General features: G+C 67.8%; 54 protein-coding genes, 1 tRNA gene and 2 pseudogenes (2 of these 57 running past the window's edge). 22 read left to right on the top strand and 35 right to left on the bottom strand.

The genetic code is table 11. The features are described 5' to 3' along the window. A protein-coding gene (locus tag ASC70_RS17330; RefSeq protein ID WP_056052337.1) for an arginyltransferase crosses the window boundary here: on the top strand, positions 1-266 show its end. It extends 574 nt beyond the left edge of the window; only the last 266 of its 840 coding nucleotides appear in the window; its start codon lies beyond the left edge, outside the window; the stop codon is at positions 264-266. A gap of 11 nt (positions 267-277) precedes the next feature. Here ASC70_RS17330 and ASC70_RS17335 read toward each other — a convergent pair whose 3' ends face one another. Genes ASC70_RS17335 through ASC70_RS17350 form a run of 4 tightly spaced genes read right to left on the bottom strand, consistent with a single transcriptional unit; the run spans position 278 to position 4,298 of the window. Beyond that, positions 278-1,045: an SDR family NAD(P)-dependent oxidoreductase gene (locus tag ASC70_RS17335; protein ID WP_056052340.1), complete on the bottom strand. Its 768-nt coding sequence runs from the start codon at positions 1,043-1,045 to the stop codon at positions 278-280. A gap of 14 nt (positions 1,046-1,059) precedes the next feature. Further along, positions 1,060-1,992, bottom strand: coding sequence for a nitronate monooxygenase family protein (locus ASC70_RS17340; RefSeq protein ID WP_056052342.1), 933 nt, complete (start codon positions 1,990-1,992; stop codon positions 1,060-1,062). Beyond that, on the bottom strand, positions 1,989-2,951 hold the full coding sequence (locus ASC70_RS17345; protein WP_056052345.1) for a zinc-binding alcohol dehydrogenase family protein: 963 nt from the start codon (positions 2,949-2,951) through the stop codon (positions 1,989-1,991). The genes ASC70_RS17340 and ASC70_RS17345 overlap by 4 nt, the downstream gene beginning before the upstream one ends. 36 nt (positions 2,952-2,987) lie before the next feature. Next, a complete protein-coding gene (locus tag ASC70_RS17350; protein WP_056052349.1) occupies positions 2,988-4,298 on the bottom strand; it encodes a serine hydrolase in 1,311 nt (436 codons plus the stop codon). Between the two features lie 199 nt (positions 4,299-4,497). Between ASC70_RS17350 and ASC70_RS25305 the strand changes: the two genes are divergently transcribed. Next, complete coding sequence (locus tag ASC70_RS25305; RefSeq protein WP_056052352.1) at positions 4,498-5,937, top strand: hypothetical protein; 1,440 nt, start codon at positions 4,498-4,500, stop codon at positions 5,935-5,937. Between the two features lie 69 nt (positions 5,938-6,006). Here ASC70_RS25305 and ASC70_RS17360 read toward each other — a convergent pair whose 3' ends face one another. From ASC70_RS17360 to era, 5 genes are all read right to left on the bottom strand, one after another. Then, positions 6,007-7,395: a serine hydrolase gene (locus tag ASC70_RS17360; RefSeq protein WP_056052355.1), complete on the bottom strand. Its 1,389-nt coding sequence runs from the start codon at positions 7,393-7,395 to the stop codon at positions 6,007-6,009. Further along, entirely contained in the window at positions 7,392-9,668 is a 2,277-nt protein-coding gene (parC, locus tag ASC70_RS17365) for a DNA topoisomerase IV subunit A (RefSeq protein ID WP_056052357.1), read from the bottom strand. The genes ASC70_RS17360 and parC overlap by 4 nt, the downstream gene beginning before the upstream one ends. Before the next feature lie 133 nt (positions 9,669-9,801). Beyond that, positions 9,802-10,533, bottom strand: a complete 732-nt coding sequence (gene recO, locus ASC70_RS17370; protein WP_056052362.1) for a DNA repair protein RecO — start codon at positions 10,531-10,533, stop codon at positions 9,802-9,804. Between the two features lie 2 nt (positions 10,534-10,535). Next, positions 10,536-11,390 carry an arylamine N-acetyltransferase gene (locus ASC70_RS17375; RefSeq protein WP_056052365.1) on the bottom strand — a complete coding sequence of 285 codons (855 nt, stop codon included), beginning with the start codon at positions 11,388-11,390 and terminating at the stop codon, positions 10,536-10,538. Beyond that, a complete protein-coding gene (gene era / locus ASC70_RS17380; protein ID WP_047413451.1) occupies positions 11,383-12,345 on the bottom strand; it encodes a GTPase Era in 963 nt (320 codons plus the stop codon). Before era ends, ASC70_RS17375 begins: the two co-directional genes overlap by 8 nt. Positions 12,346-12,502: 157 nt before the next feature. Between era and ASC70_RS24555 the strand changes: the two genes are divergently transcribed. Further along, entirely contained in the window at positions 12,503-13,360 is an 858-nt protein-coding gene (locus tag ASC70_RS24555; RefSeq protein WP_056052369.1) for a class I SAM-dependent methyltransferase, read from the top strand. Positions 13,361-13,363: 3 nt separating this feature from the next. Here ASC70_RS24555 and rnc read toward each other — a convergent pair whose 3' ends face one another. The 5 genes from rnc to pyrE all read right to left on the bottom strand — a co-directional run bounded on the left by rnc (position 13,364) and on the right by pyrE (position 16,797). Next, positions 13,364-14,059: a ribonuclease III gene (rnc, locus tag ASC70_RS17390; RefSeq protein ID WP_056052372.1), complete on the bottom strand. Its 696-nt coding sequence runs from the start codon at positions 14,057-14,059 to the stop codon at positions 13,364-13,366. A 9-nt stretch (positions 14,060-14,068) separates the two neighbouring features. After that, a complete protein-coding gene (gene lepB / locus ASC70_RS17395) occupies positions 14,069-14,914 on the bottom strand; it encodes a signal peptidase I (RefSeq protein ID WP_056052376.1) in 846 nt (281 codons plus the stop codon). A gap of 102 nt (positions 14,915-15,016) precedes the next feature. Then, the gene (gene acpS / locus ASC70_RS17400; protein ID WP_056052379.1) at positions 15,017-15,457 is read right to left on the bottom strand and encodes a holo-ACP synthase; all 441 of its coding nucleotides are present in this window, start codon (positions 15,455-15,457) and stop codon (positions 15,017-15,019) included. Further along, complete coding sequence (locus ASC70_RS17405) at positions 15,454-16,209, bottom strand: pyridoxine 5'-phosphate synthase (protein WP_056052382.1); 756 nt, start codon at positions 16,207-16,209, stop codon at positions 15,454-15,456. Before ASC70_RS17405 ends, acpS begins: the two co-directional genes overlap by 4 nt. A gap of 3 nt (positions 16,210-16,212) precedes the next feature. Beyond that, on the bottom strand, positions 16,213-16,797 hold the full coding sequence (pyrE, locus tag ASC70_RS17410) for an orotate phosphoribosyltransferase (RefSeq protein ID WP_056052385.1): 585 nt from the start codon (positions 16,795-16,797) through the stop codon (positions 16,213-16,215). 92 nt (positions 16,798-16,889) lie between these two features. Between pyrE and ASC70_RS17415 the strand changes: the two genes are divergently transcribed. After that, positions 16,890-17,300 (top strand): NUDIX domain-containing protein, encoded by a 411-nt coding sequence (locus tag ASC70_RS17415; RefSeq protein ID WP_082539806.1) that lies wholly within the window; start codon positions 16,890-16,892, stop codon positions 17,298-17,300. A gap of 58 nt (positions 17,301-17,358) precedes the next feature. Continuing rightward, entirely contained in the window at positions 17,359-17,706 is a 348-nt protein-coding gene (locus tag ASC70_RS17420; protein WP_047413441.1) for a hypothetical protein, read from the top strand. A 4-nt stretch (positions 17,707-17,710) separates the two neighbouring features. Here ASC70_RS17420 and ASC70_RS17425 read toward each other — a convergent pair whose 3' ends face one another. The 4 genes from ASC70_RS17425 to folK all read right to left on the bottom strand — a co-directional run bounded on the left by ASC70_RS17425 (position 17,711) and on the right by folK (position 23,159). After that, the gene (locus ASC70_RS17425) at positions 17,711-19,951 is read right to left on the bottom strand and encodes a bifunctional (p)ppGpp synthetase/guanosine-3',5'-bis(diphosphate) 3'-pyrophosphohydrolase (RefSeq protein WP_047413439.1); all 2,241 of its coding nucleotides are present in this window, start codon (positions 19,949-19,951) and stop codon (positions 17,711-17,713) included. A gap of 80 nt (positions 19,952-20,031) precedes the next feature. Continuing rightward, on the bottom strand, positions 20,032-20,391 hold the full coding sequence (gene rpoZ / locus ASC70_RS17430; RefSeq protein ID WP_047413437.1) for a DNA-directed RNA polymerase subunit omega: 360 nt from the start codon (positions 20,389-20,391) through the stop codon (positions 20,032-20,034). A gap of 143 nt (positions 20,392-20,534) precedes the next feature. After that, the gene (locus tag ASC70_RS17435) at positions 20,535-22,583 is read right to left on the bottom strand and encodes a M13 family metallopeptidase (RefSeq protein WP_056052391.1); all 2,049 of its coding nucleotides are present in this window, start codon (positions 22,581-22,583) and stop codon (positions 20,535-20,537) included. An 87-nt stretch (positions 22,584-22,670) separates the two neighbouring features. Then, positions 22,671-23,159: a 2-amino-4-hydroxy-6-hydroxymethyldihydropteridine diphosphokinase gene (folK, locus tag ASC70_RS17440; protein WP_162247239.1), complete on the bottom strand. Its 489-nt coding sequence runs from the start codon at positions 23,157-23,159 to the stop codon at positions 22,671-22,673. 48 nt (positions 23,160-23,207) lie between these two features. On the opposite strand from folK, the gene ASC70_RS17445 reads away from it, so the two are divergent. Then, positions 23,208-23,804, top strand: coding sequence for an NYN domain-containing protein (locus ASC70_RS17445; protein ID WP_056052397.1), 597 nt, complete (start codon positions 23,208-23,210; stop codon positions 23,802-23,804). Position 23,805: 1 nt separating this feature from the next. Beyond that, positions 23,806-24,483, top strand: a complete 678-nt coding sequence (locus ASC70_RS17450) for a uracil-DNA glycosylase (protein ID WP_056052400.1) — start codon at positions 23,806-23,808, stop codon at positions 24,481-24,483. Here the strand turns inward: ASC70_RS17450 and ASC70_RS17455 are convergent. From ASC70_RS17455 to glpK, 5 genes and pseudogenes are all read right to left on the bottom strand, one after another. After that, complete coding sequence (locus ASC70_RS17455; protein ID WP_156396245.1) at positions 24,480-25,091, bottom strand: hypothetical protein; 612 nt, start codon at positions 25,089-25,091, stop codon at positions 24,480-24,482. The genes ASC70_RS17450 and ASC70_RS17455 overlap by 4 nt on opposite strands. A gap of 76 nt (positions 25,092-25,167) precedes the next feature. Continuing rightward, on the bottom strand, positions 25,168-26,004 hold the full coding sequence (locus ASC70_RS17460; RefSeq protein WP_056052406.1) for an alpha/beta hydrolase: 837 nt from the start codon (positions 26,002-26,004) through the stop codon (positions 25,168-25,170). Further along, positions 26,001-27,204, bottom strand: a pseudogene (locus tag ASC70_RS17465) (Gfo/Idh/MocA family protein). Before ASC70_RS17465 ends, ASC70_RS17460 begins: the two are co-directional and overlap by 4 nt. Further along, a complete protein-coding gene (locus tag ASC70_RS17470) occupies positions 27,114-28,154 on the bottom strand; it encodes an SMP-30/gluconolactonase/LRE family protein (protein ID WP_056052413.1) in 1,041 nt (346 codons plus the stop codon). The pseudogene ASC70_RS17465 and the gene ASC70_RS17470 overlap by 91 nt, the downstream one beginning before the upstream one ends. Before the next feature lie 87 nt (positions 28,155-28,241). Next, positions 28,242-29,732: a glycerol kinase GlpK gene (glpK, locus tag ASC70_RS17475; RefSeq protein ID WP_056052416.1), complete on the bottom strand. Its 1,491-nt coding sequence runs from the start codon at positions 29,730-29,732 to the stop codon at positions 28,242-28,244. A gap of 160 nt (positions 29,733-29,892) precedes the next feature. On the opposite strand from glpK, the gene ASC70_RS17480 reads away from it, so the two are divergent. The 3 genes from ASC70_RS17480 to ASC70_RS17490 all read left to right on the top strand — a co-directional run bounded on the left by ASC70_RS17480 (position 29,893) and on the right by ASC70_RS17490 (position 32,395). Next, complete coding sequence (locus tag ASC70_RS17480; RefSeq protein ID WP_047413424.1) at positions 29,893-30,978, top strand: DUF2336 domain-containing protein; 1,086 nt, start codon at positions 29,893-29,895, stop codon at positions 30,976-30,978. Positions 30,979-31,021: 43 nt separating this feature from the next. Continuing rightward, positions 31,022-31,804: an NAD kinase gene (locus tag ASC70_RS17485; RefSeq protein ID WP_047413422.1), complete on the top strand. Its 783-nt coding sequence runs from the start codon at positions 31,022-31,024 to the stop codon at positions 31,802-31,804. A gap of 102 nt (positions 31,805-31,906) precedes the next feature. After that, entirely contained in the window at positions 31,907-32,395 is a 489-nt protein-coding gene (locus tag ASC70_RS17490) for an Hpt domain-containing protein (protein WP_047413420.1), read from the top strand. Here the strand turns inward: ASC70_RS17490 and ASC70_RS17495 are convergent, their stop codons facing one another. From ASC70_RS17495 to ASC70_RS17505, 3 genes are all read right to left on the bottom strand, one after another. After that, positions 32,396-33,802 carry a D-arabinono-1,4-lactone oxidase gene (locus ASC70_RS17495; RefSeq protein ID WP_056052418.1) on the bottom strand — a complete coding sequence of 469 codons (1,407 nt, stop codon included), beginning with the start codon at positions 33,800-33,802 and terminating at the stop codon, positions 32,396-32,398. It lies immediately after the preceding gene. Between the two features lie 71 nt (positions 33,803-33,873). Continuing rightward, entirely contained in the window at positions 33,874-34,230 is a 357-nt protein-coding gene (locus tag ASC70_RS17500; protein ID WP_056052423.1) for a cytochrome c5 family protein, read from the bottom strand. Further along, a complete protein-coding gene (locus ASC70_RS17505) occupies positions 34,230-35,123 on the bottom strand; it encodes a bifunctional methylenetetrahydrofolate dehydrogenase/methenyltetrahydrofolate cyclohydrolase (RefSeq protein ID WP_056052426.1) in 894 nt (297 codons plus the stop codon). Before ASC70_RS17505 ends, ASC70_RS17500 begins: the two co-directional genes overlap by 1 nt. 98 nt (positions 35,124-35,221) lie before the next feature. On the opposite strand from ASC70_RS17505, the gene ASC70_RS17510 reads away from it, so the two are divergent. Together ASC70_RS17510 and ASC70_RS26020 are read left to right on the top strand one after the other, a co-directional pair. Continuing rightward, entirely contained in the window at positions 35,222-36,745 is a 1,524-nt protein-coding gene (locus ASC70_RS17510; RefSeq protein ID WP_056052429.1) for an aldehyde dehydrogenase family protein, read from the top strand. 310 nt (positions 36,746-37,055) lie between these two features. After that, positions 37,056-37,361 (top strand): annotated as a pseudogene (locus tag ASC70_RS26020) (hypothetical protein); the annotation flags it as partial. Positions 37,362-37,812: 451 nt separating this feature from the next. Here ASC70_RS26020 and ASC70_RS17515 read toward each other — a convergent pair. Then, the gene (locus ASC70_RS17515) at positions 37,813-39,066 is read right to left on the bottom strand and encodes a S41 family peptidase (protein ID WP_056052432.1); all 1,254 of its coding nucleotides are present in this window, start codon (positions 39,064-39,066) and stop codon (positions 37,813-37,815) included. Positions 39,067-39,197: 131 nt separating this feature from the next. Between ASC70_RS17515 and ASC70_RS17520 the strand changes: the two genes are divergently transcribed. From ASC70_RS17520 to arfB, 3 genes are all read left to right on the top strand, one after another. Continuing rightward, a tRNA-Thr gene (locus tag ASC70_RS17520) sits at positions 39,198-39,272 on the top strand. A 28-nt stretch (positions 39,273-39,300) separates the two neighbouring features. After that, the gene (locus ASC70_RS17525; protein WP_047413409.1) at positions 39,301-39,762 is read left to right on the top strand and encodes a YaiI/YqxD family protein; all 462 of its coding nucleotides are present in this window, start codon (positions 39,301-39,303) and stop codon (positions 39,760-39,762) included. After that, on the top strand, positions 39,759-40,181 hold the full coding sequence (gene arfB / locus ASC70_RS17530) for an alternative ribosome rescue aminoacyl-tRNA hydrolase ArfB (protein WP_047413408.1): 423 nt from the start codon (positions 39,759-39,761) through the stop codon (positions 40,179-40,181). The genes ASC70_RS17525 and arfB overlap by 4 nt, the downstream gene beginning before the upstream one ends. Before the next feature lie 12 nt (positions 40,182-40,193). On the opposite strand, the gene ASC70_RS17535 is transcribed toward arfB, so the two are convergent. The 3 genes from ASC70_RS17535 to ASC70_RS17545 form a co-directional block, all read right to left on the bottom strand. Further along, positions 40,194-40,736, bottom strand: coding sequence for a MarR family winged helix-turn-helix transcriptional regulator (locus ASC70_RS17535; RefSeq protein ID WP_047413407.1), 543 nt, complete (start codon positions 40,734-40,736; stop codon positions 40,194-40,196). Positions 40,737-40,892: 156 nt separating this feature from the next. After that, positions 40,893-41,108, bottom strand: a complete 216-nt coding sequence (locus ASC70_RS17540) for a hypothetical protein (protein ID WP_047413405.1) — start codon at positions 41,106-41,108, stop codon at positions 40,893-40,895. A gap of 59 nt (positions 41,109-41,167) precedes the next feature. Beyond that, positions 41,168-41,671, bottom strand: coding sequence for a GcrA family cell cycle regulator (locus tag ASC70_RS17545; protein ID WP_047413403.1), 504 nt, complete (start codon positions 41,669-41,671; stop codon positions 41,168-41,170). Positions 41,672-41,950: 279 nt separating this feature from the next. Here ASC70_RS17545 and ASC70_RS17550 point away from each other — a divergent pair, with 279 nt between their 5' ends. From ASC70_RS17550 to ASC70_RS17565, 4 genes are read left to right on the top strand one after another with little or no spacing between them, the layout of a single operon-like run. Further along, positions 41,951-42,451 carry a cytochrome c family protein gene (locus tag ASC70_RS17550; RefSeq protein WP_056052435.1) on the top strand — a complete coding sequence of 167 codons (501 nt, stop codon included), beginning with the start codon at positions 41,951-41,953 and terminating at the stop codon, positions 42,449-42,451. 6 nt (positions 42,452-42,457) lie between these two features. After that, positions 42,458-42,841 carry a nuclear transport factor 2 family protein gene (locus tag ASC70_RS17555; RefSeq protein ID WP_056052439.1) on the top strand — a complete coding sequence of 128 codons (384 nt, stop codon included), beginning with the start codon at positions 42,458-42,460 and terminating at the stop codon, positions 42,839-42,841. Next, a complete protein-coding gene (locus tag ASC70_RS17560; RefSeq protein WP_052196995.1) occupies positions 42,838-43,242 on the top strand; it encodes a nuclear transport factor 2 family protein in 405 nt (134 codons plus the stop codon). The genes ASC70_RS17555 and ASC70_RS17560 overlap by 4 nt, the downstream gene beginning before the upstream one ends. After that, positions 43,239-43,595 (top strand): nuclear transport factor 2 family protein, encoded by a 357-nt coding sequence (locus ASC70_RS17565; protein ID WP_047413398.1) that lies wholly within the window; start codon positions 43,239-43,241, stop codon positions 43,593-43,595. The genes ASC70_RS17560 and ASC70_RS17565 overlap by 4 nt, the downstream gene beginning before the upstream one ends. Before the next feature lie 124 nt (positions 43,596-43,719). Here the strand turns inward: ASC70_RS17565 and ASC70_RS17570 are convergent, their stop codons facing one another. The 5 genes from ASC70_RS17570 to ASC70_RS17590 form a co-directional block, all read right to left on the bottom strand. Next, on the bottom strand, positions 43,720-46,098 hold the full coding sequence (locus ASC70_RS17570; protein WP_056052441.1) for a transketolase: 2,379 nt from the start codon (positions 46,096-46,098) through the stop codon (positions 43,720-43,722). Positions 46,099-46,112: 14 nt separating this feature from the next. After that, positions 46,113-49,256 (bottom strand): efflux RND transporter permease subunit, encoded by a 3,144-nt coding sequence (locus ASC70_RS17575; protein ID WP_056052444.1) that lies wholly within the window; start codon positions 49,254-49,256, stop codon positions 46,113-46,115. Further along, positions 49,256-50,401 (bottom strand): efflux RND transporter periplasmic adaptor subunit, encoded by a 1,146-nt coding sequence (locus ASC70_RS17580; protein WP_056052448.1) that lies wholly within the window; start codon positions 50,399-50,401, stop codon positions 49,256-49,258. The genes ASC70_RS17575 and ASC70_RS17580 overlap by 1 nt, the downstream gene beginning before the upstream one ends. Positions 50,402-50,519: 118 nt before the next feature. Then, positions 50,520-51,266 (bottom strand): hypothetical protein, encoded by a 747-nt coding sequence (locus ASC70_RS17585; RefSeq protein WP_056052875.1) that lies wholly within the window; start codon positions 51,264-51,266, stop codon positions 50,520-50,522. A gap of 41 nt (positions 51,267-51,307) precedes the next feature. Further along, positions 51,308-52,081 carry a class II aldolase/adducin family protein gene (locus tag ASC70_RS17590; RefSeq protein ID WP_056052451.1) on the bottom strand — a complete coding sequence of 258 codons (774 nt, stop codon included), beginning with the start codon at positions 52,079-52,081 and terminating at the stop codon, positions 51,308-51,310. A gap of 206 nt (positions 52,082-52,287) precedes the next feature. Between ASC70_RS17590 and ASC70_RS17595 the strand changes: the two genes are divergently transcribed. The 3 genes in view from ASC70_RS17595 to ASC70_RS17605 are tightly spaced (each overlapping or abutting the next) and all read left to right on the top strand, a layout consistent with a single transcriptional unit that may run on beyond the window. Beyond that, positions 52,288-52,962 carry a DUF969 domain-containing protein gene (locus ASC70_RS17595; RefSeq protein ID WP_056052454.1) on the top strand — a complete coding sequence of 225 codons (675 nt, stop codon included), beginning with the start codon at positions 52,288-52,290 and terminating at the stop codon, positions 52,960-52,962. Next, positions 52,959-53,915, top strand: coding sequence for a DUF979 domain-containing protein (locus ASC70_RS17600; protein WP_056052457.1), 957 nt, complete (start codon positions 52,959-52,961; stop codon positions 53,913-53,915). The genes ASC70_RS17595 and ASC70_RS17600 overlap by 4 nt, the downstream gene beginning before the upstream one ends. Beyond that, positions 53,912-54,869, top strand: the 5' portion of a protein-coding gene (locus tag ASC70_RS17605; protein ID WP_056052459.1) for a DUF2891 domain-containing protein. 38 nt of this gene lie beyond the right edge of the window; the window shows 958 of its 996 coding nt (coding positions 1-958); the start codon lies at positions 53,912-53,914; the stop codon falls past the right edge of the window. Before ASC70_RS17600 ends, ASC70_RS17605 begins: the two co-directional genes overlap by 4 nt.

The following is a 54,869-nucleotide window of genomic DNA, read 5'->3' on the forward strand; positions in this document are numbered from 1 at the left end:
GCTCGTTCATCATCCTGGACCACATCGTCCAGGCCCAGCAGGGCGGCCAACCCTATGTCTATCTCGGCTACTGGGTGCCGGGCAGCGAGAAGATGGCCTACAAGGCGCGCTTCTCGCCGCTGGAGATCCTCAAGCCCGGCGGCTGGTCATTGATGTCGGCCCGCGAGCGCGGCGCTCGCCCGCCCAGCATGCGCGGCGGCGCCAAGGACGGGTGCGACCTGCCGATGAGCGACGCCGAGCCGGCCGAAATCGAGGACCTCGAGTAGAGCCCGCGCCCCTATCGCGCGAAGCTGACGCCCCCGTCCACCGTCACCGCCGAACCCATCACGTAGTCCCCTGCCCGCGAAGCCAGGTAGATGGCCGCGCCAGCCATGTCCTCGTCCTCGCCGATACGACCCGCCGGGATCGCCTTGGCGACCGCGTCGGCGTGGTCGCGGGCGACCTTGTTCATGTCCGAGGCGAAGGCGCCGGGCGCGATGCAGCTGACAGCGATGTTGTCGGCGGCCAGGCGCAGGGCCATGCGCTTGGTCATGTGCAACAGGCCAGCTTTCGAAGCGCCGTAGGGATAGGTCTCGTCCTTGGTCACCGACTGGCCATCGATCGAGGCGATGTTGATCACCTTGGCGACACGGTCCTTTCCCGCGGCGCGCAGCTGGGCGATCAGGGCCTGGGTCAGGAAGAAAGGCGTCTTCATATTGAGGTCGACGGTCTTGTCCCAGCCGGCCTCGGGGAACTCGTCGAAGGTCGCGCCCCAGGCCGCGCCGGCGTTGTTGACCAGGATATCGAGCTTGACTTCGCGTTCCTTGATCCGGTCGGCCAGGCCCTGGATGCCCTCCATGGTCGAGATGTCGCCCGGCAGGGAAATGCATTCGCCGAACTCCGACAGGGCCTCGGCGGCGGCGTCGCACGCGGCGGTCTTGCGGGCGGTGATGTAGACGCGCTTGGCGCCGTAGACGAGGAAGCCCTTGGCGATCATCGCGCCGATACCGCGCGAGCCGCCGGTCACGAGCGCGACGCGGCCTTCGAGCGAGAAGAGATTCTGCATGGTCGTGGTGTCCTCTAGAAGCCGCGCGCGGCGGCCAGGGCGCCGAGGCGTCCGGTGATGTCGTGGAACTGGGCGACGGTCTCATCGATGATGTTCTGGGCTGTCTTGATCGCGTCGATCAGGCCCGCGGTCTGGCCGGCCAGCGCGGGCGCGGCCTCCATGTCGCCGCCGAAATAGACCTTCAGGATGTTCTTCAACACGTCGGGCGGCATGACGCCGGCGTCGAAGATCTCCTTCGTGCGCTCGGACTTGAGCGCCCGGATGCAGGGGCTGGCCTTCTTGTTCAGGACCCAGGTGCCGGTCTCTTTCGCCCCCGTGATCGCGGCCTTGTAGTTGTCGTGCACCGGGCTTTCGGCCGAGCTGACGAAGCGGGTGCCCATCTGGATCGCCTCGGCCCCCAGCGCGAACGCCGCCGCCATGCCGCGTCCGTCACAGATGCCGCCGGCCGCCACCAGGGGCACGTCGACCCTGGCCCTAATCGCCTGCAACAGGACGAGGGTCGAGACCTCCTCGGGGTTCTTGAAGCCTCCGCCCTCGGCGCCCTCGACCACCAGGCCATCCACGCCGGCCTCGACGCATTTGACGGCCGCGTCGAGCGTCGGAACGGCATGGTAGACGACGATGCCGGCGTCCTTCAGCGGCCCCACGAACTTGGCCGGACTGCCAGCCGAGGTCGTCACGAACTTGACCCCGCTCTCGCAGACGAAGCGCAGCATGGAGTCGTCGCGCAGGAACAGGATCGGCAGGTTCACCCCGAACGGCAGGCCGCTGTCGGCCATCTTGGCGATCTCGGCCTTGCAGTTTTCCGTCTCGCCCGAGGACGTCTCGATGATCCCCAGGCCGCCGGCGCGCGAGACGGCGCTGGCCAACGGATAGCGGGCGATCCAGCCCATCGGGGCCTGGATGATCGGGTACTTCGCGCCCGTATGGGCCAGGACGCGGTTCATGGGATCAGCAGCACCCGGCCGACAGCCTGGCGGCTCTCGATATAGGCGTGTGCGGCGGCGGCCTCGGAGAGCGGGAAGGTCCTGTCGATCACCACCTCCAGCTCGCCCTTGGCGGCCCGGTCGATCATGTCCTGGATCATGTCGTGGACTCGGTCGGTCATGATCTCGGCCCCAAGGAACACGCCGGTTAGGGAGCGATTGCCGCCCATCAACGACGAGACGTCCACCTTCATCGGCTCGCGTCCGGCGTTGCCGACTAGCGAAACCCGGCCACGATAGGCCAACGCGCCGAGACTGCCCGCCAGAGTGGCCCCGCCAACCGGATCGACGACGAGGTCGACGCCCTTGCCGCCGGTCAGCTTCATCACCTGTTCGACGAGATCGTCGCGGCTGTAGTTGATCCCGTGGTCCATGCCGAACACCTTCAGACGTTCCAGCCGCTCGTCGCTGGAGGCCGAAGCCAGGACGGTGGCGCCCGCTTGCTTGGCCAGCTGGATAGCGGCGATGCCCACGGCGCCCGCCCCGGCCTGAACCAGCACGGTCTCGCCGGCCCTCAGCCGTCCCGCACCGAACAGGCACTCGTGCGCCGTGCCGAACGGCACCGGGATGGCCGAGGCTTTGTGGATGTCGAAGCCATCGGGGATCGGCCAAGCGTTACGGGCCGGAACCGCGCGCAGCTCGGCGTGCGAGCCGAAAGCGTTCACGGTAACGACCCTGGTCCCGACCTTCAGGTGGCTGACTTCCGCCCCTACCTCGACGATCTCGCCGGCCGCCTGATAGCCGACGATGTGCGGGCTGCCGGCCATCTGCCCGCCGCCGCGATTGAGCGTGTCGCCGCCTTCGATACTGACGGCCTCGACACGGATCACCACGCCCTGCGGATGGACGATGGGATCAGGAACATCCTCGTAGCGGAAGACGTCCGGCGCCCCGGTCTCATAATAGACAGCGGCCTTCATGGCGTTTCTCCCTGTTATTCTTGTTGGCCGTAGAGGCTATTTCTTGGGGTCGACCAGCGCGTCGTAGACGAGCCTGGCGCTGTCCTTGTCGATATCCTTGATCGCCGGATCGCCCTCCCTGTTCAGGACGTGGATCATGCCCAGGAAGAAGAGGTCGTTCTTAGGATCGATCCAGAACCAAGTGCCGGCCGCGCCGCCCCAGCTATAGGTCCCCTCGCCCTGCGGTCCGGCCTTGGCGCTGTCCAGCACCACGGCGAAGTCGAGGCCGAAACCCCTGCCCCGCCCCGTGTTGAACGGCGGGACATCGGAACTCATGATCGCGTCGCCGAGCATGTTGGTCCGCATCAGCTTGACGGTCTCAGGCTTGAGGATGCGCTTGCCCTCCAGTTCGCCGCCGTTCAGCAACATCTGGGCGAAGCGGGCATAGTCGGCGTTGGTCGACACCAGGCCGCCGCCGCCCGAGGCCAAGGCGGGCGGCTTGGAAATGTCCAGCACCATGAAGCCTTCCGCCGGAACCAGCTTCTGGGCCTTCGGCGCCCAAACGTAGAGCGAGGCCAGGCGATCGGTCTTCTCGGCGGGCAGCCAGAAGCCGGTGTCGGTCATCTTCAGCGGCGCGAAGATGCGTGACGTCATGAATTCGCCCAGCGATTGGCCGGACAGCTTCTCGACGATCAAGCCCTGGATATCGACCGAGACGCTGTACTTCCAGCGCGTTCCCGGCTGGGCCGCCAGCGGCAGGGCGGCGATCTTCTGGACGAACTCCTGGCTTGATTTGGCGCCCAGCACGCCCGTGTCGACATAGGCCTTGTCGATCGGATTGTCGGGATTGAGGCCATAGGCGAAGCCGCCCGAATGGCTCATCAGCTCGCGCATGGTCGGCGGGCGGTCGGCGGGGACGGTGTCGAACGAGCCGTCGGCATTGACGCCCTTGAAGACCCGCAAGGACGCGAACTCGGGAATGTACTTGCTGACCGGGTCGTCCAGCTTCCACCTGCCCTCTTCGTAGAGGATCATCATCGCCACGCCCGTCACGGGCTTGGTCTGGGAATAGATGCGAAAGATCGTGTCCTTGGTCATCGGCGGGCTGTCGAAGCCCCTCCGACCATGGGCCTCGAAATTCACGACCTTGCCGTGGCGGACCAGCATGGTGGTGACGCCGGGCAGATGACCGGTATCGACCAGGCCCTGCATGTGGGCGTCCAGTTTCCTGAGACCCTCGGCCGAAAAGCCGGCGCTTTCCGGTGCGACCGCGGCGATCGCCGCCTTGGGCTTGGCCAGGGCTACGGAAGAGCCGCCCCCGAGCAGCGTCGCGGCCAAAGCCGCCGCGACCAATTTGCGAAGCACCAACACGCCCTCCCGAACAGATGTTTGAGGTGACCTTAAAGCGCGCGTCCTCCCGTTGAAACCCGTTTTTCAGCGGCCGGCGCAACATCCGCCTCGGCCCCGAAGGTTACAGCTTTTTCATGCGCGGACGGGTTGATCGAACGGCGTTCATGTATATTTTTTACTGCACAAGTGATTACGAAATACAGGGAGCGGCGCCGTCATGTCCACGATCGACAATCTGGTCGCGATCTACCGCAACGTTCATCGGCTGCCGACGAACTCGGATCTACCGGCCAACGCCTGGACTCAGCTGACTCTGATGGCGCAAGGCATCGACATCGCGCGCGGCGGCCAGGTGGCCGGCGACGGCTGGACCTACGCCAGTGCGGTGAGCTGGATCCAGGACAGCGCCAAGGCCACGACCGAGGTGGCGGTGATGTCCTACGGATTCCTGGTCGACACCGCCCTTGGGACGGCTGGATTGAACTACCTGGTCTCGGCGACAGGCGGCAATCCGAACAGTCTGAACAGCGCGTACTATGCGGGTTTCAACTTCGGAAATCGCTACATCAACTTCGCAATGAACCTGATCAAGTACGGTGAAGGTCGCGACGCCTTCATCGCCGCGTATGGCGAGAACGGATCGCCCATCAACACCTTCCAGAAAACCTATCTGAAGCTGTTCGGCGTCGAGAAGTCGCTGGACGAAATCCTCGCCATCTTCAGCGAGCCCGTGCCGGACGGCCATGGCGGAACCTATGCCCGCCTCGCCTATTTCGAAGCGATCGGCGGCGACGGATCCTTCGGGATCGGCACGCGCGCGGCCATGGTCGGCTGGCTGCTGGCCGAGGCGGTGAAAGCCGACAAAGGCCCCTACGTAGAGGCCATGCATGCCTACCTCGCTGACGTCGGCTTGGACGGCGAGGCGACGGCGCTGCCGGGTTTCCTCTCGACCTATGGCAAGGGCGGCGACCATGCGCCGGGCGGCGTCGCCGATCCGGGCCTGCCCGGCGAGACCGCACGCTTCGCTCACGACTGGAATGTCGACGCCTTCAATCAGGAGCCCGACGACAATACCCACGTGCTGGCCAGCGACGGCAACGACGTGATCAAGCCGGTGATCGGCGACCAGGGCGGTCTCGACGCCAATCGTCATATCCGCACCGCCGCTGGCAACGACATCGTCGTCGTCGACAACGGCGTCATGCGCGGCCTCATCGACACCGGAGCCGGCAACGACTCCGTCTTTCTCGAGAAGTTGGACGGGCGGGTCATCACTGGCGCGGGCCACGACAAGATCGATATCGGTTCTTTCGCCGACCTGCATCTGACCAGCGGCAAGGCGACGAGCATCGCCGTGATCGAGGACTTCCAGAAGGGTTTCGACCAACTGGGCTTCGCCGGCGCGGTCGGCCTCGGCGAGAAGAAGCAGCTCTTCTTCATCACCACCGCCACGTTCGACGACGCCCTGACGGCCTATGCCGGCCTGACCGCCGCCAACAGCAATACCGTCTTCGAATGGAACGGCGACACCTACGTCTTCCACCAGAACGCCACGCTCGGCGTCGATGCGGGCGACGGTCTGATCAAGCTTGCCGGCGTCACCGGCCTGACCGTCGGCAAGGGAGCCGACGCGGCCGACATCCTGTTCGCGGCCTAGAACTTCAGCCCTTCTAGGATCGTGAAGGAGCTCCCCTCGCCTGCGCGGGGGGAGCTTTTTCTCGGCGTGCTAGCGGGATGCGGTCTTGATGGGCGGCTTGGCCGGCTGCTGACCGGGGACCACCAGCGGCGGCCGTTCCAAAGCCTGGTAGACCAGGGTGCGCGATTGGGCGTCCAGGCCCGGACCGACTCCGCCCAGGCGCTGGATCATGCCGACGAAGAACAGGTCGTTGACCGGGTCGATCCAGAACCAGGTGCCGGCGCTGCCGCCCCAGCTGACCGTGCCCGGCCCCACGGGCGCGCCCGAGGCGGCCGGATCGACGGCCACGGCCATGTCGAGGCCATAGCCCATGCCGGCGGCGAACGGGAATGGCTTGGGTCCCGGCTTCAGCACGCCCGCCGTGCCGTTGGTGGTGACCACGAAGCCGGGTGGCAGATGGTTCTGGGTCATCAGGGCCACGGACTCGGGCCTGAGGATCCGGATACCGGAAAGCTCACCCTTGTTCAGGATCATCTGGGCGAAGCGGGCGAAGTCGCCGGCTGTCGAGACCAGCCCGCCACCGCCCGAGGGCGCGGCCGGAAGCTTGCTGACGTCGCGCCACGCCCCTTCGACGGCCGGGACCAGTTTGCCCGTCTGCGGATCGGCGTCATAAAGCGCCGCCAGCCGTCCCAGCTTCTGTTCGGGCACGTAGAAGGCGGTGTCCCTCATGCCGAGCGGCGCGAAGATATGCTCTTCCATGAACACCGGCAGGCTCTCGCCGGAGAGTTTCTCGACGATATAGCCCTGGATGTCCGCCGCCACGCTGTAGCGCCACAGCTGCCCTGGCTCGGAGAACAGCGGCAGGCCGGAGACTTTCTGGACCAGATCGTTCAGCGACGCCGACTGCAGCACGCCGGCTCGGTAATAGGCTTGGTCGGCCGGGCTGTTGGGATCGTCGGCCAAGCCATAGGCGAAGCCGGCCGTGTGGGTCATCAGCTCCCGCATCGTCGGCGAGCGCGAGATCGGGGCCAGGATCGGCTGGCCGGCCGCGTCGACGCCATTGGCGATGCGCAGATTGGCGAACTCGGGCACGTACTTGCTGATCGGGTCGTCCAGCTGCCAGAGGCCCTGCTCGTACAGGATCATCATCGCCACGCCGGTGACCGGCTTGGTCTCGGACCGGATGCGGAAGATGGCGTCGAACGGCATCGGCTCGGCGCCCAGGGCGCGGTGGCCGAAGGCCTTGGCATGGACGATCCGGCCGTGCCGGGCCAGCAGGGTCACGCCGCCGGCGATCTGGCCGTGGTCGACCATCGCCTGCATGTGCTCGTCCAGCCGCTTCAAGCGCTCGGCGCTGACGCCGGCCTCCTCGGGCTTGGCCCTGGGCAGGGCCAGAACGGGCGTGGCGGCGACGGCCGCGAAGCCGAAGACGCAGGCCAGCAGGCTCAGCGCGCGGCGACGCAGCCGTCCCGTCCTCATTTCGGCTTGAACCGCTTGCTGGTCGGGAAGCCCTTGGGCGCCAGCTTGCCGGCCCCGGCGCGACGGCCGGCCCATTCCTTCCACTCGGCCCATTCACGGCGGCGGCCGGCGGTGTCGATCCAGAAGGCTCCGGTCTCGGCGTTGAACGACAGGCCGTCGCGCAGGCCGCCTTCGCGATAGGTCTGCAGCTTGACGCCCTTGCCGCGCGGCATCTCAGGCAGCTCCTCCAGCGGGAAGATCAGGATCTTGCCGTTGTCGCCGACCACGGCGAACTGATCGCCGACGGCCTCCAGGCAGAAGGCCGCGCCGGCGGCGTCGACGTTCAGGACCTGCTTGCCGGCCTTGCGGTTGGCCAGGGCTTCTTCCTCGGGCATCAGGAAGCCGTAACCCAGTTTCGAGGCCAGAATGCGTTTGCGGCCGGCCTTGAACGGGAAGACGTCGATGATCTTCACCTTGTCGTCCAGCTCGATCATCATCCGCACCGGCTCGCCATGGCCGCGCGCGCTGGGAAGCTTGTCGCAACCCAGCGTGAAGAAGCGGCCGTCGCTGGAGAAGATCAGCAGCTTGTCGGTGGTCTCGGCCGGCACCAGGAAGCCCAGCTTGTCGCCTTCCTTGAACTTCAGCTCGGACGGGTCTTCCACCTTGCCCTTGGCGGCGCGGATCCAGCCTCGCTCGGACAGGATGATGGTGATCGGCTCGCGGACGATCAGCGCTTCGATCGCGGCGTCGGCGTCGACGACCGGGGCGTCCTCGAAGATCGAGCGGCCCTTCACGCCCGTCGGACGGGCCTTGTCCAGCGGATGCTTGATCTTCAGCAGCGAGGCGCGGACCTCCGACAGACCCACGCCGACCAGCTTCCACTGCTTGGCGTCGCTGGCCAGCATGGCCAGGATCCCGTCGCGCTCTTCCACCAGTTCGGCGTGTTCGCGGCGGATCTCCATCTCTTCCAGCTTGGCTAGTTGGCGCAGGCGGGTGTTGAGGATGGCGTCGGCCTGGATGTCGGAAAGAGCGAAGGCCTCGATCAGCTTTTCCTTCGGCTTGTCCTCGTAGCGGACGATCCGAATGACCTCGTCGAGGTTCAGATAGGCGATCAGCAGGCCGTCCAGGATGTGCAGACGGGCTTCGATCTTGGCCAGGCGGTGGCGAGCCCGGCGGGTCAGCACTTCGCGGCGGTGAGCCAGGAAGGCCATCAGGGCCTGCTTGATGCCCATGACGCCCGGCGTGCCGCGCGCGTCCAGCACGTTGATGTTGACCGGGAAACGGCTTTCCAGCGCGGAGAGCTTGAACAGGCTCTCCATCAGCACTTCGGGTTCGACGTTCTTGGACTTCGGCTCCAGGACCAGGCGGATGTCCTCGGCGCTCTCGTCGCGGACGTCGCCCAGCAGGGCGGCCCTCTTGCTGTCGATCAGGTCGGCCAGTTGCTCGACCAGATCCGACTTCTTCACCTGATACGGAATCTCGGTGACGACGATCTGGTAGGTGCCGCGACCGGTGTCTTCCTTCTCCCACTTGGCCCGGATCCGCACACCGCCGCGACCGGTCTCGTAGGTTTCGAGCAAGGACGCACGGCCCTCGACGATCACACCGCCGGTCGGAAAGTCTGGCCCTGGGACCTTTTCTAGAATCTCTTCGGTCGTGGCGTCGGGATTGGCCAGCAGCAGGTGGCAGGCGTCGATCAGCTCGGCGGCGTTGTGCGGCGGGATCGAGGTGGCCATGCCGACCGCGATGCCCGACGAGCCGTTGGCGAGGAGGTTCGGGAAGCCAGACGGCAGGACCAACGGCTCCTCGTCCTGGCCGTCATAGGTCGGCTTGAAATCGACCGCGTCCTCGTCGATGCCGTCCAGCAGAAGCGTCGCCGCCTCTGTCATCTTGCATTCGGTGTAGCGCATGGCCGCGGCGCTATCGCCGTCGATATTGCCGAAGTTGCCCTGCCCCTCGACCAGCGGGATGCGCTGCGAGAACTCTTGGGCCAGGCGGACCAGGGCGTCATAGATCGACTGGTCGCCGTGCGGGTGGAAGTTACCCATCACCTCGCCGACCACCTTGGCGCATTTGCGCGCCGCGGAGTCGGGGTTCAGGCGCATGTTGCTCATCGCGTACAGCACGCGACGGTGCACGGGCTTCAGGCCATCGCGCACGTCGGGCAGCGCCCGCGAGCCGATGGTCGAGAGCGCATAGGCCAGGTACCGCCGCGACAGGGCTTCCGTCAGCGGTTCGTCGAGGATGCGATCGCCGTCGTCGGGACCGCCGGGAGGAAGGACAGGCTTGTTCATCGAGGGGATTCGTTACTCCGGGTAACGACCCTAGCAGAAATTCGCCCGGCGATTCGACAGGCAGGCCTCAACCATCCCCGGTTTTCCGGCGTTCGGGCCCCTTCGCGCTGATCCTGCGCTTCGGCGAGACCTCCTAGAGCCGACCCGCTTCGGTCAGGCGGTCCATCAGCCAGACCCTGGCGGGCGGCAGCGGCCGGTTCAGCGGGCCGAACACGAACTGCTCGAGGAAATGGCCGGTGATGTCGAGGCCGGCCTTCACGTCCCCCTCGGTCAAGCCGCCTTGCGAGGACAGCATGAACGGCGGCAGCGGCAGCAGCTTGTCGTGATAGGGTCGCCCCGCGTCGCGGCTCACGGCCCGGCCGGTGCGCGGGCTGACATAGACGAGGTCGTCGAAGCTCCCGGTCGCGGCGCATTTCGAGAGGTCCAGGCCAAAGCCCAGCTCCTGCAGCAGGCCCGCCTCGTAGCGAACATAGACGGCCGGCCAGATGTCGGGGACTTCCAGCACCCGGATAAGGGCCTCCAGGGCATGGAAGGCGCCAGGGTGGGCTTCGCGCTCCGGCAGCGCGGCGGCGGCCACGGCGGCGGCCGCTGACAGGCCCGCCAGCGCCAAGCGGTCGTCGAACAGCGACGAAGGTCCCTCGCCCATCGGCTCCAGGCTGGCCGAGCCCAGTTGCTCCGAAACCCGGGCGCGATAGCGAGCGATGACCCGCGCGCCCGGTTGCAGGAAAGGCTTCATCCGCCGCGAGGCCGCGCCGGCCACATGGGCGACGAACTTGCCGCGATCTTGCGTCAACAGCTCGACGATCGCCCCCGTCTCGCCATGCGAGCGGGCCGAGAGGACGTAGGCTTCGTCCTCCCATTCCATGCTCAAGCGGACGTTCCCCAGGCCACGACCTTTTCCAGCACGGGCATCCAGTCGGCCTCGACCGGCAGGCCGATCACGTCGCGCAGAGTCGCTTCCAGCTCGCTCACCGAGAGGTCGCGCTGCTCGACCACCGCGCCGGTGATATCGCGATGGGTGAAGCGGTTGTTCTTCAGGGCATAGCGCGCGGTCGGCGTCGTGCGCCCCACCGTCATGCTCCAGGTGAAGTGCGAGCTGGGGTGGGTGTAGGTGAAGTAGTTGGCCTGCTCGTAGTCGATCTCGGCCCAGCCCCCCTTGGAGACCTGGTACAGCGGCGCCCAGCGGCCCGAGAGATCGGCCTGGACCTGGCGCTCGGCCACGCCGTTCGTCTCCGTGTCCACGATGCGGAACTTGCCGTTCGGCGTGTCCTGAACCGCATCGGAGAACAGACGCAGCGGGGCTGTCAGCACGCAGCCGCCAAAGCCGGCGTCGGCCAGCCAGGTCTCGCCGTCGATCGCGACGCCCAACACCTGGTGCGAGCGCGGACGCGGCGGGGCGTCCTCTGGCAGCATCCACTTCACGCGGGCCATCAGGCCTTCGACCTGGAAGCCGAGGGTTTCCAGCACGCGCTTGAGCAGGCCGTTCTGCTCATAGCAGTAGCCGCCTCGGCCGGCGCTGATCAGCTTGGCGTCGATGTCGGCCGGCGCGAGGCTGATCCCGCGGCCCAGCAGCACGTCGAGATTCTCGAACGGAATGGCGTCCGGATGCTTCTGGGTGATGGCGCGCAGGGTCGCCATCGTCGGCTCTCGGGGGCCCTCGTAACCGATACGCGCGAAATAGGCGTCCAGGTCGACGGCGGCCGCCGCGGGAGCATCAAACATCGAAGTCCAATCCGATATCGGAGAAGAGACCCCGCTCCTCGGCCCAGTTCTCCTTGACCTTCACGTGAAGGAACAGGTGGACCTTGCGATCAAGGATCTCGCACAGCTCCTCACGTGAGGCTTGGCCGATCCATTTCAAGGTCTGGCCGCCCTTGCCGATCACGATGATGCGCTGGCCTTCGCGCTCGACCAGGATGGTCTGCTCGATGCGAACGCTGCCGTCCCGGCGCTCTTCGAACGCCGTGGTCTCGACCATGGCGGCGTAGGGCAGCTCTTCGTGGACCCGCAGATAGACCTTCTCTCGGGTGATCTCGGCGGCCAGCAGGCGGGCCGGCAGGTCGGCGGTCTGGTCTTCGGGATAGAGCCAGGGCCCTTCCGGCATCATCGAGACCAGCTTGGCGGTCAGGTCTTCGACGCCCGCGCCCGTCGAGGCGCTGATCATGAAGACGTCCGTGTAGGCGCCGGTGTCGAAGAAGTCCTTGGCGACTGACAGCAGGGTGTCGCGCTTGACGCCGTCGATCTTGTTCAGGGCCAGGATCACCTGGCGGTTGGCGGCCTTCAGGCCCTCTATGATCGTCTGGACGTCCTGGGCCGAGCGGTATTCGCCCGGCGTGGCCTTGTCGGCGCGGCTGGCCAGCTCGGCCTGCACATCGACCAGGTGGACGGTGGCCTCCGCGTCTTCGGAACCGGCCCAGGCCGCGCGGACCATGGCGCGGTCCAGGCGGCGGCGCGGGCTGAAGATCCCGGGCGTGTCGACGAGCACGATCTGGGTGTCGCCCTCGATGGCGACGCCGCGCACGGGGAAGCGGGTGGTCTGGACCTTCTGGGTCACGATCGAGACCTTGGCCCCGACCATGCGGTTGACCAGGGTGGACTTGCCAGCGTTCGGCGCGCCGATGATCGCCGCGAAACCGGCCCGAGTCCGGATGGGTGTTTGGGAGGTGGTGTCAGTCATTGCGCGTGCGTGTAGCACCGATGGGGGTTCGGGGGTAGCGAAGCGCAGCGGGCGGCGTCGCGGGGACAGGACGCGATTGCTCGGGGGCTCGACCACACCTATAGATTTTCAACGAAAGGTGGAGCGCACAGGGCGCTCTCATGTAGCGTCGAGTACCATGGCGTCCATTATTTTCCGGCGAGCGGTCAGTCTGTTTCCCCCCGCCGTTCGACGCGCCGCCTCAGGAGCCTATCTCGACCTGGTCAGCCTTCCGGCCCGCGTCGCCAATCCCGACCGCCGGCAGGAGCCATGGCAGACGATCCACAACGTCGGCGGCGGCGATTTCGCGGCCGCGGGCCGGGAAAACCTCGAGCTCTTGAAGACGTATGCGGGACTGACGACTTCGAGCAGCGTTCTGGACATCGGCTGCGGCACCGGCCGCATGGCGGCGCCGCTGGTCGACTTTCTCGATCCGAACGCGGGCTACGTCGGTTTCGACATTTCCCGATCGGCGATCGAGACCTGCAAACGTCGCATCGGCTCCAAGCGCACCGACTTCAGGTTCGTTCACGTCGATGTCCGCAATCGCGAGTACCGATCGTCCGGCGCCATCGAAGAAACGGAGCTGACCTTCCCCGTCGCGGACAACCAGATCGACGTCGCCTTGGCCACTTCGGTGTTCAGCCACATGACGCTGGAGTCGATCGGGCACTATTTGGCGGAGACGCATCGGGTGTTGAAGCCGGGCGGTCGATTCATGTTCACCGCCTTCGCCCTCACTGACCAGCGCGAGGCCGGCATCCAGGCGGGCCGGGCAGCCTTGGATTTCAAGCCGTGGAAAGACGGATCGATGGTGGTCGATCCCAACTCGCCGGAACGCGCCATCGCCCATCGCCTCGAAGCCCTGGAGGCGGCGGTGAGCACCGTAGGCCTGCGACTGCCCGACGGCGTGCGCTACGGCGGCTGGCTGCCGCCGACAGCGTATCCAGGGGGACAGGACCTCTTCGTCGCCGTAAAGCCCGCCTCTCAGGCCTAGGACCTACTCCGCGCCTTCGCGCTCCAGCAGCGCCTTGGCGGCGGCCTTCTCGGCCTCTTGCCGGGACTTGCCCTTGGCGATAGCCGGATCGACGCCCTTCACGACCACCTCGACGGTGAAGACCGGCGCGTGGTCGGGGCCGGCGCGGTCGAGCACGCGATAGGTCGGCAGCGGCCGCCCCTGGCCCTGCGCCCACTCCTGCAACGCCGTCTTGGAGTCGCGCGGACGTCCCTCGCCCGCCCGGTCGAACTCGTCGGCCCACAGCGCGAGAAACACGCGTCGCGCCGTGTCGAGGCCGCCGTCGTGATAGAGCGCGGCCATCAGGGCCTCGGTGGCGCCGGCCAGGATCGAGTCGGTCTCGCGGCCGCCGATCTTGCTGGACGAGGCCGACAGGCGCAGGGCTGGCCCCAGCTCCGCCACCCGGGCGACACGGGCGCAGGTCTCGCGGCTGACCAGGGCGTTGAGACGCGGCGCGAGCTCGCCTTCCTTGGCCTTGGGGAACCGCTCGGCCAGGGCCTCGGCGGCCAGCAGACCCAGAACGCGGTCGCCGATGAACTCCAGCACCTCGTTGTCGCGGACCTTCTTGGCCCCGTCCCCGACGCTGGCATGCGTCAGGGCGCGTTCTAGCAGCTCGCGGTCGTTGAACCGATGGCCGATCCGGCGCTCTAGGTCGCCGACGGCGGCGACCCGTCTATCCATTGTTCTGGATCACTTCAGCACGTGGAAGAAGCGGCTGGGACGCGCGTTCAAGAACCAGGTCCAGGGCTTGAACAGGCTGGCCTCGGCGTTCCACGACAGCAGGATGATCTGGGCGCGGCCGACCAGGTTCTCGGCGGGCACGAAGCCAACGCCGACCTCGTCGCCGATGTACTGGTCCAGCTCGTAGTCCCACTTGCAGGCGCTCTCCCGGAACGGCGAGACGCCCGGATCGAAGCGGCTGTCGGCCGAGTTGTCGCGGTTGTCGCCCATGAAGAAGTAGCAGCCCGCCGGCACGGTGTAGACGCCGGTGTTGTCGCCGCGGCTGTCGGGGCCGAAGTCCTGGGTGTTGTACTGGCGGCCTTCCGGATTGGTCTCCTGGAAGCGCTGGACCTGTTGCGTGAAGCCATAGCCGGTGTCGACCAGGGCCGGCGCCTGCTCCTTGCGCGGCAGGGCCTTGCCGTTGATGTAGACCTGACCGCCGCGCACCTGGACCTTGTCGCCCGGCATGCCGATCAGGCGCTTGATGTAGTCGGTGCGATTGTCGCGCGGCAGCTTGAACACGATGATGTCGCCGCGACGGGGCGCGTGGCCCAGGATCCGGCCCTTGATGATCGGCGGGCTGAACGGGATCGAGTGCTTGCTCCAGCCGTAGCTGAACTTCGACACGATGATGTAGTCGCCCTGATACAGGTTCGGCTCCATCGAGGCCGACGGGATCGTGAAGGGCTGGAACAGCAGGACGCGCAGCACCAGGGCGATGCCCAGGGCGTAGGCGACGGTCTTGATGATCTCGATGAACTCGGCGACGACGCCCTTTTCTTCGGGCGGCGTGAGGTCGTCGGCGGCGTCGGTCATGCGGGCGCGGGGCTCTGTATTGGCGTGGTCGAGAGACCTTGTCTGGCCTTGCTAGACGGGCCGAGGGTCCGGAGCAAGTCGGAGCAAGGCCCTAGCTTGCGCTCATGGCCGGACAATGGCGCCGCTTTCGTCCGTGGCGGGTATCGCGACGGGCAGCGCCTCGATGATCACGAACGCCTGGGCGTAGGGATGATCGTCGGTCAGGGACAGGTGGATCACCGCCTCCATGCCGTCTGGCGTCATCGCCTTGAGACGCTCCAGCGCGCCTCCGGTCAGGGCCATCGTCGGCTTGCCAGACGGCAGATTGACCACGCCCATGCCGGCCAGGTGCACGCCGCGCTTCAGCCCGGTGCCCAGGGCTTTGGAACAGGCCTCCTTGGCCGCAAAGCGCTTGGCGTAGCTGGAGGCGCGATCGGGCTTGCGCTCGGATCGCCTGCGTTCGATCTCGGTGAAGACCTTGTAGGTGAACCGGTCGCCGAAACGCTCAAGGGATTTCTCGATCCGGCGGATGTCGCACAGGTCCGAGCCGATCCCGATGATCACGCCGCCAACTCCGCACGGGCGGCGTCCATAAGGACGCGCATCCGTTGAATGGCTTGAGGCAGTCCCACGAAAATCGCCTCGCCGATCAGGAAGTGGCCAATGTTCAGTTCGGCGATCTGCGGGATGGCGGCGATCGGCTTGACGGTGGCGTAGTCGATGCCGTGGCCCGCGTGGACCTCCAGGCCGAGATCGGCGGCCAGCGCCGCGCCGGCCTTCAGGCGACCCAGGATCGCTTCGGCCCGTTCCGCATCGCCGGCTCGGGCGGCGTCGCAATAGGCGCCGGTGTGCAGTTCGACGACCTGAGCCCCGGCTTCGACCGAGGCGCGGATCTGGGCCGGATCGGCCTCGATGAACAGCGAGATCCTGGCGCCGACCGTGCGCAGGCGCGCCGTGGCGTCGGTGATCCGGTTCTGCCCCTTCACCACGTCGAGACCGCCCTCGGTGGTGACCTCCTCGCGACGCTCGGGCACCAGGCAAGCCGCGTGCGGCTTGGCGCCAAGGGCGATGCCGACCATCTCGTCGGTCACGGCCATCTCGAAGTTCAGCGGCTTGCCGCGCTTGTGGCAGAGGTCGGTCAGGACCGCGATGTCGGCGTCGCTGATGTGGCGGCGGTCCTCGCGCAGGTGAGCGGTGATGCCGTCGGCTCCGGCCGCCAGCGCCAGCTCCGCCGCGCGCACAGGCTCGGGATACGAGGAGCCGCGCGCGTTCCGGATCGTCGCCACGTGGTCGATGTTGACGCCCAGACGCAGCATGGCTCAGCCCTTCAGCCGACGGCTGCCGGGATCCTCGATTGGGATCGCGGCCAGCTCCGGCGGCAAGGCGTCGGCCGGATAGGCCGGTACTTCCAGGCTGCACAGCGAGATCAGCGGCACGCCGACATCGACCTTGCCGCCCGAGCGGTCGACGATGCAGGCGGCGGCCACGACGTCGCCGCCGGCGGCCTTGATCGCCTCGATGCACTCGCGCGACGAGAGGCCGGTGGTGACGATGTCCTCGACCATCACGACCTTCTGGCCGGGCTCGAGGTGGAAACCGCGGCGGAACTTGAAGCCGCCGCCTTCGCGCTCGACATAGATCGAGGGCACGTTCAGGTGACGAGCGGTTTCGTAGCCGGGGATGATGCCGCCGACGGCCGGCGAGACGGCCACGTCGACCTGGCCCACCTGGGCGATGATCTTCTCGGCCAGCGCCTTGCAGAGCCGCTCGCAGCGCTCGGGGCGCATGAACACCAGGTTCTTCTGCAGGAAGACCGGGCTGTGCAGGCCTGAGGAGAGCACGAAGTGGCCTTCGCGCAGGGCTCCGGCGGCGCGGAATTCGTCGAGGACGTCGTCGTTGGTCATGAGCGCTGGATATAGAGCAGGAGCCTGAGTCTTCAAACGCCGGCTTGCCTCGAAAGGTCGTTTCGGGCTCTACCGCGCCCATGACCGAACAGATCCCCGAAACCGCGCAAAGGCCTCGCGTTGGCTGCGGCGCGGCCATTCTCGACGACCGGGGTCGCCTGCTGCTGGTCAAACGCATCAAGGACCCTGAGGCCGATCACTGGGGCGTGCCCGGCGGCAAGCTCGACTGGGGCGAAGCGGCGCGCACCTGCGCCGAGCGCGAGATCGCCGAGGAACTCGGGATCGCCATCCGGGCTGGCCGCGTCCTGGCGGTCACCGACATGGTCGCGCCGGACTATCACTGGGTGGCCATCACCTATGCCGTCGAGGCCTTCACGGGCGAGCCGTCGATCCAGGAAGCTCACGCCCTGCACGAATGGGGCTGGTTCGCGCTGGACGCCCTGCCCTCGCCCCTGACGGCCTCGACCCGGGACGCCGTGGCCGCATTGCAAGCGAGGCCCTAGGAGCCTCGGCGGCTCCGACCCGTTTCCTGACTGCCTGGAAACGACAAGGAGGCCAGCAATGCCCCACCAGAACACCCAGTCGCCCCGCGCGACGGCCCAGAACAGCGCCACCGGCCAGACGCCGGGTAACGATCGCGCCGCGGAAGAGCAGCGCTCGGTCCGGCCGGAGCCTCGCGCCTATGCTGCGCCCGATGTCGCCGACTCCACCCTGGCCGCACCAGCGGCGGGCGAGATGGCCGACTACGCCGATGAAGGCGACGCCTTGGGCATGGATGATGTCCAACAGGGCGGCAACCACACGCGCCGACCGGTTCGCACCGAAGCGAAAGGCAGCCAGGGGCCAAAGACCCTCCGAGCAAACCGCAAGATGGTGAAGTCAGGGTCGCCGGATCAAGGCACGCACTAGGCCGCTAGCCGCGCGTCCGGTCCACCGTCTCGACCGACGGGCAGGCCCGCAGGGCGGCCGAGATGTTGGTCAGGTGCTTGGCGTCTCGCACTTCGACGTCGATGTCGGTGTCGAAGAAGTCGCTCTGCCGGTGGTGCATGCGCAGGTTGACGATGTTGCCGCCGGCCTCGCCAATGATCGTGCAGACCTGGCCCAGCACGCCGGGCGCGTTTTGGATCGTGGCGTGCAGGCGGGTCAGCGAGATCGTCTGGCGCTCGGCCTCGGGCGTCCAGTTCAGGTCGCGCCACAGCTCCTCGCGGTCCTCGAACTCGGCCAGGCGCGGGCAGTCGATCGTATGGACGTCCAGCCCCTCTCCGTCCTCGCGCAGGATGCCGACGATGCGGTCGCCCGGCACGGGGCTGCAGCAGTGGGCGAAGTGCAGCGACACGCCCGGCGTCAGTCCGCCGCCGCGCACGTACAGCGTCGCGCCCTTGCCGCCCTCGATCTTGCGGCGCGCCGTGGCGGCTTCGCGATCGGCGTCCTTCATGCCCGGATAGGCGGTCTCCAGCACCTGGCTGGGCGAGATGCGACCACGGCCGACGGCGTCATACAGCGCCTCGTCGGCGTCGAGGGCGAAGCGCTCCAGGATCGGCCGCAGCGATACGTCCTTCAGCTTCTTGCCGGCGCGTTCGAAGACCTGCTCCAGCAGCGCCTTGCCCAGGCGCAGGAACTCTTCCTTCTCGGCCTGGCGGATGTGGCGGCGGATGGCCGAGCGCGCCCGGCCGGTGACCGTCAGCGAACGCCAGTCCGGCGGCACCACGGGCTTGGAGCCGCGCACCACCTCGACCACGTCGCCATTGACCAGCACCGTGCGCAGCGGCTTCAGCTCGCCGTTGACCTTCACGCCGATGCAGGTGTCGCCGACGTCGGTGTGGACGGCATAGGCGAAGTCCAGCGGCATCGCGCCGCGTGGCAGGCTGACCAGCTTGCCCTTGGGGGTGAAGACGAACACCTGGTCGAGGAACATTTCGAGCTTGGCGTGTTCGACCAGCTCCTCGGAGTCGCCGCCGTGCTCCAGCACCTGGACCAGCTGGCGCAGGTTGGCCAGCGGGTCGCGGCCGCCGGCGGCCTCCATGCCTTCGAGATCCAGGCCGTAGGAGGCGTCCTTGTAGCGGAAGTGGGCGGCGACGCCCTCTTCGTTGACGCGGTCCATCGATTCCGTGCGGATCTGCATCTCGATGCGCATGCCGCGCGGACCGACCACGGTGGTGTGCAGCGAGCGATAGTTGTTCCGCTTCGGAGTCGAGATGTAGTCCTTGAAGCGGTCGGGCACGCTGGACCAGGCCCGATGCACGACGCCCAGGGCGCGGTAGCAGTCCTCTTCGCTGTCGACGATCACGCGGAAGGCGTAGATGTCCGACATCTGCGAGAAGCCGATCGATTTGCGCTGCAGCTTGCGCCAGATCGAATACGGCGACTTCTCGCGGCCGAAGACCCGGGCCGGCAGGTTGGAGGTTTCCAGGCGGGCGGCGATCTCCTGGCTGACCATGGCCACCGCCCCGCCCTGCTCTTCGCGCAACGAGTCCAGCCGGCGCATGATCGCGTCGCGAGCCACCGGATTGGTGTGCTGGAAGGACAGCTCCTCCAGCTCGACGCAGATCCTGTGGCAGCCGATGTTGCGAGCCAGCGGCGCGTAGATATCGCGCGTCTCACGGGCGATGCGTTCGCGCTTGGCCTGGTTCTTGATGAAGTGCAGCGTCCGCATGTTGTGCAGACGGTCGGCCAGCTTGACCAGCAGGACGCGGACATCCTTGGAGATGGCCAGGATGAATTTGCGCAGGTTCTCGGCCTGGCGCATGTGCTCGGCCTGCAGCTCGAGCTTCGAAAGCTTGGTGACGCCCTCGACCAGCTCGCCGATCTCGTCGCCGAACAGCTTGGCGATCTCTTCCTTGGTGACCGGGGTGTCCTCGATCACGTCGTGCAGCAGAGCCGTGACGATGGTCGCGGTGTCCAGCCGGTACTCGGTGAGGATGCCCGCCACCTCGATCGGGTGGGCGTAGTACGGGTCGCCGCTGGCCCGAGTCTGCGAGCCGTGCATGCGCATGGCGTAGACATAGGCGCGGTTCAGCAGCGCCTCGTCAGCGGTCGGGTCATAGGCGTGAACCCGTTCGATCAGTTCGTATTGACGAAGGAACTTGCGCGGTTTGACCGCGGAGGTCTCGACGGCGGGAGCCGGAGACGAAGACGCGCCGGATTCGGCCCCCATGGGAGACGAATCCGGCGCGCGTTCAGACGGAGCGGTGTCTGGAGCCGCTTCTAGGATCAGAGGGTCTGCGCCTTCGGGGCTCAGTACCGCTCCTCCTGACCACCATCGCGGTCGCTCTGCAGCGCGCGAACCAGTTCCAGTTCGCTCATCTGCATGTGGCTCGGATCGGCCAACAGGGCCAGGGTCTCGGCCTCTTCCTCGGCTTCGGTGTGCTCATCGACGCGCTGCAGCGTGCTGATGAGGTGTTCCTTCAGAGCCTCGTGGTCGATCACGTCGTCGGCGATCTCACGCAGGGCGACGACGGGGTTCTTGTCGTTGTCGCGATCGACCATCAGGGCCGCACCGGCTGAGATGCCGCGCGCGCGGTGCGCCGACAGCAGGACCAGCGAGAAGCGGTTCGGAACCTTCTCGACGCAATCTTCGACGGTGACGCGGGCCATGAATTCCTCGGGCTGCCGATTAGCAAACGCAAAATAGGCTTCCGTGCGGCGACACGCAACGCCGCGCACGATGTTCCAGCTTTCGCGAGGGGGCGCTTATGCCCCCTTCGCGAGTCAAAGTCTACCCTGTCCCACCGCCATGACTACCAGACCTTCACGCGCTTTTCGGGCGGCAGGTACAGCGCGTCGCCCGGCTTGATACCGAACGCGGCATACCAGTCGTCGAGATTGCGCACGGTTGAGGCACGATATTGATCGGGCGCATGGCCGTCGGTGATCAGTTGCTGACGCAGGGCCGCCGGGCGCGAATAGCCCAGCCAGCTCTGTGCATAGGCCAGGAAGAAGCGCTGGTCGCCGGTCATGCCGTCGATCACCGGCGCGGGCTTGCCGCCCAGCGAGGCATGGTAGGCGTCCAGCGCCGCGCCGAGGCCGGCGACGTCGGCGATGTTTTCACTGAGCGTCTGCCTGCCGTTCACCGCCAGGTCCGGGAACGGCTTGTAGGTGTCGAACTGATCGGCCAGCGAAGCGCCCGCCTTCTGGAAGTGGTCGAAGTCGGCCGGGGTCCACCAGTTGCGCAACCGGCCTTCGCTATCGAACTGCGCGCCCTGGTCGTCGAAGCTGTGGCTGATCTCGTGGCCGATCGTGGCGCCGGTCGCGCCGTAGTTGGCGGCCGCGTCGTTATTCAGGTCGAAGTTCGGCGGGGCCAGGATGGCGGCCGGGAAGTTCAGGGCGTTCAGCATCGGCAGGTTCACGGCGTTGACCGTCTGCGGGGTCATTACCCACTCGCCGCGATCGACCGGCTTGCCCAGCTTGGCCAGGGCGGTCGCATAGTCGAACTCTTCCGAACGCTTGACGTTGCCGAAGGCGTCGCCGCGCACCACCGCGTAGCCGGAATAGTCGCGCCATTGGTCGGGATAGCCGACGCCGACCTTCAGCACCGCAACCTTCTTGCGGGCCTCGGCCTTGGTGGTGGGCGCCATCCAGTCCAGGCCGTCGATGCGCTTCTCGAAGGCGACCTTCATGTTGTCGACCATGGCCGTGACCTGGGCCTTGGCCTCGGGCGAGAAGTACTTGTCGGCATAGAGCTTGCCGACCGCCTCGCCCAGCACGGCGTTGGTCGAGCCCACGGCGCGCTTCCAACGGGGCGACAGGGCCGGCGTGCCCTGCAGCGCCTGGCCGTAGAAGGCGAAGCGCTCATCGACAAAGGCCTTGGGCATGACGTTGCTGTAGTGGTCCAGCAGGTGGAAGGTCAGGTAATCCTTCCACGTCTCCAGCGAGACGCCGGCCACCGCCTGGCCGAGCCCCGTGACCATGGTCGGGTGCCAGACGATGAAGCGCGGCTGGCTCGACAGCTTGGCGGCGGCGAAGAAGGCGTTCCAGTCCAGACCCGGCGCCTTGGCCGCGAAGTCGGCCGGGGTCCAGCTGTTGTTGGCCTTCTGGACGTCGGCGCTGTCGGCGCGCGTGCCCGACGCCTCGGCCAACTGGGTTTCCAGCGCCATGATCGCCTTGGCCTTGGCCGCCGGATCGGCGACGCCGCCCAGGGTCAGGATCTTCTCGACGTGGGCCAGGTATTTGGTCCGCGCCTCGACCATCGAGGCCTTATCCGAGACGTAGTACTCGCGGTCGGGCATGCCCAGGCCGCCCTGCAGCAGGAACGGCGCGTACTTGCTGGTATCGTCGAACGCCGGCGAGGCCCACAGGCCCAGCACGTTGTCGGTGTAGAAGTCGGTGGCGTTCAGGGCGTCGACGTCGGCGCGGATGTTGCCGCCCAGCACGGTCGCCAGCTGCCGCTTGTCCTTGATGGCGGCGATGCGCGCCAAGTCGGCCTTCAGCGGCGTCAGACCCTTCGCCTCGATGGCCGCCTCGTCCATGTAGCTGGCGTAGTAGTCGCCGACCTTCTTGCCGTCGCCGGCCCCGCCCTTGGCGGCGTCCTGGATCAGGTCGACCGTGCGCTTGTTGGCCTCCTCGACCATCACGGCGGTGATGCCGTAGCGACTGCGGTCGGCGGGGATCGGGTGGGTCTTGATCCATGCGTTGTTCGCATAGGTCCAGAAGTCGTCGCCCGGCTTGATCGCCTTGTCGATCGAGGCCAGGTCGACGCCGCTCTTGCCGCTCTGGGCGAAGGCGGCTGGAGTGGCGGTGAGTAGCGCACAGACGGCGGCGCAAGCGAGCAGCGAGCGGGTCAGTTTCATCGAGCCAATCCTGGAGGCGTCCCTATGCCGGGACGCCTGATGCGGAAATTTGGCCGGACTATGGGCGCCGCTCGATCCGCGTGGGGATTAAACTTTGGCAATGGAGCGCGCGTCGCGCCCCACTCTGGCGGTGGCCGCCAGGCGGAAGGCGGACTCGCCGCTGACCGGATGGATCCAGGCCGAGGCCAGCTCGGCCAGCGGTCCCATCACGAACAGGCGCTCGTGGGCGCGCGGGTGCGGCACCCAGATGTCGTCGTCCAGCACCGTGCGGCCATGGGCCACGAGGTCGAGATCCAGGGTGCGCGACGCGTTTGCCGCTCCCCTCGCCCGCCCAAACCGTTCCTCGACCCGATGCAGGGTCCGCAGGGTCTCATGGGGCGAAAGGTCGGTCCGGACGATCGCCACCCCGTTCAAATAGTCGGGCCCGGACGGGTCGGGCCAGGCGGCGGAGGTCCACCAGGTCGAGCGCGCGACCAGCGCCAATCCCTCGTCGGGCAGCGCGGCCAGGGCGGCTTCCAACAAGGCCTCGCGACTCGTATAGGCTCCCGCCAGATTGCACCCGAGCGCCACGATCACGGCCTCGTCCAAGTCATTTTGAGCGACCTGATTTTTCAAGGGATTACCGTGACCTTCTATCCGACCGACCGCATCGCCCTGTTCATCGACGGGGCCAATCTCTATTCCGCCGCCCGGGCGCTGGGCTTCGATATCGACTACCGCAAGCTGCTCGACGAGTTCAAAAAGCGCGGCGTCCTGATCCGGGCCTATTATTACACCGCCATCGCAGAGAACGACGACTATTCGCCGATCCGGCCGCTGGTCGATTGGCTGGACTATAACGGCTTCACCCTGGTGACGAAGCCGGCCCGCGAGTTCACCGACAGCCAAGGCCGCAAGCGCTGGCGCGGCGACATGGACATCGAGATCGCCGTCGACATGCTGCAGATGGCCGAGACCGCCGACCATCTGGTGCTGTTCTCGGGCGACGGCGATTTCCGGGCCCTGGTCGAGGCGGTCCAGCGCAAGGGTCGCCGCGTCACCGTGGTGTCCACGATGAAGAGCCAGCCGCCGATGACCAGCGACGACCTGCGCCGCCAGGCCGACAACTTCGTCGACCTCTCCGACCTGGGCGGCATCATCGGCCGGCCGCAGCGCGTCCATCCGCGTCCCTCCCCCGACAACCGCACCCCGGCCGAACGCGAAGCCGACGACGAGTATTGAGATGAGCCAGGTCTCCCACATCGCCGGCGAGGTCGTTCCCAATCCCGCCGAACCGCCGCGCGACTGTCCGCGCTGCCCGCGGCTAGTGGCCTATCGGCTCGAGAACCGCGCGCTCTATCCCGACTGGTTCAACGGCCCGGCCCCCTCGTTCGGCGACAAGGACGCCCGCCTGTTGGTCGTCGGTCTGGCCCCCGGCCGCAAGGGCGCAAACCGCACCGGCCGGCCGTTCACCGGCGACTATGCCGGGACCCTGCTCTACGAGACCCTGATCAAGTTCGGCTTCGCCACCGGCAAGTTCGAGGCGCGGCCCGACGATTCCCTGAAGCTGGTCGGCAGCGCGGTGACCAACGCCGTCCGTTGCGCCCCGCCCGGCAACAAGCCCGAGACCTCGGAGGAGAACAATTGTCGCCCGTTCCTGACGGCGCGGCTGGAGATGTTTCCGAACCTGAAGGCCATCGTTACTCTGGGCGACGTCTCCCGGCGCAATATGCTGAAGGCCCTGGGCCTAAAGGCCTCGGCCGGCATCCCCGGCCACGGCTCGGAGTTCCAAGCCGGGCCGTATCGGATCTTCAACAGCTATCACTGCTCGCGGCTGAACACGAACACCGGCCGCCTGACGACGCCGATGTTCGAGGACCTGTTCGCCCGGGTGAAGGCGTATCTGGACGAGACGCCCTAGCGGCTGTTCGCTAGGTTCTCGAAGTCCTTGCGTACAGAGGCGTACTGGCGACCGGCGGGCAGCGACGGGATCACCGCCTTGGCGTATTCCGCTGGAGTCACAAGTCGCGACCGGTCGCGAATAGCCTGGGCGCAGCCGCTGAGAATATATTCGGGCAACATCGCCTGCTGCGGATCGCGGATCTCGTCGGGCAGATAGGTCGTGGCGAAATGCGCAATGTGTCCCTCGATGAGCATCGAGGCGCAGACCAACCGCCCGCCAGTCTTGCCGGGCAGCTCGGCGAGCTTGACCTGGTTCGGCGCGGACGGCGCGTCGGACCGGGCCTGGGCGATCATGTCATCGGAAACATTGACGCCCTCGTCATCGGCTTGAAGCCGGAGCACTTGCAGCTCTGCCTCCATGACCTGCGGGTCGTCTGGCTGGGCGCGTCTTCCTGGCAAAGCTCGCATCCGCGTCTCGCCGAAGATGGCCAATGCCTGGTTGGCCGGTCCACCGACCTGCGCCAACTCGATCGGCCGGTTCTTCGCCGTGCTCATGTAGGTGAGCAGCAGCGACGAGCCGACAAAAACCACCGCGAAGACCCCGCCACCAAGCAGTGCGTTGCTCAACCGGCTCATACAAGGCCCAAATCAATTAAAGGAAGAGCCGGAAGCTACACCTAAACCCAAAAGCGATCGTTAATTGCTAGCGCGGCTTCGTCCACCCGTTGTCACTCAGCCAGTTGATCAGCAGGTTCGGCCAGCTCTTCAGCGAGGCCTGCTCCTTGCGGAGACCCATGTTGAACGCATGGCCGCCGGCCTGGAACAGGTGGAGCTCGACCGGAACCTTGGCGGCGCGGAACTTGGGCAGCAGATCCGCCAGCGGCGCGGAGCAGCATTCGTCGTCGTTCGCGGCGATCATGAATGCCGGCGGCGTGTCGGCCGGGACCTTGTCCGGCACGCCCAATGGCCCCGGGTAGACCAGCACCTGGAAGTCGGGTCGGGCGCTGACCTCGTCGATGGCGTCGGTCTTCGGGTCGTTGGCCGCGCCTTGGTAGACTTCCAGGTTCACCAGTTCGCCGCCGGCCGAGAAGCCCATCAGGCCGATCCGCTTGGGATCGATCCCGAACTCAGCGGCATGGCTACGCACGTAGCGAACCGCCCGCACGGCGTCCTGGCGGGCATGGTCGATCGTGTACGGCGAGCCTTCCTCGCGGAACAGCCGATACTTCACGACGAAGACCGCCACGCCCTTGGGGTTCATCACCTTTGCGACGTCGGCGCCTTCGGACGTGATCACCAGAATCCTGTGACCACCACCTGGCAGCACGACGAGAGCCGCGCCATTGGCGACGTCTTTTGGCGGCAGATAGGCCGTGACCGAGGGGTTGTTGACGCTCTTTAGCCAATAGTCGGCCGCCTGCTCGCGGATGGCCTTTCGGCTTTCGAAACCCGGCGCGCCGTTGGGCCAAAGCGGGATCTGCTGCTGGGCCAACGCCAGGCCGGGCAAGAGCAAGGCGGCGATGAAGACCAGTGTCCTCACAGCTTCACCGTCCGTCCCTCACGCGCGGACCGATAGATGGCCTCGATGATGCGCAGGTCCTTCAGTCCTTCCTCGCCCGACACGATCGGCTCGCGACCGGTCAGGATGCATTCCGAGAGATGGTCCAGCTGGGCGGAGAACTGGTTCGTCTTGGTCGGCGCCGGTTCGCGGGGCGTAGGCGGTCCGCCCAGCTGCGTCCGCATCGACTGGCCCTGGTAACTCGTCGCCGGATCGATCTCGACGAAGCCCTTGGGCCCGGTGACACGGTAACGGTTGAAGTTCGCGCTGTAAGCCGAATAGCAGTTGGCCGTCGCCCCCGACGGAAAGAGAAGCTGGAAGCTGATGATATCCTCCACCTCCTTGAAGCGCGGGTCCGAGCGGTCGGTGGATTCCATGGCGTTGACGGCCACCGGCTCCTCGCCGGTCAGGTAGCGAGTGGCGTTCAGGCTGTAGATGCCGATGTCCATCAGGCTGCCGCCGCCGGCCAGGGCCTTGTTCAGTCGCCATTGCTTGGGATCACCGATCGTGAAGCCATGGTCGGCCACTATCGTCCGCACAGGGCCCAGCGCGCCATCGCGCACCAGCTTGATGGCCTCGATGTTGTGGGCCTGGAAGCGGCTGCGATAGCCGATCATCAGCTTGCGGCCGGCGGCCTTGCAGGCGGCGATCATCGCCTGGCAATCGGCCGCCGTGGCCGCCATCGGCTTCTCGCACATCACGTGCTTGCCCGCCTTAGCCGCCCGCTCGGTGAAGGTCCGGTGCAGGCTGTTGGGCGTGATGATGTAGACGATATCGACGTCGGGATTGTCGGCGATCCGGTCGAAGGTCTCGTAGCTGTAGCGATGGCTTTCCGGGATTCCATACTGCTCGCCGAAGGTCTTCAGCTTCTCGGGCGTGCCGCTGACCAGGGCGACGAGGCGCGACTGCTCGCACTCGGCGAACCGCGGCATGATGATCCGGGTCGCATAATAGCCCAGACCCAGAATCGCGTAGCCCAGCTTGCGGTTCGGATCGGCCGCGCCGGCGCGGAGCGGCAGCGCGGCGACCCCCGCCGCGAGGCCGGCCGCGAGGAAGGTTCTTTTGCTCATCGGATCCATGATGTCCTCCTATCAGACAGCGCCGGACGTCCTGGTGCGCAGCCGCGCCAGGACATGGTTGGATGTCAGGAACAGCGTCTTGCCGTCGTCGCCGAACGTGCAGTTGGCGATCGGAAAGCCCGTCTCGATCACGCCCAGCAGCTTGGCCTCGGGCGTCAGAATCAGCACGCCGCCCGGCCCGGTCGCGAACAGCCGTCCCTTGGCGTCGACCCGCATGCCGTCAGGCAGGCCCGGCCCGCCGGCCTTCAGCAACTCGGCGGCGTCGAAGAACAGCTTGCGACTGGCCGGCAGGCCGTCGCTCCCCAGGTCGTAGGCCATGATCACTGGACCCTTCGGATCCGAGACGGCGACATAGAGACGCTTTTCGTCCGGCGACAGCGCTAGGCCGTTCGGGAAGGTCAGCTTGTCGTCGACAACCGCCACCTCGCCGTTCGGCCGGCGCAGATAGACGCCGTTGAACGCCAGTTCCTTGATCGGTGAAGCGTCGAGCCCCTCCAGACCATACGGCGGATCGGTGAAATAGAGCGTGTCCTTCAGCGCGCCGCGCCGGGCGACGATCACGTCGTTGGGGCTGTTGAACCGCTTGCCCTGGTAGCGGTCCACGATAACCGTCTTCTTCTTGCTGGTTCGATCGAGTCTCGAGACCGCGCGGTTGCCGTGGTCGCAGAGCACGACTTCGCCGGCGGGGTCCAGGGTCATGCCGTTGACGCCGGGTTCGCGAAAGGCGGTGGTTGGCAGGCCGTCATAGCCGGACGGCTTGAGGAAGACCGTCTTGCCGTCCTTCTCGCTCCACCGGTACATCGTGTTGCCCGGCACGTCCGAGAACAGCAGGTAGCCGCCATCGCGGATCCAGACCGGCCCCTCGGACCAGATCATGCCGTCGGCGAGCTGTTCGATCACCGCGTCCGGCGCGATGATCTCGTCTAGTTCAGGCGACAGGCGGCGGACGCGGCCGATGTGGGGATAGGCGGGGGGCGCGGCTTCCGCGATCATCGATCGTCCTCCGGCGATCAGGGCGACGCCGGCGCTCAGCACGGCGCGTCGGGTAGTCATGGCGGATCTCCGCTTCTTGATTGGCCCAAGCTGGCAAGGCTCGAGCCTAGAAATCATGACAGCGATGTCACCGCAACCTCAGTGCGACTAAAGTCGCACACGGGGCACGGCGTCCAGCCAGCGGGCGTAGGCCGCCTCGCGCTCGTGTTCCTTCATCCCCGGCGTCAGGGTCTCGGCGGCGGGGCTGACTTCGGCGGCTTCCTCGACCGAGGCGTAGAGCCCCGCGCCCACTCCCGCGAACAGGGCCGCGCCCAACGCGGTCATCTCCTGATAGCTGGCCCGTCGCACCGGGACGCCCGTCAGGTCGGCCAGGCGCTGAGAGAACCAGGCGCTCTTGGACATGCCGCCGTCGATGCGCATCTGCGCGGCCTCGCCGAACGCCGAGGGCGCGTCGGCCCGCATCGCCTCGATCAGGTCGCGGCTCTGCAAAGCGCAGGAGTCGAAGGTCGCGGCGGCGATCTCGGGCAGGCCGGCGTCGCGGGTCAGGCCGAAGATCCCGCCCCGCGCGTCGGCGTCCCACCACGGCGCGCCCAGACCGGTGAACGCCGGCACGACGACGACGCCATGGTCGGCCTTTGCCGCTCGCGCCAGGGCCTCGGCGGCGCGGGGACCGCCGGTGATCCCCAACCCCTCGCCCAGCCATTGGATCGCGGCGCCGGCGACGAAGATCGAGCCCTCCAGGGCATAGGTCGTCCGCCCGTTCACCCGCGCCGCCACCGTGGTCAGCAGGCGCGAGCGCGAGATCGGGCGGTCCTCGCCGGTATTGATCAGCATGAAGCAGCCGGTGCCGTAGGTGGCTTTCATCTGGCCCGGCGCCACGCACCCCTGCCCCATCAGCGCCGCCTGCTGGTCGCCGGCCACGCCTCGGATCGGGACCTCGCGGCCCAGGATCGTGGACTCGGTCGCGCCGTAGTCGTCGACGCAGTCCAGCACCTTGGGCAGCAGGGCGCCCGGTACGTCGAAGAGGTCCAGCATCTCCGCGGACCAGGCCTGGGCGGCGATGTCGAACAGCAGGGTGCGGGAGGCGTTGGTGGCGTCGGTGGCGTGCACCGCCCCGCCCGTCAGCCGCCAGATCACCCAGCAATCCATGGTGCCGCAGAGGAGTTCGCCGGCCTCGGCTCTAGCCCGAGCTCCGGGAACCTTGTCGAGGATCCAGGCGACCTTGGTCCCCGAGAAATAGGGATCCAGCAACAAGCCCGTCACTTCCGTCACGCGCGGCTCGTGACCTTCGACCTTCAGCTTGGCGCAGACCTCCGCCGTGCGCCGGTCCTGCCAGACGATCGCCGGATGGATCGGCCGGCCGGTCTCGCGGTCCCAGATCACCACCGTCTCGCGCTGGTTGGTGATGCCGATCGCGGCGACGTCGGCCAGCCGGCCCGAGCTCTCCGTCGCCTCGCGCAGCACCGCCACGCAGGCGGCGTAGATCTCCTCGGCGTCGTGCTCGACCCAGCCGTCGGCGGGATAGCTCTGGCGCAACGGCCGCGAAGCTTCAGCCAAGGGTTGGCCGGCGCGGTCGAACAGGATGGCCCGGGTGCTGGTCGTGCCCTGGTCCAGAGCCAGGATCAGGTCTTGGGTCACGTATCCTCCGCTCAAGCTTGCGACATCTCGACGCAATCCAGGGCGTCGGTGTTCTTGGCCTGTTTAAGCATGTTTTCATTTGGGGGCCGCAAGGTCATCCTTATCGGGTCTTCCGGATTCGAGGAGGCTGGTCATCCAAGCCGTCGAAATCGCTTCGCTCATGAAGCTGGCCCGCAGTCGCGAGGCCGGAGATCGCGAGCGGCTGCTCACCGGAATCATCGATCTCTGCGAGGCCGGTCAGGCCAGCGGCGAGCCGACCCATCCCGACATCCAGGCCCTGCTCAATTCGATCTTCATGACCCTGGTGGTCGAGGCCGAACGCGACATCCGTCACCGACTGTCCGAGCGCCTGGCCGACGCCGAGTGGGCGCCTTCGGCCCTGATCAACATCATGGCGCTGGACGAGATCGAGATCGCCCGCCCGATCATCGCCCGCAGCCCCGTGCTGCAGGATCACGACCTGATCCGCCTGCTGGTCCAGGCCACGCTCGAGCACCAGATCGAGATCGCCCGCCGCCCGAGGCTGCCCGCCCCGGTGGTCGAGGCGATCCTCAGCCGCGACGAGCCGGCCGTGCTGACGGCGCTGGCCTCGAACGACACGGCCGAGATCTCGCCCGACGCCATGGGGCGCCTGGTGGACCGTTCGCGCGAGATCGTCGCCCTGCGCTCGCCGCTGGCGCGCCACCCCAGGCTTTCCAGCGAGCTGGCCGAGCAGCTCTATCTGCTGGTCGGCCGCACGCTTCGCGACACCCTGACCAGCCGCTTCAGCCTCGACCCGACCAAGATGCAGGCCGCGGTCGACGAGGCCCTTCGCGCCTCGCATCGCGGCGACTCCGACAGCGAGGTCGGCCCGGTCGAACTCGACGAGGACCGCGAGGAAATGGAGCGCTCGTTGATCGAGAAGCTCGACTCCGCCGGTCAGCTGAGGCCGGGCTATCTGCTGCGGGTGCTGCGCGAGGGCCGCCTGCAGCTGTTCGTCATGGCCCTGGCGCGCCTGGGCAAGTTCGAAGCCGCCCAGATCCGCCGCGCCATCGACAGCGGACGTCCCGAACTCCTGGCCCTGGCCTGCTCGGCCGTGGGCATCGACCGCAGCGTGTTTCCGACCATCCTGGAGCACGTGCGCCAGCTGAATGGCGGCCGTCCCGGCGGCGGCGAGGAGGGCGTGCGGCGCGCTGCCAGCGCCTTCGGCCCGTTCACCCCGGACATCGCCGGCATGGCATTCCGGCAGGCCGTCGGCTCGGCCTAGGCTGTCGTTTGACAAGCGGGCGGGCTTCCCGCCTTTTGGCGCCATGTACCAGCCGCAACCGTTCGTGACTCGCCTTTCCTTCAAGGCCAGCGATCGGCCCGAAGCCCAGGAAGCGCGCGAACGCCTGACGGCCCGCTACGGCGATGTCGGCGAGGAGAACGCCCAGACGATCGTCGCGCTCGGCGGCGACGGCTTCATGCTGGAGACCCTGCACGAGGCGATCGCCAGCCAGACGCCGATCTACGGCATGAACCGCGGCTCGGTCGGATTCCTGATGAACGAGTACAGCGAGGACGGCCTGCTGGAGCGGATCAACGCCGCCGAACGGGCCGTCATCCATCCGCTGGCCATGGTCGCCATCGACTCGCGCCGGACCCAGCACCGGGCCCTGGCGATCAACGAGGTCTCGCTGCTGCGCCAGACCCGCCAGACCGCCAAGCTGCGCATCTCGATCGACGGCAAGGTGCGGATGGGCGAGCTGGTCTGCGACGGAGCCCTGCTGGCCACCCCGGCCGGATCGACGGCCTACAATCTGTCGGCCCACGGCCCGATCATCCCGATCGACGGCCGGGTCCTGGCCCTGACGCCGATCAGCGCCTTCCGCCCCCGCCGCTGGCGTGGGGCCCTGCTGCCGCAGTCGGCCCGCGTGACCTTCGAGATCCTGGAGGCCGACAAGCGTCCCGTCAGCGCCGTCGCCGACAATTTCGAGGTCCGCGACGTGATGGAGGTCCACATTTCCGAGGACCGCGGCACGTCGCTCGCCATGCTTTTCGACGCCGGCCGCAGTCTGGAAGAAAGAGTTCTGGCCGAACAGTTCTCCGCCTGATTTGCCCCCTGAGACGTTGGGTCGCAGAAACCCTGGTCTCATTCAATATTAACGCCTGCTATGTTAGCAGTTCCCAACTATCCGCCGCTGGGGAGGCGACCCGTGACGAATAAGACCACCGCTGAGGTGATCCAGGTGCCGAACATGCTCAAGCTCAAGGTGGGCGGGCGCGGCGGCATCGACATGGCCGCGATCGCCAAGGCCGAGGCCGCGCTGAAAAGCCTGTCCGGCAACTTCGCCCAATGGCTGAATGACGAGATCGTCAAGCTGGAAGCCGCGCGTCAGGGCGTGCGCACCGAGGGCCTGAATGCCCAGACGGTCGAGACCCTTTATCTGCGCGCCCATGACCTGAAGGGCCTGGGCGCCACCTACGAGTTCCCGCTGATCACTCGGCTGGCCGCCTCGCTGTGCAAGCTGATCGACGATCCGGACACCCGCCTTTCGGCGCCGATGTTCCTGGTCGACGCCCATATCGACGCGATCAAGGCCTGCGTCCGCGACGACATCAAGGTCGACTCCCATCCCGTGGGCAAGGCCCTGATCACCGAGCTGGAAGCCCGGGTCGCCGACTATCTCGGCAACGCCGCCTAGTTACGTCAGGCCGAACAGGCCTTTCAGGTACGGGTTCAGCATCCGACCTTCCGGATCCAGGCCCTGGCGCACGGCCAGGAAGTCCTTCCAGCGCGGATAGATCGCCGCCAGCTGCCCGTCGTTCAACGTGTGCAGCTTGCCCCAGTGCGGCCGGCCGTCGTAGCGCCGGAAGATTGGCTCGATCAGCTGATACAGGAAGCTGAAGTCGTCGCGGTAATAGGCGTGCACCGCCACCGAGCCGCGCGGCCCGCCCTGGAACGGCGACAGCCAGGCGTCGTCCGGCGCGATGCGGCGCGCCTCGATCGGGAAGAAGACGTCCGGCCGCTCCTTCTCGATGGTCCGGACGACCTCGGCCAGCGCCTTCAGCTGGTTCTCGACCGGCAGGTGGAACTCCATCTCGTTGAAGCGCACCGGCCGTTCGGTCGACAGCAGCTTCCAGCCTTCGTCGACGGCGGTCTCGGGCTTGACGCTCGACAGCAGGGCCTTGGCGGCCGCCTTGCGCAGCGGCGTGGCGAACCCCAGCAGGTTGCGTAGGCCCCGCAGGGCCTGAAGGAACTCGGTGTCCTGGTCGGGTCCGCGCGCTTCGACGGCATCGTCGGTCTCGTCGTGGCTGATATTGGCCGCCAGCCCGGTGAACGGCACGGCGTAGAATTCGAAGTTGCGGTGTTGGGCCCAGCGCTGCTCGGCCTTGGCCAGGGCCTCTTCGAGCGGCTCCAGCCAGACGCGGCGGCGCAGGCGGCGATTGGCGCTGGTCCTGATCCGCACCTGGGTGACGACGCCCAGCGCCCCCAGCGAGACGCGGGCGGCCTGGAAGACTTCCGAGTTCGTGGTCGCGTCGGCGTCGATGACCTTGCCCGAGGGCGTGACCAGGCGCAGGCCGGTGACGTCGCCGTGCAGCGCCTTGATGGTCTGGCCCGTGCCGTGGGTGCCGGTGCTCAGCGCTCCGCCCAGCGATTGCTTGTTGATGTCGGGCAGGTTCGGCAGCGCCCGCCCCTTCTCGGCCAACAGCGGACCCAAGGCGCCCAGCCGCGTGCCGGCGCGGACGGTGGCCTCGTCGCCCTCCCAGCCGACGATCCCGGCCATGGCGTCCAGCGAGACCAGGGTCCCGTCGGTCGGGGCCAGGGCGGTGAAGGAGTGGCCGGCGCCCACCGGTCGGATCGGGGCCTGCGCGACCTTGAGGATCGCGGCCAGCTCGCCCTCGTCCTTGGGAGCCAGGCGGGCGGCGGGATAGGCGTGCTGCACGCCGGACCAGTTGCGCCACAGCAGCTTGCCCCGGGGATCGACCGAGGCCGGCGACGGCGGTTCGGGCTTGTCTCCGGTGGCGACGACATAGGCCGCGCCCGCGCCGCCGGCGACCACCGCCGCTCCGGTTCCACCCGCGATCAGGGCCCCGCGCCTGGAGATCATGCCGCCCCCTCTTACTTTTCTTGGAGCATGACGGGCGCCGAAACCGCTGACACTTTCGGCTGTCATGCTCTCTATTTCGCGGAGTCTTCGCGCCCCGCCATGAAGCGTATCAGGGCCTGGAAATCGGCGGGGGTGCAAGTCGCGCACTGGCCGGTGGCCGGCATGGCGTTGAAGCCCTGCACCGCGTGGTCCAGCAGCACGGCCTCGCCCTGCTTCCAGCGCGGGTCCCAGGCGGCGCGGTCGTGGACCAGCGGCGCGCCCGTGCCGGGAATGGCGTGGCAGGCGTGGCACGTGGTCTCGTACAGCGCCGACAGGCGAGCGTCGGCCGGACGCAGGGCCAGGGCCTGCTCGGGTGTCGGGGGCGGCGGCTTGGCCCCACAAGCCGAGAATATCAGGGCGGACGCGGCGAGGACTAACGCCGCTCTCATTACGCGATCCCCGACAGGCGCTTGGCGGCCGTCAGCGTGTTGGCCAGCAAGCAGGCGATCGTCATCGGCCCCACGCCACCCGGCACCGGCGTGATCGCGCCGGCCACGGCCTTGGCCTCGTCGAAGGCCACGTCGCCCACCAGTCGGGTCTTGCCGGCCGCGGCGGCTTCCGGGTCGCGGGCCGGGAAGCGAGTAATGCCGACGTCGATGACCACCGCGCCCGGCTTGATCCAGTCGGCCTTGACCATCTCGGCCCGGCCGACGGCGGCGACGACGATGTCGGCCTGGCGAACGATCCCTGGCAGGTCCTGGCTGCGCGAGTGGGCGATGGTCACGGTGCAGTCGGCGGCCAGCAGCAGCTGGGCCATGGGCTTGCCCATCAGGTTCGAGCGGCCGATGACCACGGCGTTCTTGCCCTTCAGGTCGTCGACCACGTCCTTCAGCAGCAGCATGCAGCCCAGCGGCGTGCAGGGGGTCAGGGCCGGCAGGCCGCTGGCCAGGCGGCCGGCGTTGGTCACGGTCAGGCCATCGACGTCCTTGTCCGGCGACAGGGCCGCCACGACGTCCGCTTGGCTGATGTGCGGCGGCACCGGGAACTGGACCAGAACGCCGTGGATCTTCGGATCGGCGTTCAGCTTGGCGACCAGGGCCAGCAGGTCGTCCTGCGTGGTTTCGGCCGGCAGGCGGTGGGTCTCGGAGTACATGCCCGCTTCCTGCGTCTGCTGCCCCTTGCTGCGGACATAGACCTGGCTGGCGGGGTCCTCGCCGACCAGCACCACGGCCAGGCCGGGGGTGATCCCGTGCTCGGCTTTCAGGGCGGCGACCTCCTGCGCGACCTTGGCCCGCAGATCGGCCGCGAAGGCCTTGCCGTCGATGATCGTCGCCTGGGTCATGGGGGTTCTCCTGCCTGGCCCGTCCCTAGCGGCTCGTTGCATGGCATGCAACGTCGAGGACTTGACCCCGCTCCGCCTCGGGCGTGTCCTCCGGGCCCATGACCCAAGCGTTCCCGACTCCCGCCGCCCACGCTCGCGAGGTGCTCGCCAAGCTGGGCGTTCTCGCCCTGCCCGCCGACGGCGGACAGCCCGTCCGCGGCCCGATCGACGGCGCCATCCTAACCCACGTGGCCTATGACGACGCCCGCGAGATCGAGGCCAAGGTGGCCGCCGCTTGCCGCGCCTTCGAGGCCTGGCGCGTCGTCCCAGCCCCGCGCCGAGGCGAGCTGGTTAGGCTGTTCGGCGAGGAGCTGCGCGCCGCCAAGCCCGACCTCGCCGCCCTGGTCAGCCTGGAAGCCGGCAAGATCGCCTCGGAGGCGGCCGGCGAGGTCCAGGAGATGATCGACATCTGCGACTTCGCCGTCGGCCTGTCGCGCCAGCTGCATGGCCTGACGATCGCCTCCGAACGGCCGGGCCACGCCATGCGCGAGACCTGGCACCCGCTGGGCCCGGTGGCGGTGATAAGCGCCTTCAACTTCCCGGTCGCCGTCTGGGCCTGGAACGCCTGCCTGGCCCTGGTCTGCGGCGATCCGGTGATCTGGAAGCCGTCCGAGAAGACGCCGCTGACCGCCCTGGCGACCCACGCCGTCCTGCAACGCGCCCTGGCCCGATTCGAGGACGCGCCGGAAGGCCTGGCCTGCGTTGTCCTGGGCGGTCGCGACGCCGGCGAGCGCCTGGCTCGCGATCCGCGCATCCCGCTGGTCAGCGCCACCGGTTCGACCCGGATGGGCAAGGCGCTCGCGCCGCTGGTCGCCGAACGCTTCGGCCGCTCGATCCTGGAGCTGGGCGGCAACAACGCCATGATCGTCGCCCCCTCGGCCGACTTGTCCCTGGCCCTGCGCGCCATCGTCTTCTCGGCGGCCGGCACCGCCGGCCAGCGCTGCACCAGCCTGCGCCGCCTGATCGTCCACGAGAGCCTCGTCGACAAGGTCTCGGGCGCCGTCGAGGCGGCCTTCCAGCGCCTGCCGGTCGGCGATCCGCGCCAGGCCAAGACCCTGCTGGGCCCGCTGATCGATCGCGCCGCTTACGAAGCGTTCGTCGAGGCCATGAACCAAGTCCGCGCCGAGGGCGGGAGCGTCAGCGGCGGCGAACGCCTGCTGATCGACGAGCATCCGGACGCCTTCTATGTCCGTCCGGCCCTGGCCCGACTGCCGGCCCCCGCGCCTTGCCTGCGGCGCGAGACCTTCGCCCCGCTGCTGCACGTCGTTCCGTATACGGATTTCGACGAGGCGGTGGCGATCCAGAACGACGTTCCCCAGGGCCTGTCCTCCTGCGTGATGACCAACGACGTCCGTGAGGCCGAGGGCTTCCTGTCGGCGGCGGGCAGCGATTGCGGCATCGCCAACGTCAATATCGGCCCCTCCGGCGCCGAGATCGGCGGCGCGTTCGGCGGCGAGAAGGAGACCGGCGGCGGCCGCGAGAGCGGCTCCGACAGCTGGAAGCAGTACATGCGGCGACAGACGGCGACGGTGAACTATTCGGGAGCGTTGCCGCTGGCCCAAGGGGTGCGGTTCGATCTGTAGGGTCCGGTCACTGGCCCCCTCCGCGCCCGCGGCGCTCCTCCCCGGAGGGGAAAGAAGGACGGCGCGCGAACCTTCCGCCCCCTCCGGGGGCGGACGACCACGCGCAGCGTGGTCAGGTGGGGGCAAGTGACATCGTCCTCACGCGGCTTGCCGCTGAAGGGATGGAAAGGGACGCGGAGCGCCGGGCGCCGCCCGGAGTGTGAGTAGTTTGATACCGTTTCGACGAAGCCAGACGCTCCGCGCGACCGTTATNCTGAAGGGATGGAAAGGGACGCGGAGCGCCGGGCGCCGCCCGGAGTGTGAGTAGTTTGATACCGTTTCGACGAAGCCAGACGCTCCGCGCGACCGTTATCCGCCAGCGTCCCGTCAGGTGGCCCTGTTCAGGCCTTACCGGGACCCGGGCTCCTCCGTTTCCGGAAGCTCCCGGAGGTCGAAGAGAGCGAGCCAATACAGGCTAAGACACACCCTTTCGCCTTCAACCACGCCGACGGCGGGCGGGTTCAGCCAGCACGCTGAAGCCCCGGACCGTCCGAGTATCCCCCTCGGACCTGCACCGCTCGATCGCCCCCCGCCGCCGCAATCGGTCGCTGGCCATGCGCCCTTTCCTCGCGACGAGNCCGGACCGTCCGAGTATCCCCCTCGGACCTGCACCGCTCGATCGCCCCCCGCCGCCGCAATCGGTCGCTGGCCATGCGCCCTTTCCTCGCGACGAGGTGAGAAGAGCATACGGCGGTTTTTTGGACCGAGGACGAGAAGGGCTGAACGCTCGTGCCTTCCATCATCCCTCTCTCTGAGAGAGAGGGAGGGGCCCATGCGCAGCATGGGAGGGTGAGTGGTTACACCGCCCACCGATAAATCCTGAAAATTCAGCGAGATGCGCGAAATCCCCCACCGGCTTCGCCTAACCTCTCACCCTCCCACGCCTGCGGCGCGGGCCCCTCCCTCTCTCAAAGAGAGAGGGGTTCTCCCCCACCGGCTTCGCCTAACCTCTCACCCTCCCACGCCTGCGGCGCGGGCCCCTCCCTCTCTCAAAGAGAGAGGGGTTCTATGCCCGCGCTCCGACGAGCTTACGGCCGCCAACGCCCTTCCAGCAGCGCCCGCTCGGCCGCCTCCAGCGGCAGGTCGCGGCCGGCGCGGACGGCCTCCAGCGTCTGGGCGACGGGAAGGTCCGGCTTGACGCCGACGCCCTCGAGACGGCGACCATCGGGCGTGAGGTAGTCGGCCACGGCGACGTCGACGAAACCGCCGCCCGGCAACGGATAGCTTCGAGCGGCCAGCACCGCGCCGGCGGTCTCGGCGCCGACCAGGCGGCCACGATGGTGGTATCGCAGGGCGTAGGCCGTGATCTCGGCGGCGCTGGCGCTTGTCGGACCGATCAGCACCACCAGCGGTCCGTCGTATCGCATCGAGGACTGGCGTGTGACGGAGGAGCGAGTCGAATGGCGCGCGACCGACCGGCCCAGGTTCGTTCCAGGTTCCAGGAAATAGCTGGAGATCTCGACCTGCGCCGTCACCAGGCCCCCGCTATTGCTCCGCAGATCCAGGATCATGCCGCGCGGGGGCGGATCGGCGAGGTTGCGCGCCAGCCAGGCGACCGACGCCTTGTCGAACGCGTCGAACCGCAGCACGCGAACGCCGCTGGGAAGGTCGGCTCGGGCTTGCGGGGCGGGCCTTTCGCCCCGTTCCAGGTCGAACTCGACCTGGCGGGACGAGCCGCCCCGGCTCAAGATCACGGTGGCGTGCGGGCAGCCGTCGCGCGAATTGGTCGTGGCGAGTTTCTGGAGGCCGTCGCCTGGCGCGATCCCGAGCCGCTCGGCCGAGCTTCCACGCCGCACGGCGTCCACGAGCATGAACGACCCGCCCCGACGACGCACCTCGGTGAAGTGGAAGCCGAAATCGCTTCTATTGGGCGCATCCAGGCAGCTTTCGTTTTTCGGTCGCGGCGCCGTCGCGACCTGGCCGCCATTGGACGTGATCACCGGGGTCGGCGGCGGTAGCACCGACACATGCGACGTTCCCGCCTGCCGCAGCATGTTGTCCAGCACGTTGATGTACAGCGCGATCTCGAAGGGCTGCGCCTTGACCAGCGGCCGATAGGCGTCGCGGATCTTGCGCCAACGGGCATGGTCGAACTTCGGGTCGTAATACTTCTCGTCGACCGTCTTCCAGGCGACGTCGAAGATCCGCTCATAGCGGGCGATCCGCGCCGCTTCGGGGTGGCGCCGCGCCCAGTCGGCTTGGTAGGCCTTCCAGCCGTACAGGCCGGCGGCCAGGCCCGCTATGCCGGCGACGACAACCGCCGCCCATGTACGCCTGCGCACTTCAAACCACCCCCGGTTGCGCATCCGGCATAGCGAGCGTGCGGGACGAGCGCAAGGCGCGAGCATCCCAGCCATTGCCCGCGTCCCCTCGCCTCGCTAAGGAAGACGCCCGTCCGGCGATCGCCGGGCAAGCCGGCTTAGCACAGCGGTAGTGCAGCGGTTTTGTAAACCGAAGGTCGCGGGTTCGATTCCTGCAGCCGGCACCATTTTTCCAAACGCTCGTCCAGGTCCCCGATGGCCGCCACCCTCTTCATCGACGCCGACGCCTGTCCCGTGAAGGACGAGTGTTACAAGGTCGCCGCCCGCCATGGCTTCAAGACCTTCGTGGTGTCCAACAGCTGGATCCGCGTGCCGCTGACGCCGGTGATCGAGCAGGTGGTGGTCGACGCCGGTCCCGACATCGCCGACGACTGGATCGCCGAGCGCTGCGGTCCCGGCGACGTGGTGGTGACCAACGACATCCCCCTGGCCGACCGAGTGCTGAAGGCCGGCGGCGCGGCGGTGGCCCCGAACGGCCGGGTGTTCTCGGCCGACATGATCGGCTCGGCCCTGGCCTCACGGTCGATCGGCGAGCACCTGCGCTCGATGGGCGAGGTCACCAAGGGCCCCGCCGCCTTCGCCAACGCCGACCGCTCGCGATTCCTGCAGGCGCTGGACCAGCTGGTGGTCAAGGCCAGGCGCGCGGTTCCGCGATGATCGAGATCACCTCCTGGCTGCGGATCGACGAGGACGAGCTGGCCTGGAAGGCCACGCGCGCCTCGGGCCCCGGCGGCCAGCACGTCAACAAGACCTCGACGGCGATCGAGCTGCGCTTCGACGTCCGGAACTCCCCCGCCCTGCCCGAGGACGTCAAGGCGCGGCTGGAGACCCTGGCCGGCAGTCGCCTGACCCAGGACGGGGTGCTGATCCTGTTCGCCCAAGGCTCCCGCTCGCAGGAGATGAACCGCCAGGAGGCCTTGGAGCGCCTGGTCGAGCTGATCCGCCGCGCCACCGAAAAGCCCAAGCCCCGCAAGGCGACCAAGCCCACCTATTCCAGCAAGCTGAAGCGACTGGAAGGCAAGACCAAGCGCGCGACCGTGAAGTCGATGCGTGGGAAGCCTCGCGGCGACGACTAGCGGCCTTGAGCCCTAGGCCGTTTCCGGCGGGGCCGGCGTCGAGAACGCGATGATGTCCTGCTTCCAGTCCGGCTCGACGATCAGGCCGGTCAGCATCTTCTGCAGCGAGCGGGTCATGGCCGCCTGCTCTTCCGTGGTCAGGTTGGAGCAGATGTCGCGGTTCAGCGGCCGGATCTCGGCGCGGATCTTCTCCAGCAGCGTGCGGCCGGTGTCGGTGAGGCAGACGACGACGATGCGGCGGTCGCTGGCCGAGGCCTCGCGCGCCACCAGGCCGTCGGCGATCAGGCTGTCGACCGAACGCGTCAGCGTCGTGCGGTCGGTGGCCGCCAGCTTGGCCAGCCGCGTCATCGACAGGTCGCCGAACCGGCGCAGCGAGATCATCGCCACCCACTTGGCGAAGGTCAGGCCGTGCCGGGCCAGCAGGTCCGCCGCCATGGCGCGGCGATGCTGCTCGGTCTGGTACAGCAGATAACTGAGATAGCTTGGTAACGGCAGCGCGTGGTCGTCGACCACGTCGGCGCGCCTGCCCTCTTCGCGCCTGTCCCCCTCACGCATAATTTGTTCCGCCCCCACAAAACGGCGATCTGTGTGTCACAAGGTTAACGACCACGCAATCTGCGGTGTCCGTTCTGGAAACGAAAAACCCCGCGAAAGGCTTCGCGGGGTCATCTCTTTCAATTTATGCGGGAATTTGACCCGTATGGAGCGACCTCAAGCGTCCGCGGAGGCGCGGTTGCGGGTGCGGGCGCGGGTCAACCAGTCGTCCGGATAGGTCTCGCGCACGGTGATCGACTTGAACTGGGTGACCGGGATGCGGGCGTGGTCGCCGGGGTTGAGGTCGCGCGACACCGAGTGGCCGGCGAACTCCTCGATGATGGTGATCACTTGGCTGCTGCCGGCGGCGTTCTCGATCAGGACCATGTTCATGGGTTTCGGCTCGGTGATCTCGAGGATGAGGGGATGTCGGTGGAAGGCGCGGACGGCGTTCAGGCCAGGCTAGGCTGGACGCGTTCCTTCAGGCCCTTGAGCGCCCAGGCCTCGACGGCCTTGCTGGAGCCGAGGCGGCGGAAGGCGCCCTGGCTGTGCTGCTCGCAATACGATCCGCGAGCGCTGGTCTTGGGACGACCGCAGAAGCCGAAGTCGTCGTTCTCGGGATGGCCGATCGGCCAGCGGCACGAGTGGGCGCCCAGGCCCAGGATGCCCGAGGTCGGCAGCAGGTCCTCCTCGGTGCGCTCGAAGCGCGGGGCGACGTGCGGAGCGGCGGTAGTTTCGCGGGTCGGCCGCTGACGGGCCTGGATCCGCGTCGGAGCGCGGCCGGTGGTGATGCGCTGACGGACCGGAGTCTCGCGGACGGTGATGCCCAGACGGTGCACCTTGCCGATCACCGCGCTACGGCTGACGCCGCCCAGGTGGCGCGCCACCTGGCTGGCGCTGAGGCCCTCGAGCCACAGCTTCTTCAGCGTCGCGGTGCGTTCTTCGCTCCAGTCCATGATCTTGTTTCCCAGCCCAAACCGGAGCCAGCCCGCTCCGTGAGAAATGGGTAAGATTTATGGTTAACGACCGTCAAACGTTTATGTGCAGACCCACGGTTTGCGATTTCACTTTTCACGAGAAGAATCACGTAGATACCGACGATTGTCGCAGGGCCCCGCTTGCGCCCCTCTTAAGGAACATTGTTCCGTGACAAGCTGGGGGCCCTGATTTTATAAGGGTTTGGAATGCGTCGCGCGGTCGCAGACCATGCGGCGAAACGTCTGTCGGGGACCACCATGCGCACGTTGAACCTGGCCGCCGTGGCCGCTCTCTGCCTCGTCGTTTCGGCCTGTTCGAAGGATGGCGGCGGCTCCGGCGAGGCTCCGCCCCCGGCCGACGCCCCCGCCGCCGCGGTCTCGACCGACACCGACAAGGCCGCCGCCCTGGCCGCCCTGCCCGCACCCTACAACACCGGCGACCTTTCGAACGGCCAGAGCAAGTTCGCGCTCTGCCGCTCGTGCCACACCATCACGGAAGGCGGCCCTGACCTGACCGGCCCCAACCTGCACGGCGTGTTCGGGCGCAAGGCCGGGTCGAAGCCCGGCTACGCCTATTCCGAGGCCGTGAAGGCCGCCGGCTTCACCTGGGACGCCGAGCACCTGGACAAGTGGCTGGCCAGCCCGCGCGAGTTCCTGCCCGGCACCAAAATGACCTTCGCCGGCCTGCACGACCCGAAGGACCGCGTCGACCTGATCGCCTATCTGAAGGTGGAGACGGGCTACAAGCCGGCCCCGTAGGTCGCCGTGCGCCCGGCCCCGCCCCAGATCGAGGCGCTGATCCAACGCCTCTACGACGCCAACCAGCGGCGCGACTTCGAAGCGTTCCGCGCCCTGGTCACGCCCCAGCTGGAATGGCCGGACCTGACCCGCGGCGGGCTGCTGACCAGCCCCGAGGCCGTGCGCGACTACTGGGCCTATAACGACGCCTCGATCCGGGTGGAGACGACGCCGGTCGAGGTCCACGTGGACGACGACGATCGCATCGTCGTCGACGCCAACCAGGTGGTCTGGAACCGCTCCGGCCAGCTGTGGTCGGACATGTGCGTGCGGCATTGTTACACGCTTCGCAACGGCCTGTTCTGGCGCATGGATGTGGTTTCCACGGGAGACCCGGATCTAGGCCCATGACGCCCGACGAGGATCGGATCGCGCAGCCATACGAAGCCTTCGACACCGTCGAAGCCCTGCTTCGCCGGCTGCACCGCGCGCTCAACGCCCGCGACCTCGACGCCATCGTGGCCTGCTATGCCCCGGACGCGCGCTTCGCCGACAATCTGGACGGCGGTGTGGTCGAGGGCCTCGAGGCCGTCCGCGGCCACTTCATCCGCCTGTTCGAAGCCGTCCGGCTCGAGATTTCGCTGCTGGACCACGCGCTCGAGCCCGACGGCCGGGTGAAGGCGCGAATACACGTGGTGACCCGGGGCCTCGGCGGCGGACTATGGCAGGACGGCGAGATCACCGTCCGCTATCGCCTCGAGCACGGGCTGATCGCCGAGCAGGACGTCGATGACGGCGGTCGCGCGTCATGACCGCGCCACAGGCCCTGCTGGACGAGGCCTATGACGCCTTCAACGCGCGGGACCTGGCGCGCATGCGCCCGCTGATCCATGCCGAGGCGGCGTGGCCCAACACCCTGGAAGACGGCCCGCCGCTGGCCGGCCGGGAAGCCGTCATCGGCCATTTCGCCCGCATCTTCGCGACCATCCTGCCCAACATTCAGCTGATCCGGGTCGTCGCGGAAACCGCCGACACCTTGACCGTCGAGGCCCAGTACTCGGTCGAGAGCTCGGACGGCCATGTCTGGAGCGACACCCGGGCGACGCTGACCTATCACTTCCGCGACGGGCTGCTCAGCGGCATGACGATCGTGGGCGGGCTTTAGAAGCTCAATCCTGTCATCCCGGCCGCAGCGAAGCGAAGAGCCGGGACCGCCGCAAACTCAGAGCTTCCGGCGGTCCCGGATCGGCGCGCTGCGCGCTTGTCCGGGATGACAGGGTTTTGGCCGGCTAAACCAGCAGATCCGCGCAGGCGTCCAGCACCGCCTCGGCGTCCAGGCGGTACTTGCCGTAGAGGTCCGGCAGGTCGCCCGACTGGCCGAAAGTCTCCAGGCCCAGGGCCCGCACCCGCTGGCCACGCACCGAGCCTAGCCAAGACAGCGCCAAGGGCGCGCCGTCGGTCAGCGTCACCAGGCCGGCGTCGCGGTCCAGCGGGGCCAGCAGGGTTTCGATCGTGGAGGCCCTTGGAACGCCCTGGGCGCCCTCCCCGTTCCATCGCGCACGGCCCGCGGCGGTCCAGTTCCGGTGCAGCACGTCGGCCGAGGTGACGGCCAGCAAGCCCGCCTCGGGTATGTCGTCGGCTAGCGCCTCGAACGCCGCCAGGGCCTCGGGAGCCAGGGCGCCGCTATAGACCAGCGCCAGGCGCGCGTCCCGCGCGGGGGCCTTCAGCCAATAGGCTCCTTCCACCACGCCCTGACGCCAGGCGTCGTCGGTCCGTTCCGGCTGGGCGATCACGCGGGTCGACAGGCGCAGATAGGTCGAGGCGCCGTCCGGGGCCTGGATACGATCGAAGGCGCGGGCCATCAGCACCGCCGTCTCGTCGGCGAAGGCTGGCTCGTAGGTATCGAGGCCCGGCTGGGCCATGCCGATGACGGCGGCGTTGATCGACTGGTGCGCGCCGCCCTCCGGAGCCAGGGTCAGGCCCGAGGGCGTGGCGACCAGCAGGAAGCGGGCGTCCTGATAGCAGGCGTAGTTCAGGGCATCGAGGCCGCGGGCGATGAACGGGTCGTACAGCGTGCCAACCGGGAACAGACGCTCGCCGAACAGCGGCGCGGTCAGGCCCAGGGCGGCCAGCGCGATGAACAGGTTGTTCTCGGCGATGCCCAGCTCGACGTGCTGGCCGGTCTCGGCCTTGGACCAGACCTGGGCCGAGGGGATGCGCCGGCGCTTGAAGACGTCCTCGTGGGCGCGGCGTTGGAACACGCCTCGTCGGTTCACGAAGCCGCCCAGGTTGGTCGAGACCGTGACGTCCGGCGAGGTGGTGACGACGCGGCCAGCGAACTCGTCCTTGCGGGCGGCGATCTCGAACATCACCTTGCCGAAGGCCGCCTGGGTGGACTGCTCGTTCTCCGCCCCTTCCTTCGCCGCGACAGCCACCAACAGCTCGTCGGCGGTCGGCGTCGCGATCGTGGGAGCCACGTGCTGGCGCTCGACCTCGGCGGCGAACGGGGCGCGGGCTATCAGGCCCTTCAGGGCCGTACGCTCGGCGGCCGAGAGGCCCGACAGCGGGTCCCACTCCTCGCCCTCGACGACGCCCAGGCGCTCGCGCAGCTCGGCGATCTGGGCCGGGGTCATCAGGCCGGCATGGTTGTCCTTGTGGCCCTGGAACGGCAGCCGCAGGCCCTTGACGGTATAGGCGATGAAGAAGCGCGGCCGGTCGTCCTGCCCCGCCTTCTCGAACTCCTCCAGCAGGGTCTCCAGGCAATGGCCGCCCAGCTCGGTCATCAGCTCGGCAAGATCGACGTCCTTGTAGCCCTTGATCAGGGCCAGGGTGTCGGGGCTGCCCTCCAGGTCGGCGGACAGCCGCTCGCGCCACGCCGCCCCGCCCTGATAGGTCAGGGCCGAGAACAGGTCGTTGGGCGCGGTCTCGATCCACTCGCGCAGCTTTTCGCCGCCCGGCTTGGCGAAGGCCTCGCGCTGGCGCTTGGACCACTTCAGGGTCTCGACGGTCCAGCCGGCGGCCTCGAAGATCTCGCCATAGCGGGTGAACATCCGGTCCTGGGTGGTCGCGTCCAGGCTCTGGCGGTTGTAGTCGACGATCCACCAGGTGTTGCGGATGTCGTGCTTGCAGGCCTCGATCAGGGCCTCGTAGATGTTGCCCTCGTCCAGCTCGGCGTCGCCCAGCAGCGAGATCATCCGCCCCATGCGCTCAGGCTTCACCGCCCCACGCGCGGCCAGATAATCCTGGGTCAGCGAGGCGAAGGCGGTCATGGCCACGCCCAGGCCCACCGAGCCGGTCGAGAAGTCGACGTCGTCCACGTCCTTGGTGCGCGACGGATAGGACTGGGCCCCGCCCAACGCTCGAAAGCGTTTGAGGTTGTCCAGGCTCTGGCGGCCGAACAGGTGCTGGATGGCGTGGAAGACGGGGCTGGCGTGCGGCTTGACCGCCACCCGGTCCTGCGGCCGCAGCGCCTTCATATAGAGCGCCGTCATCAGGGTGGTCATCGAGGCGCTGGACGCCTGGTGGCCGCCGACCTTCAAGCCGTCACGGCTTTCCCGGAGGTGGTTGGCGTTGTGGATAGTCCACGCCGCCAACCAGAGAATCCGTTCCTCGAGACGGCGCAGCAGAGCTATTTCCTGCCGCCTCGCCGTCAGGGAGCCATCGGCCATGCTTCCTCACCGGTTTATGCCGGTGAAGTTTGCCCCTCACCGTTCTTTTCGCCGGCTTCATACTCCTCGATCTGGCGCGCCGTCCACTCCGGCGACTTCGTGAAGCGGGCCAAGAGGTCGTAGAACACCGGAACGATGAACAGCGTCAGCAAGGTGGCGAAGATCGAACCGGTGAAGATCACCGAACCGATCGTCTTGCGGCTGCCCGCCCCCGCCCCCGCCCACAGCATCAGCGGCAAGGCGCCCATGGCGGCCGAGATCGAGGTCATGATGATCGGGCGCAGGCGCAGGGCCGCCGCCTCGATCACCGCTTCGCGCACGGTCAGACCCTCGTCGCGCAGCTGGTTGGCGAACTCGACGATCAGGATGCCGTTCTTGGTGGCGATGCCGATCAGGATGATCAGCCCGATCTGGCTGTAGGTGTTGATGGTCGAGCCCATGATCAGCAGGCCGAACAGGCCGCCCAGCGCCGCCAGGGGCACGGTCAGCATGATCACGGCCGGGTGGATCCAGCTTTCGAACTGGGCCGCCAGCACCAGGAACACCAGCAGCAGGGCCAGACCGAAGGCGATGGCGATGCCGCCCGAGCCTTCCAGATAGTCCTTGGCCTGGCCGCCCCACTTGATGCTGACGCCGGGCGTCGGGTGCTGGTCGGCCTGGTCCTTGAGGAAGCGCACGGCGTCCTCGACCGTGAAGCCGGGATTCAGTTGAGTGGTCAGGGTCACCGAACGCAGGCGGTCGACGCGCGGACGGTCCGGCGTGTCGCCCCGCAACTGGGTCGTCACCACGGTCGACAGCGGCACGAGCGCGCCCGAGCTGGTGCGGACGTTCAGCCGGTTCAGATCCTCGACACTGCGGCGCTGGTCGAGATTGGTCTGCAGGATGACGTCGTATTCCTGGCCGTTCTTGATGTAGGTCGTGGCCTTGCGCGAGCCGAACATGGTCTCCAGGGCACGGCCGATCGACTGGGCCGAGACGCCCAGGGTCGCGGCCTTGTCCTGGTCGATCTGCACCGACAGGCGCGGCGAGGTCGGCTCGTAGTCGAGGCGCGGCCGCGAGAAGCCCGGATTGTCCTGGGCCTCGGCCAGGATCGGCTTCAGCCAGTCGGCCAGCTGGACGTAGTCGTTACCGACGGCGATCAGGTCGACATTGGTGCCGCCACCGCCGCCGCCGCCGCCCCCGCGCTGGAAGGGACCGCGCACGCTGGCGATGGCCCGCACGCTGGTGATCTTGGAGAGATCCTTGTTCAGCTCGGCCGCGACCTCGTCGGCGGTCTTCTTGCGCTCGCCCCAGGGCTTCATCACGATGACGCTGCTGCCGCTGTTGAACGAATTGCCGCCGAACCGCGGGATGGTCAGCAGGACGCGTTGAGCGACGCCTTCGTCGCGGTACCGATCGACGATCTTCTCGACCTTCAGGCCGATGCCCTGGATGTAGTCGTAGCCCGCGCCTTCCGGCCCGTTGATGGCCACGTCGACCCGGCCGCGGTCTTCCGGCGGCACCAGTTCCTTGGGCAGGTTGACGAACAGGAGGCCCGCGAAGGCCGCCAGGACGACAACCATCAGGCCGGCGATCGCCGCCGACCAGCCGCCCAGAATGCCTTCCAGCGAAGCGCGATACGAGTTCTTCAAGGCGTCCATCGCCCTGTTCACGCGCCTGGCCAGCCAGCCCTCGCCATGCGCCGGCTTCAGCAGCTTGGACGCCATCATCGGCGACAGCGACAGGGCCAGCAGGGCCGAGAAGCCCACGGCCGCGGCGATGGCCACGGCCAGCTCGACGAACAGGCGGCCGATATAGCCGGGCAGGAACATCAACGGCGCGAACACCGAGATCAGCACGATGGTGGTGGCGACGACGGCGAAGAACACCTGGCGGGTGCCGCGCTCGGCGGCGACCAGGGCCGGTTCGCCCTCGTCCACCCGCCGCTGGATGTTCTCGACCACGACGATGGCGTCGTCGACGACCAGGCCGACAGCCAGCACCAAGGCCAGCAGGGTCAGGAGGTTCAGCGAGAAGCCCAGCGGCGCCAGGACGATGAAGGTCGACAGGATGCAGATTGGGGCGACGACCGAGGGGATCAGGGCCGAACGCCAGCTGCCCAGGAAGATCAGATTGACCAGCACCACGAGGCTGATCGACATGCCCATGGTGATCCAGACCTCGTGGATGGCTTCGGCGGTGAACACCGAGTTGTCCACGGCCACGACCATCTTGGTCCCGGGCGGCAGACTCTCGTTGATCGCGTCCACTTCCTTGCGCACGGCCTGGGAGATGGCCACGTCGTTGGCTTGCGACTGACGGGTCAGGCCGATGCCGACCTGGTCGACGCCGTTGCCGCGGAACAGCCGGCGACGCTCGTCGGGACCTTCCTCGATCCGGGCCACGTCGCCCAGACGCAGCACGTAGCCGCTGGCGTCGGCGGGCCGCAGCGGCAGGCGCGCGAAGTCCTCGGGCTTGGCGTAGCTGCGGGCCACCCGGATCGTGAAGTCCTTGGCGGTGCTCTCCAGCGAACCGGCCGGCAGCTCCAGGTTCTGGGCGTTCAGGGCGTTCTCGACGTCGTCCACCGAGACGCCGCGCGCGGCCATCTCGTTGGCGTCCAGCCAGATCCGCATGGCGTAGATCTTGGCCCCGAACAGATTGGCCTGGGCCACGCCGTCGATCGTCGACATCCGCTCGACCAGATAGCGGTCGGCGTAGTCGGCCAGTTGCAGCGGATCCAGCGTGGTCGAAGTCAGGTTCAGAATGATGATCGGCGACGCGTCGGCATTGGCCTTGGCGATCTGCGGCGGGTCGGCCTGGTCCGGCAGGTTGCTGGTCACCCGGCTGACGGCGTCGCGCACGTCGTTGGCGGCCGCATCCAGGTCGCGGTCGAGGTTGAAGGTGATGGTGATCTGCGAGCGGCCGTCGCGGCTGCTGCTGTTGACCCGGTCAATGCCCTGGATGCCGGCCACCTGGCGCTCGATCACCTGGGTGATGCGCTCCTCGATGACCTCGGCCGAGGCGCCGCGATAGGTGGTCGAGACCGAGACCACGGGGGGATCGACGCTGGGCAGCTCGCGGATCGGCAGCGACGAGAACGCCGCCAGGCCGATGACGCAGAGGATGATCGCCGCGACCGCGGCGAAGACGGGACGACGGACGGAGAGGTCGGACAGCATCAGCCGGCCTTCCGGCCAGCGCCGCCCTGATCACCGCCCTTGTGGCCCTTGCCCTCGCCCTTGGCCCCGTCTTTACCGCCCTTGCCGCCGCCGATCGGGGCGCCGTCCTGGATGCGGTTGAGACCGTCGGCGACGATCTTGTCGCCCTTCTTCAGGCCCGAGTTGATCTCGACGAAGCCGTCGGCGGTGATGCCGGTCTCGACATCGGTGCGGCGGGCGACCATGCCCTTGGGCCCCTTGGCGATACGGAAGACCGAGGCCTGGCTGCCTTCGAACTGCACGGCCGCTTCGGGCACGGCGACGGCGGTGCGCACGCCCTGGTCGATGGCGACCTTGACCAGCATGCCCGGCTTCAGGCGGCCGCCGGCATTGGGAAACTCGGCGCGGGCCTTGATGGCGCGGGTCGCCGGGTCGATGCGGGTGTCGATCTGGGCGATATGACCCTGGAAGGTCTCGCCCGGCAGGGCGTCGGGCCGCGCGGCGATCGGCAGGCCGATGCGCAGGGTGGCCAGGTAGCGGTCCGGCACCGAGAAGTCGACGCGGATCACCGAAACGTCGTCCAGGCTGACGATCGGGGTGCCGGCGGCGATCAGCATGCCCGGCGCGACGTCCGAGATGCCGACCCGGCCGGCGAACGGGGCGCGGAGCACCCGGTCCAGCTTCTGGGCCTGGGCGGTGCCAACGGCGGCTCTCGCGACCTCGAGGGCCGACAGATACTGCTCGGCCGTGGCGCGCGGGGCGATGCCCTTGTCGGCCAGGGTCTTCCAGCGGTTGTAGTCGCGTTCGGCTTGGGACAGGCGCGCCTTGGCCTCCGAGATCCCGGCGTTCTCCTGGTCGGCCTTCAGCTCGACCAGCACCTGGCCGCGCGAGACGGTCTCGCCGTCGGTGAAGTGGACCGCGGTGATCAGTTCCGGGGTGTTGGAGGTGATCGTCACCGACTGGCGGCCCTTGGCCACGCCCAGCACCTCGATGCGGTCGGTGAACGGCCGCTCGCCGACCACCATCTGCGAGACGCTGGTCGCCCGACCGCCGCCGCCCGCGCCCTTGGTTTCCTTGTTGGCGAAGGCCAGCTTCAGGCCGCCCACCACCAGCATTAGGACAACGGCGGCCAGGGCCACCACGAGAAAGAAGTGCCTACGGATCAACGAAACGCTCCGGCGCCGGACGCCCCCGGCGAAGCTATGAGTGCGGCGAGATATGACCGCAGGCTAAAGCGGCGTCCAGTGACAGGCGGATGACGGACTGTTGCAGCTTTGAAACAAGCTAGAGCCTGCGCCACAAAGCGAGCACGACGCCGCGATCTCGGGCGGTTTCTCGGCCAGAGACGGTGTCGCGCCAGCCGCCCTGCACGCTCCAGTCGCCGAACGATCGGACGACGGACACTTCGCTCTTCAGCCAGCGCGAGCGGATCGGGCTGCGGTCGGCCTGGCCGGCATAGGTCTGGGCCAGCAACAGCCAGCGTTTCGTGGGCCTGACGCCCAGGGTGGCGTCGATCCGCGTCTCGTCCGCCAAGCCCTGGCGCTTCAGCCGCGCGGCCTGTAGGTCGACATAGACTTCGCGTCCGCGCCAGACGCCCGAGCGGCCGTAGAGGACCCGCGCCTCCAGATCGAGGCTGCCCTGGCCGGGCGCGGCGTAGCCGGCGTTGCGGCCCGCGCCCGCTTCGCCGGCGCCCAGATAAACGGCAAGCGATGAGCGTTCGGTGCGCTGGACGGCCCAGCGCAGGCCCAGTTCCACGGACCCGCGTCCGGAATAGTCGATCCAGCGGTCGTGGCCGCGCGTGACGCCGGCCTTGGCCTGCAGGGTCAGGCGCGGGGTCAGGCCGCGCTCGACGAAGACCGACAGGGTCTCGTCCCGCCGGTGTCCGATGTCGACCAGCACGGTGTCGGGGTCATAACCTTGGTCGGCAGTCGTCCCCTCGTATTTGGCGATGACCTGGGTGCGGCCCGGCTCGATCGGCCACGCCCCGGCGCGCGCCGCGCCAGCGTCCAGACACGAAAAGGCCGCCGCGATCGCCAGGACCGCGACGGCCTTTCGAGCCTCGAAAACGGCGACTAGTCCGCGTAGCCGGGCGACTCGCGGTCCAGCTTGCGCAGACAACCGGGCCAGGCCAGGCCGCCGATCATGCCCATGCCCATGCCGGTCTGCTTGCGCACCTCCTCCTGGGCCCCGTTGGGCGCCAGCAGGACGTTGTCGCGTCCGATCGACAGAGCCATCACCTGCTGCGTGCACGCTCGCTCCAGGAAGAACATCCCCAACCAGCACTCGGCCGCGCTGGCGCCCACGGACAGGGTGCCGTGGTTGCGCAGCATCATCAGCTTCTTGTCGCCGAGATCGGCCACCAGCCGCTCTCGCTCGTCCAAGTTGAGCGCAATGCCTTCATAATCGTGATAGGCGATCTGAGGCAAGACAATCAGTGAATGTTGCGTCAGCGGCAGCAGGCCCTCCCGGTGGGCCGAGACCGCCACGCCCTGATCGGTGTGCAGGTGCATGACGAAGTGGGCGTCCTCGCGGGCGGCGTGGATGGCCGAGTGGATCGTGAAGCCCGCCGGATTGATGTAGTACGGCGTCTTGTCGATCACGTTGCCCTCGAGATCGACCTTGACCAGGCACGAGGCGGTCATCTCGCCGAAGAACATGCCGTACGGGTTGATCAGGAAGTGATGCTCCGGCCCCGGGATGCGGGCCGAGATGTGGGTGAAGATCATGTCGTCCCAGCCGTGCAGGGCCACGAGACGATACAGGGCGGCCAGATCGACCCGCGCCTGCCATTCCGCGTCGCTGACCTTGCCCTTCAGCGAGGTGATGGGCGTCGTACCATCGGCCATGGCGGCCTCCCGTAGGTTATCATTGTTAGCTTGAGGGTCGCGCCGGGGCGCCTCACCGTCAAGGGACGATCGTCCAAGGCGGAAATCGACATGAAATCATGCGTCGCCTGGCTCGCGGCGCCTCAGGCCGCCGATCGCGAGCCGCGACGGCTTGCCAAGGGTCCCGCGCCATCCGACCGTCTGCCAGAACGCTAGGAATCGGACGGATGCTGACCCTGCTGGGCGTCGCGGTGATCGTGCTGGGCTTTGCCCTACGCTTCAATCCGCTGCTGGTCGTGATCGCCGCCGCCCTGACCTCGGGGATCGCCGCGGGCCTGACGCCACTCGAAGTGCTGGCCGCCTTCGGCAAGGCGTTCAACACCAACCGCTATGTCAGCGTCGCCTGGCTGGTCCTGCCCGCCATCGGCGTGCTGGAGCGGGCGGGCCTCAAGGAACAGGCGCGGAGAACGATCCAGGGCCTGCGCGCGGCGACACCGGGCCGAATCCTGCTGGCTTATCTGGCTCTGCGCCAGGTCACCGCCGCGTTCGGCCTCACCCAGGTCGCCGGCCAGGCCCAGACCGTGCGCCCCGTGCTCGCCCCCATGGCCGAAGCGGCGGCCGAGCTGCAAACGGGCGGTCTTGTGGCCGACGACACCCGGCAGCGGGTGCGGGCGATGAGCGCGGCGACCGACAATGTCGGCCTGTTCTTCGGCGAGGACATCTTCCTGGCCATCGGCTCGATCCTGCTGATCGTCGGCTTCCTGGACCAGAGCGGGATCTCGGTCGAGCCCCTGACCCTGTCGGTCTGGGCCATCCCGACGGCGATCGCCGCCTTCCTGATCCATGGCGGCCGCCTGCTGCTGTTCGACCGCCGCCTCGCCAAGACCGAGGTCGAGGAATGATCGGCCTGCCGCTCGTCTATCTGCTGGCCGGCCTGACGTTCGCGGCCTTCGCGGGCCTCAGCGCCGTCGACCGCGAGAACAGCAAGCGCTTCGGCAACGCCGCCTTCTGGGGCCTGTTCGCGATCAGCTTCCTGGCCGGCGACCGGCTGGGCGACCTGGGCAACGGGATCCTGGCCCTGGCGCTGGCCCTGATCGCCGGGACCGGCCAGCTGGGTGTCGGCGCGCCGAAGACCACCTCTCCAGAGGCGCGGGAAACCCTGGCGGCGACCTATGGCGCGAAGCTGTTCATACCCGCCCTGGTCATCCCCGTGCTGGTGCTGGCCGGCTCCCTGACCCTGAAGCGTCTGTCGCTGCACGGCGCGCCCGTGGTCGATCCCAAGCAGGCGACGCTGATCTCGTTGGCCTTCGCGGCCCTGGTCGCCGCGATCCTGGCCCAGCTGATGTTCCGCCAGCCCGCCGCCGCGTCCGTTCAGGAGGGCCGGCGGCTGATGGACCTGGTCGGTTGGGCCGCGCTGTTGCCGCAGATGCTGGCGGCGCTGGGGGCGGTGTTCGCCATCGCCGGGGTGGGCAACACGATCGGCGAGATCGCGGTGCAGCTCACGCCCGTCGACAGTCGCTTCGCCGCCGTCGCCGCCTACTGCCTGGGCATGGCCGCCTTCACGGTGATGATGGGCAACGCCTTCGCGGCCTTTCCGGTGATGACCGGCGGCATCGCCCTGCCCATGGTCGTCGGCCGTTTCCACGGCGATCCGGCCGTGGTCTGCGCCATCGGCATGTTGTCGGGCTTTTGCGGAACCTTGCTGACGCCGCTGGCGGCCAATTTCAACCTTGTGCCGGCGGCCCTGCTGCAGTTGAAGGACCGCTACGCCGTGATCCGCGCACAAGCGCCGACGGCGGTCCTGATGCTGATCGTCAACGTGGTCCTGATGAACGCCCTCGCCTTTCACCCATGAGCTTGGCCCGCTCCACCGCCTCGCGCTTCGCCAAGATCGCGCTCGGCCACCTGACCCGTGAATATCCAAACAAGCTGGATCACGTGATGGCCGGGCCAGATGACGTCCGCTCGCCGCGTGAGCTGCACCCGATCTTCTTCGGCAGTTTCGACTGGCACTCGTGCGTGCACGGCTACTGGCTGTTGTCCACCCTGCTGCGCCTGCGCCCCGAGATGGCCGAGGCCGAGACGATCGTGGCGCTGTTCGACGACGCCTTCACCGACGACAAGGTCGCCGGCGAGCTCGCCTATCTGGCCCGCCCCGAAAGCCGCGGCTTCGAGCGTCCCTACGGTTGGGCCTGGAGCCTGATGCTGCAGGCCGAGTTGCTACGCCACGAGCGCCCGTGGGCCGGCGTCCACGCGCCCCTGGCCCGCGCCTTCGCCCAACGGTTCGAGACCTTCCTGCCGGTCGCCGACTATCCGGTGCGCGCCGGGACCCACTACAACACCGCCTTCGCCCTGGTCCTGGCCAGCGAGTACGCCGACATGACCGGCGATACGGCCTTCCGGCAGATGCTGCGGAGCCGGGCCCTGGTCTGGTACGGCCAGGACGCCGCCTGCCAGGCCTGGGAGCCGTCGGGCGACGACTTTCTCTCGCCCGCCCTGATCGAGGCCGAGGCGATGCGCCGGCTGCTGCCGCGCGAGAGCTTCGAACTGTGGTTCCCGCGCTTCCTGCCGGACATCGCCGACAAGCAGCCGGCAACGCTGTTCACGCCGGCCCGGGTTAGCGACCGCACCGACGGCAAGATCGCGCATCTGGACGGCCTGAACCTGTCCCGCGCCTGGTGCTGGCGGCTGCTTGCCGCCGCCATGCCGGAGGCCGATCCCGCCAAGCACCACGCGATCAGCGCCGCCATGAACCATCTCGCAGCGGCCGTCCCGCACGTCTCGGGCGACTATATGGGCGAGCACTGGC

It is taken from the genome of Caulobacter sp. Root343 (genome assembly GCF_001425745.1).
Taxonomy (GTDB): domain Bacteria; phylum Pseudomonadota; class Alphaproteobacteria; order Caulobacterales; family Caulobacteraceae; genus Caulobacter.

Coding starts and splice junctions, on each gene's coding strand:
- ASC70_RS17335 (WP_056052340.1), bottom strand. CDS start 1,045: ATGCAGAATCTCTTCTCGCTCGAAGGCCGCGTCGCGCTCGTGACCGGC.
- ASC70_RS17340 (WP_056052342.1), bottom strand. CDS start 1,992: ATGAACCGCGTCCTGGCCCATACGGGCGCGAAGTACCCGATCATCCAG.
- ASC70_RS17345 (WP_056052345.1), bottom strand. CDS start 2,951: ATGAAGGCCGCTGTCTATTATGAGACCGGGGCGCCGGACGTCTTCCGC.
- ASC70_RS25305 (WP_056052352.1), top strand. CDS start 4,498: ATGTCCACGATCGACAATCTGGTCGCGATCTACCGCAACGTTCATCGG.
- ASC70_RS17360 (WP_056052355.1), bottom strand. CDS start 7,395: ATGAGGACGGGACGGCTGCGTCGCCGCGCGCTGAGCCTGCTGGCCTGC.
- parC (WP_056052357.1), bottom strand. CDS start 9,668: ATGAACAAGCCTGTCCTTCCTCCCGGCGGTCCCGACGACGGCGATCGC.
- recO (WP_056052362.1), bottom strand. CDS start 10,533: ATGGAATGGGAGGACGAAGCCTACGTCCTCTCGGCCCGCTCGCATGGC.
- ASC70_RS17375 (WP_056052365.1), bottom strand. CDS start 11,390: ATGTTTGATGCTCCCGCGGCGGCCGCCGTCGACCTGGACGCCTATTTC.
- era (WP_047413451.1), bottom strand. CDS start 12,345: ATGACTGACACCACCTCCCAAACACCCATCCGGACTCGGGCCGGTTTC.
- ASC70_RS24555 (WP_056052369.1), top strand. CDS start 12,503: ATGGCGTCCATTATTTTCCGGCGAGCGGTCAGTCTGTTTCCCCCCGCC.
- rnc (WP_056052372.1), bottom strand. CDS start 14,059: ATGGATAGACGGGTCGCCGCCGTCGGCGACCTAGAGCGCCGGATCGGC.
- lepB (WP_056052376.1), bottom strand. CDS start 14,914: ATGACCGACGCCGCCGACGACCTCACGCCGCCCGAAGAAAAGGGCGTC.
- ASC70_RS17405 (WP_056052382.1), bottom strand. CDS start 16,209: ATGCTGCGTCTGGGCGTCAACATCGACCACGTGGCGACGATCCGGAAC.
- pyrE (WP_056052385.1), bottom strand. CDS start 16,797: ATGACCAACGACGACGTCCTCGACGAATTCCGCGCCGCCGGAGCCCTG.
- ASC70_RS17420 (WP_047413441.1), top strand. CDS start 17,359: ATGCCCCACCAGAACACCCAGTCGCCCCGCGCGACGGCCCAGAACAGC.
- ASC70_RS17425 (WP_047413439.1), bottom strand. CDS start 19,951: ATGGGGGCCGAATCCGGCGCGTCTTCGTCTCCGGCTCCCGCCGTCGAG.
- rpoZ (WP_047413437.1), bottom strand. CDS start 20,391: ATGGCCCGCGTCACCGTCGAAGATTGCGTCGAGAAGGTTCCGAACCGC.
- ASC70_RS17435 (WP_056052391.1), bottom strand. CDS start 22,583: ATGAAACTGACCCGCTCGCTGCTCGCTTGCGCCGCCGTCTGTGCGCTA.
- ASC70_RS17450 (WP_056052400.1), top strand. CDS start 23,806: ATGAGCCAGGTCTCCCACATCGCCGGCGAGGTCGTTCCCAATCCCGCC.
- ASC70_RS17470 (WP_056052413.1), bottom strand. CDS start 28,154: ATGACTACCCGACGCGCCGTGCTGAGCGCCGGCGTCGCCCTGATCGCC.
- ASC70_RS17480 (WP_047413424.1), top strand. CDS start 29,893: ATGAAGCTGGCCCGCAGTCGCGAGGCCGGAGATCGCGAGCGGCTGCTC.
- ASC70_RS17485 (WP_047413422.1), top strand. CDS start 31,022: ATGTACCAGCCGCAACCGTTCGTGACTCGCCTTTCCTTCAAGGCCAGC.
- ASC70_RS17495 (WP_056052418.1), bottom strand. CDS start 33,802: ATGATCTCCAGGCGCGGGGCCCTGATCGCGGGTGGAACCGGAGCGGCG.
- ASC70_RS17500 (WP_056052423.1), bottom strand. CDS start 34,230: ATGAGAGCGGCGTTAGTCCTCGCCGCGTCCGCCCTGATATTCTCGGCT.
- ASC70_RS17505 (WP_056052426.1), bottom strand. CDS start 35,123: ATGACCCAGGCGACGATCATCGACGGCAAGGCCTTCGCGGCCGATCTG.
- ASC70_RS17510 (WP_056052429.1), top strand. CDS start 35,222: ATGACCCAAGCGTTCCCGACTCCCGCCGCCCACGCTCGCGAGGTGCTC.
- ASC70_RS17525 (WP_047413409.1), top strand. CDS start 39,301: ATGGCCGCCACCCTCTTCATCGACGCCGACGCCTGTCCCGTGAAGGAC.
- arfB (WP_047413408.1), top strand. CDS start 39,759: ATGATCGAGATCACCTCCTGGCTGCGGATCGACGAGGACGAGCTGGCC.
- ASC70_RS17535 (WP_047413407.1), bottom strand. CDS start 40,736: ATGCGTGAGGGGGACAGGCGCGAAGAGGGCAGGCGCGCCGACGTGGTC.
- ASC70_RS17540 (WP_047413405.1), bottom strand. CDS start 41,108: ATGAACATGGTCCTGATCGAGAACGCCGCCGGCAGCAGCCAAGTGATC.
- ASC70_RS17545 (WP_047413403.1), bottom strand. CDS start 41,671: ATGGACTGGAGCGAAGAACGCACCGCGACGCTGAAGAAGCTGTGGCTC.
- ASC70_RS17550 (WP_056052435.1), top strand. CDS start 41,951: ATGCGCACGTTGAACCTGGCCGCCGTGGCCGCTCTCTGCCTCGTCGTT.
- ASC70_RS17560 (WP_052196995.1), top strand. CDS start 42,838: ATGACGCCCGACGAGGATCGGATCGCGCAGCCATACGAAGCCTTCGAC.
- ASC70_RS17565 (WP_047413398.1), top strand. CDS start 43,239: ATGACCGCGCCACAGGCCCTGCTGGACGAGGCCTATGACGCCTTCAAC.
- ASC70_RS17570 (WP_056052441.1), bottom strand. CDS start 46,098: ATGGCCGATGGCTCCCTGACGGCGAGGCGGCAGGAAATAGCTCTGCTG.
- ASC70_RS17575 (WP_056052444.1), bottom strand. CDS start 49,256: ATGCTGTCCGACCTCTCCGTCCGTCGTCCCGTCTTCGCCGCGGTCGCG.
- ASC70_RS17590 (WP_056052451.1), bottom strand. CDS start 52,081: ATGGCCGATGGTACGACGCCCATCACCTCGCTGAAGGGCAAGGTCAGC.
- ASC70_RS17595 (WP_056052454.1), top strand. CDS start 52,288: ATGCTGACCCTGCTGGGCGTCGCGGTGATCGTGCTGGGCTTTGCCCTA.
- ASC70_RS17600 (WP_056052457.1), top strand. CDS start 52,959: ATGATCGGCCTGCCGCTCGTCTATCTGCTGGCCGGCCTGACGTTCGCG.